Here is a 55,761-nt window from a genome sequence, read left to right as displayed (position 1 = left end):
GTTGGACAGGCCGACCACGGCAATGATGGGCTTGCCATGCTGGCGCGCTGTGGTCGAAGAAGGCGATGCGGAAGATGCGGGTGCAGCTGACGACATGGGGGCTCCTGTCCGGCTGATGGAAATGAGGCTAATGCTATCAATGATTGGGTCGGACGGAATTGGTTCTATCCTTCACGTCAGCGCACTTTACCCGAGGATGAAAGTTGCCGCAGCGCCAGTGTGTGCGACATGTGGGCAAACTTGATCCAGGTTGATTCATACGGCCTGGAAGCCGCCAGAGTTGGTCAGCCCTGGGGCGGCAGAAGCGCCCGGGATCTGCACGGAAGAACTGGCTACGCGCATGAGAGGAACTGTGCGCGCATGAAAAAAGGCAGCCGAAGCTGCCTTTCATCTACTGCTGTACTGCTGTGCTGCCGTGCCGGAGCGCTCTTCGCCGGGAAGAACGCTACCAGCGATCAGCGCTTCTGACGCAACTTCTGGATCGCGGCCAGCTGTGCCACTGCGGCGGCCAGTTCGGCCTGGGCTGCGGCGTGGTCGATCTTGGAGTCACGGTTCACCAGCGCTTCCTCGGCCAGACGCTTGGCTTCGGCGGCCTTGGCTTCGTCCAGGTCGGCACCACGGATGGCGGTGTCGGCCAGCACGGTCACGGCGTCGGGCTGCACTTCCAGGAGGCCACCTGCCACGAACACGAATTCCTCGTGTGCCTGGCCCGAGACCTTGATACGGACAGCACCTGGCTTGATGCGCGTGATCAGCGGGGTGTGACGGGGATAGATACCCAGTTCACCCGCTTCGCCCGGCAACGCGACGAATTCTGCCTCGCCGGAAAAGATTTCCTCTTCCGCCGAGACCACGTCCACGTGAATAGTATGTGCCATGTCGTTTCCTAGTCGATTGACCGCTCCTGCGAACAGGAGCGGCGCCAATGAATCAATGATTACTTACCTGCCATGGCTGCATCCGGTACTGCACCGGAGCCCCACGGCGTGGTCAGTCTTAGTTGATCTTCTTGGCCTTTTCGATTGCTTCGTCGATGGTACCGACCATGTAGAACGCTTGTTCCGGCAGGTGGTCCAGTTCGCCGCTGGCGATCATCTTGAAGCCCTTGATCGTGTCCTTCAGCGAAACGTACTTGCCCGGGGAACCGGTGAACACTTCGGCGACGTGGAAGGGCTGCGACAGGAAACGTTGCATCTTGCGAGCACGTGCGACGATCAGCTTGTCTTCCGGTGCCAGTTCGTCCATGCCCAGAATCGCGATGATGTCACGCAGTTCCTTGTAGCGCTGCAGGGTACCCTGGACGGCGCGCGCGGTCTCGTAGTGCTCCTGGCCGACCACTTGCGGGTCCAGCTGGCGCGAGGTCGAGTCCAGCGGGTCGACGGCGGGGTAGATACCCAGCGAGGCGATGTCACGCGACAGAACGACGGTCGAGTCCAAGTGGGCGAAGGTGGTTGCCGGCGACGGGTCGGTCAAGTCATCCGCAGGGACGTACACGGCCTGGATCGAGGTGATCGAGCCAGTCTTGGTCGAGGTGATACGCTCTTGCAGGCGGCCCATTTCTTCGGCCAGCGTCGGCTGGTAGCCCACGGCGGACGGCATACGGCCCAGCAGCGCGGACACTTCGGTACCGGCCAGGGTGTAACGGTAGATGTTGTCGACGAAGAACAGCACGTCCTTGCCTTCATCACGGAAACCTTCCGCGATGGTCAGGCCGGTCAGCGCCACGCGCAGACGGTTGCCCGGCGGTTCGTTCATCTGGCCGTAGACCATGGCGACCTTGGAGTTGGTCGGGTTTTCCAGGTCCACCACCTTGGCTTCTGCCATTTCGTGGTAGAAGTCGTTACCTTCACGGGTACGCTCACCAACACCGGCGAACACGGACAGACCGCTGTGCGCCTTGGCGATGTTGTTGATCAGTTCCATCATGTTCACGGTCTTGCCCACACCGGCGCCACCGAACAGACCGACCTTACCACCCTTGGCGAACGGGCAGACCAGGTCAATGACCTTGATGCCGGTTTCCAGCAGCTCTTGCGAGGGCGACAGTTCGTCGTACGCAGGGGCCTTGCGGTGGATCGAAGCGGTTTGCTCGTGCGAGACCGGACCGCATTCGTCGATCGGGTTGCCCAGCACGTCCATGATGCGACCCAGGGTCGCGGTACCGACGGGCACCGTGATCGGCTTGCCGGTGTTCGAGATGGTCAGGCCGCGGCGCAGACCGTCCGACGAACCGAGCGCAATGGTACGAACCACGCCGTCGCCCAGCTGCTGCTGGACTTCCAGGGTCAGATCCGAACCTTCCAATTTCAAGGCATCGTAAACCTTGGGCATCGCATCGCGCGGAAACTCCACGTCCACCACAGCGCCGATACACTGAACGATTTTGCCATCAGCCATTTTCGTTCCTTCAATAGATAAAATTTAAATTCTGTTTCGCTACGCTACGCCAGCTGATCAGCCGACCGCAGCCGCACCGGCGACGATTTCCGACAGCTCTTTGGTAATGGCGGCCTGGCGAGTCTTGTTGTAGACCAACTTCAACTCACCGATCACGCTACCTGCGTTGTCGCTGGCGGCCTTCATCGCGACCATGCGCGCCGATTGCTCGGAGGCCATGTTCTCGGCGACGGCTTGATAGATCAGCGCTTCGACGTAACGCACCAGCAGTTCGTCCACCACGGATTGCACGTCGGGCTCATAGATGTAGTCCCAGGAGTGCGCACCCTCGTCAGCCTTGAGCTTGTCGCTGGTCAGCGGCAGCAGCTGCTGCAGGGTGGCTTCCTGCTTCATCGTATTGATGAACTTGGTGTACACCAGGTACACCGCGTCCAGCTTGCCTTCCTGGTAAGCGTCGAGCAGCACCTTGACGGGGCCGATCAGCTTTTCCAGGTGCGGCGTATCACCCAGTTGCGTCGCGTTGGCGGCCACACGGGCGCCGATGCGATTCAGAAAACCCAAACCCTTGTTGCCAATGGCGACGGTTTCGATGGCCTTGCCCTGGCCTTCCAGTTCACGGAACTTGTTGGTCAACAGACGCAGCGAGTTGGTGTTCATGCCGCCGCACAGACCCTTGTCGGTCGTGACGACGATGAAACCAACGCGCTTGGCCGTGTCTTGCTGGACCATGAACGGGTGCACGTACTCCGGATTGGCCTGCGACAGGTTGGCCGCAATGTTGCGGATCTTGTCGCTGTACGGGCGGGCTGCGTGCATCCGGTCCTGCGCCTTGCGCATTTTGGATGCCGCGACCATTTCCATCGCCTTGGTGATCTTCTTCGTATTTTCTACGCTCTTGATCTTGCCACGTATCTCTTTACCTGTAGCCATGAGTAAGACTCCTTATAGCTTCAGTAAGAATTAGTACGCGCCGGATTTCTTGAAGTCAGCGATGGCGGCTGCCAGGGCTGCCTCAGCATCCTTATCCAGTTGCTTGGTGTCTTCGATCTTCTTCAGCAGCTCAGCGTGGCTGGTCTTCATGAAGTTGTGCAGAGCCGACTCGAAGGCCAGGATCTTCTTCACTTCGACGTCGTCCATGTAGCCCTTGTTGACGGCGAACAGGGTGACGGCCATGATCGAGATCGATTGCGGGGTGTACTGAGCCTGCTTCAGCAGTTCGGTCACGCGCGCACCGCGGTCCAGCTGCTTGCGGGTGGCTTCGTCCAGGTCGGAAGCGAACTGCGCGAAGGCAGCCAGTTCACGGTACTGTGCCAGGTCGGTACGGATACCGCCGGACAGGCCCTTGATGACCTTGGTCTGGGCAGCGCCACCGACGCGCGACACCGAGATACCGGCGTTGATCGCAGGACGGATACCGGCGTTGAACAGCGAGGTTTCCAGGAAGATCTGGCCGTCGGTGATCGAGATCACGTTGGTCGGAACGAAGGCGGAAACGTCACCAGCCTGGGTTTCGATGATCGGCAGTGCGGTCAGGGAACCGGTCTGGCCCTTGACTTCGCCGTTGGTGAACTTCTCGACGTAGTCGGCGTTCACGCGGGCAGCACGTTCCAGCAGGCGGCTGTGCAGGTAGAACACGTCGCCAGGATAGGCTTCACGGCCCGGCGGACGGCGCAGCAGCAGCGAGACCTGACGGTAAGCCACGGCTTGCTTGGACAGATCGTCATACACGATCAGGGCATCTTGACCGCGGTCGCGGAAGTATTCGCCCATGGCGCAACCCGAGTAGGCCGACACGTATTGCATCGCTGCCGATTCGGAGGCGGTCGCGGCCACGACGATGGTGTATTCCATCGCGCCGTGGGCTTCCAGTGCGCGCACCACGTTCTTGACCGACGAAGCCTTCTGGCCGATCGCAACGTAGATGCAGGTCATGTTCTGACCCTTTTGATTGATGATGGCGTCGATGGCGACAGCGGTCTTGCCGGTCTGGCGGTCACCGATGATCAGCTCACGCTGGCCACGGCCGACGGGCACCATGGAGTCGATCGACTTCAGGCCGGTCTGCATCGGCTGCGACACGGACTGACGCGCGATCACGCCCGGGGCGATCTTTTCGATCGGGGCGGTCAGCTTGGCGTTGATCGGACCCTTGCCGTCGATCGGCTGGCCCAGTGCGTTGACGACACGACCCTTCAGTTCAGGACCGATCGGCACTTCCAGGATGCGGCCGGTGCACTTGACCAGGTCGCCTTCGGAGATGTGTTCGTATTCGCCCAAGATAACGGCGCCCACCGAGTCACGCTCCAGGTTCAGCGCCAGGCCGAAGGTGTTGCCCGGGAATTCCAGCATCTCACCTTGCATCACGTCGGACAGACCATGGATACGGCAGATACCGTCGGACACGGAAATGACCGTGCCCTGATTGCGAATCTCAGCGGTATCGCCAAGGCCTTGGATCCGGCTCTTGATCAGCTCGCTGATTTCAGATGCGTTGAGTTGCATACTAACTCCTAAAAATTGTTCTTTCGCTTAGCCAGCCAGAGGCACTTACGCGGCCAGAGCAGCTTGCAGCTGCTGCAGCTTCGCGCGCACGGAGGTATCGAACACTTCGTCGCCGACCACGACGCGCACACCGCCAATGAGGCTGCTGTCGACCGTCACGGAGGGGTTCAGCTTGCGGCCGAACTTCTTCTCCAGTGCCGAGACCACATCCTTGACCTGGGCATCGCTGAGCTCGAAGGCGCTCACGATGTTGGCATCGGCCGAACCTTCCGCCGTGTTCTTGAGCACGTGGAACTGTTCGGCGATCTGCGGCAGCAGGACCAGGCGGCCGTTGTCAACCAGCGTCTTGACGAAATTGGTCGCCTCGACCGACAGCGGGGTCTTCAGGGCAGCGGCAAACACTTCTGCCAGCTTGTCATGCGATACGGAAGGGTTCTGCGCCAGGGCCTGCACCTCGGGATGCGCCGCCACCTGGGCCATCTCGTCGACGAGATCGGACCAGGCTGCCAGGCTGCCTGCCTTGGCCACACGGAACAAGGCTTCGGCGTAAGGACGAGCGATCGTTGCGAGTTCGGCCATATTACAGCTCTGTCTTCAGTTGATTCAGCAAGTCGGCGTGAGCAGCCGCATTCACTTCGCGCTTGAGGATCTGTTCCGCGCCCTTGACGGCGAGCGTTGCAACCTGGCCGCGCAGTTCTTCACGCGCCTGGTTCACTTGCTGTTGAGCGTCAGCCTTGGCGTTGGCGATGATGCGGGCAGCTTCTTCAGCGGCCGTCTTCTTGGCTTCTTCGATGATCAGCTGAGCGCGCTTTTCGGCTTCGCCGATGCGCTTCTGGCCTTCATCACGTGCCGATGCCAGTTCGCCCTGGATACGCTTTTCGGCGGCGGCCAGATCGGCCTTACCGCGGTCAGCGGCTGCCAGCCCGTCCGCAATCTTCTTGGCGCGTTCATCGAGCGCCTTAATCAACGGCGGCCACACGAATTTCATCGTGAAGCCGGCGAGGATGAAGAAGACCACGAACTGTGCAATCAATGTTGCATTTAAGTTCACGGTAATTTCCTTCTCAGAATAACGAGTGCCGGAACCAATCGTCCGGCAGATGAGAATCGGCTATGAAGCGCGAATTACTTGGCGATGAACGGATTTGCGAATGCGAACAGCATGGCGATACCAACGCCGATCAGGAAGGCCGCGTCGATCAGGCCAGCCAGCAGGAACATCTTGGTTTGCAGGGTGTTCATCAGTTCAGGCTGACGTGCGGATGCTTCGAGGTACTTACCGCCCATGATCGCGATACCGATACAAGCGCCGATAGCACCCAGGCCAATGATCAAACCGCAAGCCAGAGCAACGAAAGAGACATCAGTCATGACAATTCCTTAAGAAAAGTTAAATTAAATACAAAACCAAAAAACAAACTGAAAAACAGGTACTGCAAGCCTTGTGTTAGTGCGCTTCGTGCGCCTGGCCCAGGTAAACCAGTGTCAACATCATGAAGATGAATGCTTGGAGCAACACGATCAGGATGTGGAAAATTGCCCAGATAGAACCGGCGATCACATGGCCGATGAAGCCGAATGCGGTCGCGGTCGATCCCAGCAATGCGATCAGCAGGAACAACAGTTCGCCTGCATACATGTTGCCGAACAGTCGCATGCCCAGGGACACGGTCTTGGCGGCGAATTCGATGATGTTCAGCAGCAGGTTGAACGGAGCCAGCCAGATGCCGAAGGGTGCTGCAAACAGTTCATGCACGAAACCGCCCGCGCCCTTGATCTTGACGCTGTAGTACAGCATCAGGGCCAGCACGCCCAGGGCGATGCCCAGGGTGCCGTTGAGGTCGGCGGTGGGAACGATGCGGTGATGCATTTCACCCAGGCCGAACAGGCCCAGGATGCCGGAGGCCAGGTCCACCGGCAGGAAGTCCAGCGAGTTCATCAGGGCCACCCAGACGAACACGGTCAGGGCCACCGGGGCGATGAAGGTACGGTCACCGTGGACGATGGCCTTGGACTGGTCTTCGACCATTTCCACGACCATTTCGACGAAGGCCTGGAAGCGGCCCGGCACGCCCGAGGTCGCCTTGCGGGCGGCCAGGAACATGAAGAAGCAGGCGATCACGCCACAGAACACGGACCAGAAGATGGTATCCACGTTCAGGATGGAGAAATCGACGATCTTGGTCTGGTGATGCGTGGAGAGGTGTCCGAGGTGGTGGACAATATATTCAGAGGCTGTCGGCGCGTGCTCTGCGGCTTCTACGGTCATGGTCGGTGTCTAAACAGTAAAATGAAATAACTCTTAAGCACCACGATGAAGCTCAGCACAAATGCGAGCCAGTGAACACCGTGGTACAACCAAACGATCGCGCCCATGAGCGCAAAAGTCGTAGCAATCTTGATAAATTCCCCGAAGAAAAACGTCATCGGGTTGGTACCACCGGGTTTCTGCGCACTGACATGAAGTCGCAGTGCAAACAGGGCATTGGGAACGACACAGCAGACGCCTCCCAACAATGCGGACCAAAGCGCCGGAAGTCCGCCCAGCATCCCCGCCACCAGGGCAGCGATGACCGTGGTGAGGAGCTGCAAGAGAATGATGCGCAGCATATCTATCCAATATCGTGCATGCGCCGCACCCTTTACGAGCAGACGGCAGCTTAAAAGCCCGGCGATTATAAAGGTTCGTTTTCCGGTAAGTCAAACCTTTTGCAGCCAGATCAAGGGCTTATCTGGGGCACTTCGCGGCGAGTTGTGGCAAATAAGCAGCCACTTGGATTTTTTGCAGTGCAACACAAAAACGTCGTTGCACGTCTTTTGCACGCTGCCCGCTTTTTGCTCCCGAGGGATCTCCCCTTCTTGTCCCTTTGTTCAGATTTATGCATCTCGCAGTGAATTTGCGGAAATGCACGCCCAAAAGCCGGAAAATCGCGCCGGTTTTTGAAACAGCGCTCAATTTAATCAAAAACGCCCGGCGACGCCAGAGAAATATCCCGCAAATTCAATGATTTACGGAAATTCCCCTGGCGCTCGCAAACGTTTACGCAAGGCGCTGACATTTTGTCAGGAAATCGGCAGAGGTCGGACGACCGGGCTCGCTTTCAGGGTGGCATGTTGCAGCACAGCGTGGGTCCGCAAAAAAGTGAGCCCGCTCACCGGACCGGTGCAGTGGTCGGACCGTTGATGCCGTAAAAATACGGCATCAGATCAACCCCAGGTGCAAGCCCTTGAGCGTGGCCGCAGCCCGCGTGGAGCAGTGCAGTTTGCGGAAGATGCTCTCGACGTGGGTACGCACGGTCGAGGGACTGATCTGCAGCGCGCGGGCGGCCTCCTTGTTGCTTTCGCCCAGGCTGATGCGGCGCAGCACCTCGCACTCGCGCTCCGACAGCAGCCCCTTGCGGGAAGACTGCGGGGACGTATCCCCTGCAGCGGCGGCCAGGACCCAGCGCACGGCATCCGCGTCCATGCGGCCGCCCTGCACTTCCCCCTCCAGCATCTCGGCCACGGCAGCCGGTGCACGCGCGGACCGCCACGGACGCGGCGCGCACAGGGCGGCATGGGCCGCCGCGACCGCCAGCAAGCGGGCAGGCAGGCCCAGCGTGTCGCTGTCGAGCCCACGGAAGTAGCCGCTGCCGTCGAGTCGCTCATAGAGTTGCGAAGCCAGGCCGGTGTCCTCACGCACGGCCGGCACCAGCGCTCCGGCCCGCGAGGTCCAGTAAGGGGCCAGGCGGATGCGTTCCCAGTCAGCCTGGCTGGGACGGCCCGCGCGCTCCCAGATGGTATTGGGGACGGCGGCGCGGCCGATGCCGTGGACCAGGGCGGCCCGAACCAGCCTTTGCTGTTGCTCGGAAGGCAATCCAGCCAGCGCGGCGGCCTGCGCGGCCAATTCGCTGACCCGGCGCGAATAGCCGGTCAGCCAGGGCAGCTTCAGTTCGATGAGTTCGGCCACGATGCGCAGGGGTACCAGATGCACTGGCAAGTCCCCCGATGGATCGCGCGCGCTGTCATCGTGGTCCAGCGACGCCAGCCAGGACGGCGCATGCTCGGCCACGCGCTCCGCCAGGTCGGTGGGGTATTTGATGCCGCCGAAGCGGCGCACCACGCTCAGGGCAGCCTGCACCCCATGCGTGCGCGCATAGATCTCCAGGTCACCCGCCAGGCTCGTGTAGAGGACCGCAGTCGGCACGGCAGATCCGCGCAACTGCTGGGGCGCACCGCTGCCGTCATGATGCTCCCAGACATGGCGCAAGCCGGCCTCCACGCCCGCCGGCAAACCCAGCAGGCTGGCCACCTCCCCCGCCACTTCGCAATGGATGCGCGCCAGCGGCGCAATGGTGGTGAAGTTCAGCGGATGGTCGGCGGGCAAGCCATCGCGCAGCATGGCTTCGCGCCCGCCCACGTCATCCCCGAGCAGACCGGCAAAGCCGGCCGCATTGGCGGTGCAGCCGGACCAGCGCAGCCAGGAGACCAGCTGGGCCTGCTCCACCAGTTCGGGCGGGGCGCCCTCCAGTTGCGCCACCCGGGCGGCCAGCGCCGCTGTACGCCGCGACTGGTCGGGAGGCTGGCCCATGCTGAGATCACCGACCAGCGCCAGCACCTGCACGGCGGTGCCGGCGGCGATCATCGGCGGCGCGTCCACGATGGCGGGGGAAGGCGAAGAGGAAGGGGAAATCGGGTTGGCGTCGGGAAGCATCCCGACACTGTAGCGGCAAGCGCGAGACTCCTGCAATCAACTCTTCGGTTAATGGGCAGGCCGGCGGTGAGCGGCCACAATCGCAGCGCCTCATCGTCACGGCCGACCGGGGTCGGTCAATTGACCGATACCGGGGCCGCAAGGGCGTTCCTATACTGGCCTCACTGCAACACACCACCCCGACACACCTTCTTATTTGAACAGGAGAACACCATGAAAAGCGCTTCCACCCGCTTCAGCCTCAAGACCGGCCTCGGCATGCTGGCCATCGCCGCCGCCTTCACCGGCAGCAATGCCATGGCCGCCGACGCGACCGAAAAGCCCTCCGTCGTGATCGTCCACGGCGCCTTCGCCGATGGTTCGGACTGGGCCAAGGTCATCCCGCTGCTGCAGGCCAAGGGCATCAAGGTCACCGCCGTGCAGAACCCGCTGACCTCGCTGGCCGACGACGTCGCTGCCGCCAAGCGCGCCATCGACAACCAGCCCGGCAAGGTCGTGCTGGTGGGTCACTCCTGGGGCGGCACCGTGATCACCGAAGCCGGCAACCATGAGAAGGTCGCCAGCCTGGTCTACGTCGCCGCCTTCGCACCGGACGCCGGCCAGGCAACGGGCGACCTGGGCCGCGACCTGCCCGTGCCCCCGGGCATCGCCAAGCTGTCGGTGGACAAGGCCGGCTTCGCCAGCCTGCCGCCGGCCGCACTGGCTGCTGACTTCGCCCAGGACGTGCCGGCCAAGCAGGCTGCCGTGATGGCCGCCACCCAGGGCCCGATCGCCATGAAGGCCTTCGGCGACAAGGTCGAGACCGCAGCCTGGAAGACCCGTCCGAGCTGGTACATCGTCAGCACCCAGGACCGCATGATCCAGCCCGCGCTGGAACGCAGCTTCGCCAAGCAGATCAACGCCAAGACCACCGAGCTGGCCGCCAGCCACGTGCCGCAGCAATCGCGTCCGGCCGACGTCGCCAAGGTGATCCTGGAAGCCGTCGCCGCCACCAAGTAAGCCTGCCTGCTTGCTCCCCGCCCCTGGCGGCAAGGGCCGTCGCCCGCTTCGTGCGGGCGACGGCCTTTTCGCTGGCGAACGCGCCCTGCCGCAAACGGGGCAAATGAAGAAAAATCCCGGCTGTTTCATGCTTGCACCTCGCCCTTCGCATGTTCTAATCTCAGGTGCTCCGGATCCCGCGACCAGATCAAACAACAATGAGGGACCGCGCAGACTCTGACATAATCGTCACGTTGCCAACTTAACAAGCGAAGCTCACATGAATATTCTTGTCACCGGCGGTGCCGGCTATATTGGTTCCCATACTTGCGTGGAACTGCTCAAGGCCGGCCATGAAGTCATCGTCTTCGACAATTTCTGCAACAGCAGCCCGGAGTCGGTTGCGCGGGTCCAGAAGATTGCCGGGCGTCCGCTCTCGCTGGTCAAGGGTGACATCCGCAACCGCGAGCAGCTGGAAAGCGTGCTGCGCGAATTCAAGTGCGAGGCCGTCATCCACTTTGCCGGCCTCAAGGCAGTGGGCGAGTCGGTGGAACAGCCGCTGATGTACTACGACAACAATGTGGTCGGCACGGTGCGCCTGCTGGAGGCGATGGAGGCCACGGGCGTGAAGACCATCGTTTTTTCGTCCTCGGCCACGGTGTATGGCGATCCGCAATACCTGCCGCTGACCGAATCCCATCCGCTGTCGGCCAGCAATCCGTATGGCCGCAGCAAGATCGTCATCGAGGACATGCTGCGCGACTACCACCGCGCCCATCCCGACTGGAAGATCGCCCTGCTGCGCTACTTCAACCCGGTGGGCGCGCACGAGAGCGGCCTGATCGGCGAAGACCCGGGCGGCATCCCCAACAACCTGATGCCCTATGTGGCGCAGGTGGCCGTGGGCCGGCGCGAGAAACTGAGCATCTGGGGAGGTGATTATCCGACCCCGGACGGCACCGGCGTGCGCGATTTCATCCACGTGGTCGACCTGGCCACCGGCCACCTGGCGGCCTTGCAGGCGCTGACCGAACCGCAATGCTTCGCGGTCAATCTCGGCACCGGCAATGGCTACAGCGTGCTGGACGTAGTGAAGGCCTATGAAAAAGCCTGCGGCAAACCCATCCCCTACACCATCGCTGCACGCCGTCCGGGTGACATCGCTTCCTGCTATGCCGATCCGGCCGAAGCACGCCGCAAGCTGGGCTGGGAAGCCAAGCTGGGGCTTGATGCCATGTGTGCCGATTCGTGGCGCTGGCAGCAGGGCAATCCCAATGGGTTCAAGTCGTGACCTGAACGAGGCTCTTTCATGATCTTTGTCACCGGCGGTGCCGGCTTCATCGGCAGCAACTTCATACTCGACTGGCTGGGCGACCCCAACGCCGAGCCGGTGCTCAACATCGACAAGCTGACCTATGCAGGCAATCCCTACAACCTGAGTTCAGTGGCCGACGATCCGCGCTATGCCTTCGTGCAGTCCGACATCTGCGACGAGCCGGGGATGAGCGCGCTGCTGTCCCGCTACCGTCCACGTGCCATCCTGCACTTCGCAGCGGAAAGCCACGTGGACCGCTCGATCCACAGTCCCGACGAATTCATCCGTACCAACGTCAACGGCACGTTCAACCTGCTCAACAAATCGCTACGTTATTGGCAGGCACTGCCGCAGCAGGAACAGGCCGACTTCCGCTTCCTGCATGTCTCGACCGACGAAGTCTATGGCAGCCTGGAACCCGCGGATCCGCCGTTCTCCGAAACCACGCCCTATGCACCCAACAGTCCGTACTCGGCCTCCAAGGCAGCCTCCGATCATCTGGTGCGGGCCTACCACCATACCTACGGCCTGCCCACCCTGACGACCAACTGTTCCAACAACTACGGTCCGTACCATTTTCCGGAGAAGCTCATCCCGCTGGTGATCTCCAATGCCTTGTCCGGCAAGCCGCTACCCATCTATGGCGACGGCCAGCAGATCCGCGACTGGCTCTACGTCAGCGACCATTGCGCGGCCATCCGCACGGTGCTGGCACGCGGCCAGGCCGGGCAAACCTACAACATCGGCGGATGGAATGAACAGGCCAACCTGCACGTGGTACATACCCTGTGCGATACGCTCGATGAGCTGCAACCGCGCGCGCAGGGCAGCTATCGCGACCTGATCACTTTCGTGAAGGATCGCCCCGGGCACGACCGGCGCTACGCTATCGATGCGCGCAAACTCGAACGCGAGCTCGGCTGGAAGCCCGCCGAGACCTTCCAGAGCGGCATCCGCAAAACTGTAAAGTGGTATCTGGCCAACGGCGACTGGGTCGCACAGGTCCGTTCCGGCGCCTATCTCAACTGGCTGCAGCAACAATATGGTGAACATCGACCGGGAGCACTGTTATGACAGAGGCGACGCCCGCTCAAGCGCGCAAGGGGATCATCCTGGCCGGCGGTTCCGGCACACGGCTATATCCCGCTACCACGGTGGTATCCAAGCAGCTCCTGCCGGTCTACGACAAGCCGATGGTGTATTACCCGCTGTCGAGCCTGATGCTGGCGGGCATCCGCGATATCCTGCTGATCTCCACTCCGCAGGACACGCCGCGCTTTGCAGAATTGCTGGGCGACGGCCATCAATGGGGGCTCAATATCGGCTACGCCGTACAACCCTCGCCGGATGGCCTGGCGCAAGCCTTCCTGATCGGGCGCGAGTTCATCGGCAACGCGCCCTCGGCATTGATCCTGGGCGACAACATCTTCTACGGGCGCGACCTCGAAGCGCCCATGCGCGCGGCCAATGCGCGCGTCGTTGGCGCCACCATTTTCGCCTATCACGTGCAAGACCCCGAGCGCTATGGCGTGGTCGAGTTCGACCACCAGCGCCGCGTGATCGGCATTGAAGAGAAACCGCTCAAACCTGCCTCCAATTACGCCGTGACCGGTCTGTACTTCTACGACAACCAGGTCATCGACATCGCCGCCGGGATCAAGCCTTCGGCACGGGGGGAACTGGAGATCACCGATGTCAACCGCGCCTACCTGGAGCGTGGCCAGCTGCAGGTGGAACTGATGGGGCGCGGCATCGCATGGCTGGACACGGGAACGCACGAGTCCCTGCTCGATGCCGGGCAGTTCATCGCCACCATCGAAAAACGGCAAGGACTCAAGATCGCCTGCCCGGAAGAAATCGCCTATCGGCGCGGCTATATCGACGCGGCCCAGCTGGAGCGCCTGGCCGCCCCGCTGAAGAAAAATGCCTATGGACAATATCTGTTGCAGTTGCTCACTGACCTGCGCTACTGAACTGGATGACGTCATGAACAGCCCGGCCTATTGCCTCCCGACTCATGCAGATTGAACACACTCCCCTGCCCGGCGTATTGGTGATCACGCCCCGCGTATTCGGCGACAGCCGCGGTTTTTTCTACGAAAGTTTCAACCAGCGCGCTTTCCAGGAGCACATTGGCATCGCCGCGCAATTCGTTCAGGACAATCATTCACGCTCCGCGCGCGGCGTACTGCGTGGCCTGCACTACCAGATCCGGCAACCGCAAGGCAAGCTGGTCCGGGTGGTGCGCGGCGCGGTGTTGGATGTGGTTCTCGACATCCGGCGCGGATCACCGACCTTCGGTCAGTGGTTCAGCTCCTTGCTCACTGAGGAAAACAAAGTGCAGCTATGGATCCCGCCCGGGTTCGCGCACGGGTTCTCGGTGCTGGAGGATGACACTGAATTCCTCTACAAAACCACCGATTACTGGGCACCGGAGCATGAGCGCTGCATCCTCTGGAATGACCCTGCGCTGGCCATCAACTGGCAACTGCAAGGCGCCCCCATCCTCTCGGACAAAGACCAGCGCGGCACACCTTTCGCTTCTGCCGAGGTCTTCGAGCAGCATGATCTCCCCTCCCTGAAAGCAGACCCATGAAACCCATGCGTATCCTGCTCACCGGCGCCAGCGGCCAGGTCGGGGGCGAATTCCTGCGGCGGCTGCGTGCCATGCCGGCCGGGCTGGATGTCATTGCCCCGGCGCGCGGGCAACTCGACATCGCCCATCCCGATGCCTTGCGCTCGGCGGTGCGCGATGCGAAACCCGACCTGATCATTCATCCGGCCGCCTACACCGCCGTGGTCAAGGCCGAGTCCGAACCCGACCTGGCACGCCGCATCAACGCCGACGCACCGGCGGTGCTGGCGGAGGAGGCGGCACGACTGGGCGCCGCGCTGATCCATTTCTCCACCGATTACGTGTTCGATGGCCAGCACCCGGGGGCCTACACGGAAGACATGGCCACCCATCCGCTGAACGTGTACGGGGCGACCAAGCGCGAGGGCGAACTGGCCATCGCCGCCAGTGGCGCAGCCCACTGGATTTTGCGCACCAGCTGGGTCTACAACGTGGCGGGCAACAATTTCATGAAGACGGCCATCCGCCTGGCCCAGCAAAAGGAAAGCTATACCATCGTCGGCGACCAGTTCGGCGCGCCGACCTGGGCCTCCACCATTGCCGCGGTCTGCTGCCGCATGCTAGCCGGCCCCGACGGCGGACGCGAGAAGGTGGCCGCCACCAGCGGGACCTATCACCTCACCGCACGCGGCGCCACGTCCTGGCACGGCTATGCCACGCTGATCGCACGCGAACTGGCTGCACGCGGCGTGCCGCTGAAACTCAAGGGGCTGGATCAGATCACGCCGGTACCCACTTCTTCCTACCCGACGCCACCCGAACGTCCGCTCAATTCGCGGCTGGACTGCAGCAAGCTGGAGCAGCGTTTCGGCATCACCTTGCCCGATTGGGACGAAGATGCCCTGGCCTGCCTGGACCAGATCATCCGCCACTACCAGCTGGACCAGGGCCGCCTGCTTCCCGACTGAAGACGCCGGGTGCTGCCCATGCTCTTCAGTGACTGGGTACGTACTTGGTCTGGTCGCCGCGCGTGATCAGGTTGAGCTGCCCGAAGAAGCGCATGTAGCCCGGATCGCCGTAACGCGCACGCATCTCTCGCAAGAGCAGGTAGCTGCCCAGGCGCTCGGCGCAGAATGCCCAGGCACGGGACTGATAGCCCTCCCGGCGCGTATCGTAGCGCTGCACGCAATACCAGGTCACGGCCTCGATCTGCTCCACCGTGCGCAGCCAGAAGTCAGCCGGGAAGACGCCCATCTCGATGCCGCCCATGAAGAAGGTCTTCTCGTTGAAGAAGAGCTCGGCTTCGCTGCGCCCGAACACACCCAGCTCGGTGGCGGCTGCCGCAAAACGCAGCAGGTCTTCGGCATGATGCGAGACCGCGTAGTGGGAGAGATAACCCGCGCTCTGGCCAGCGACGTTGAAGCCGCAGGTCTTGCCGACCAGGAAGGGCTGGTCGCCGGGTTCCATCATCTGCTCCAGCGTCTGGTGGGCAAATTCCTTGTCCGAGACCACATCCATCATCCAGTTGTCTTCCGCCGGGACGCCGCTGATGCGCTCGCGCGAAATGAACTTGCGGTACAGGCAGACGCCCACGCGTTTGACGTTGGGATAGTCTCGCAGGATCAGCTTGCGCAGGGCAAAGTTGCCCAGCATGCCGGCCACGATCGGGTGATACGGCACCCACTGCGGGGCCAGGTCACGCAGATTGAGTGCGCCCTCGTGCTGCGCCTGGCCGAGGTAGATCGGCAGTACGTAGTCGGGGAACTTCACCGGCAGCGGCACGTGCGTCATGCAGCCGAACACCAGTTCTCCGCGCGCCGCCTCCGCCGCTGCGCCAACGGATGGCGCCAGCGTCAATGCGCCCAGGGAGAGCGGCGCTGCTGCGCCTGCCGCAGGCAGCGGCGACGCTACACGCAACTGCTCGCTGCGCTGGCTGAAACGTTGCAGGTCAGCGGGGTCACCACTGGCGGCGTAGGCGCTGCGCAAGCCTGCCAGTGCCTCCAGATCGGATGTGGCGACCGGCTTGGCAGCCGGCATCTGGGACAGCGGACAATGCCAGACCCGCAGTTGCTGGTCCAGTCCCAGCACCAGCGAGCCCAGGCTGGCTGCCAGCAGGGACTTGGCGGTTTCACCGGAAGACGCCCGGCGTTGCAAGGCCGCATGCAATTCTCCCGGCTCCTGCTCGGCCACCTGGTAAAGGCGCTCGACCAGGTCAAACCAGGTTTGCCAGAAAGCCAGTTTGGCCGCGATGAAGCCGTGCGGCACGTTGCTCTGCCAGGGCGGCAAGAAATGCGCGGGATCCAGCCCCAGTCCCAGTGTTTGCAAGAAGGTGCGGGAAGTGGCCGCAAAACCGGTAAGTATCTGCTCGCCCTGCATCAGCAGGTTGACCTGGCCGCACGCCGCCAGCGGCTGCGGCAGGAAAGTCCAGGCATCGGCTTGCGGTTGGCTCTCGATGAGGCGGCGCAAACGCCCCGCGTCCAGGCCGGTCTGCTGGAGGAAAGCCGGAGTGACGAAGGCATAGCAGGCCTGGCTGTCGATAGTCTGTTCACGGAAGAAGCGGCGCATGGCCTGTACTTCGCTCCAGGCATCCGGGGCGCTGCTGACCATTTGCAGGAAACCGGGGGCCGCCGAAGCCTGGGACGGTGCGAACTGCAACAGATGGATATTCATGCCGGCACCCTCACCATACCTGCAACTGCGGCACTGCGATGGCAAAGCGGCCACCCCATGTGCGGACCTGGGCCAGTTGCTGCGCCACTTCATCCTTGATGTTCCAGGGCAGGATCAGCACCACGTCCGGCTTTTCATCGAGCAGGCGCTGCGGCGAGACGATGGGAATGTGGCTGCCGGGCATGTACTTGTCCTGCTTGGAGGGCGCCGCATCGGCAACCATGGGCAGCAGGTCGGGGTGCACCCCCGAATAGTTGAGCAGCGTGTTGCCCTTGGCGGCCGCGCCATAGGCCAGCACCTTCTTGCCGGCGCGCTTTTGTTCCAGCAGGAAGGACAGCAACTGCAGCTTGATCTCTTCGGCGCGCGCCTGGAAACCGGCATAGCCCTCGATGCGCTCCAGCCCGGCCTCGCGTTCGCGCGCCACCATGCCTGCTACGGCCGGCGCAGTCGCGATGGCGGCGTCGGCATGGCAGGCGTAGATGCGCAAGCTGCCGCCGTGGGTCGGCAATTGTTCCACGTCATACACGCGCAGGCCTTGGGACTGCATCACGCGCTGCACGGCGACCAGCGACAGATAGGAAAAGTGCTCGTGATAGATGGTGTCGAACTGCGATTGCGCGATCAGGTTGAGCAGGTGCGGGAACTCCACCGTGACCGTGCCTTGCGGCGCCAGCAAAGCACGCATGCCGCCGACGAAATCATTGATGTCGGGGACGTGGGCCAGCACATTGTTGGCCGCAATCAGGTCGGCCGCACCGTGGCTGGCACGCAGCCGCTGGCCGAGGGCCACGCCGAAGAATTCCTCGACGATGGAAATGCCCTTGGCACGCGCCGCATCGGCGGTGCTGGTGGTGGGTTCCACGCCCAGGCAAGGGATACCCTTCTGCTGCACGTATTGCAGCAGGTAGCCGTCATTGGCGGCCAGTTCTACCACCAGCGACTGTGCGCCCAGTTTCAGGAGCGCCGCGATCATGTCCACATACTGCGCCGCGTGCTGCAACCAGGTGCTGGAGGTGGAAGAGAAGTAGGCATAGTCGGTGGCAAAGAGCTGGTCGTAGTGCGTGTAATCCTCGGTCTGCACCAGCCAGCACTGGCTGCACACCATCACCTTGAGCGGATAGGTGGTTTCAGGACGGCGCAGGTCCTCGCTCCTGAGATAGGCGTTGGAAGGCGGCGAGAACCCCAGGTCAATGAAGGGTTCGTGCAGTTCGGTCTGGCAGTGGCGGCATTTCATAGCGGTAATCCATCGAAATCGGGAGCCAGCAAGGGATGCTGGAGGTCGCGCGGGGACAGGTTCTGCGGCGGCAGCGGCCAGGCGATGGCCGCGCGCGGATCATCATGGCGCACGCCGCCTTCGGCCTGCGGCACATAGGGGGCGGTATGCAAGTACAAGAGCGAGGCGCCCGCTTCCAGCACCTGGAAGCCGTGGGCGCAGCCTTCCGGCACCAGCAGTGCGCGATCATCGCCGGCGGCCAGTTCGACACCGCGCCATTGCAGGAAGGTCGGGGAACCCGCGCGCAAGTCCAGCACCACGTCGAAGACGCGGCCGGCCAGGCAGCGGATCAGTTTTTTCTCGGCATGCGGCGCATGCTGGAAATGCATGCCACGCACGCTGCCCGGCTCGGCCGTCAGGGAATTGTTGATCTGCACGATGCGGCTGCCCTGCAGGACCGGCGCCAGTTCCTCTTCACAGAACCAGCGCGCGAAACTGCCTCGTGCATCCCCGCGCCGCAAGCTCGATACCAGCACCGCCCCGTCGATGCCGGTGGGCGTGATCTGCAGGTTCATGGGCAGGCCCCGTCGCCGGGGCACTGGCTCAGTTCCAGGTCTTCCATCGTGCCTGATCCTGGTCCCACATCTGGTTGAGCTGGATCTTGTCGCGCAGGGTGTCCATGCATTTCCAGAATCCGTGATGCGGCCAGTTCAAGAGGCGGCCATCGCCTGCGATCTGCTCCAGCGGTGCACGTTCGAAGATGGTGCCATCGCCGTCCTTGAGGTAATCGAACACCCCCTGGCGGCAGACCATGAACCCGCCATTGATCCAGCCCAGGTCACCGGGCGGCTTCTCGCGGAAATCGCGGATGAAACCGGCCTCATCGGTCTGCACCATGCCAAAGCGCGCCTCGGGCTGCACCGTCGTCATGGTCACCAGGGCCTGCGGATTGGCCTGGTGATGGGCAACCAGGGCGCTCACGTCGACATCGGAGACGCCGTCGCCATAGGTGAGCATGAAGTCGCCCTCCTTCAGGTAGTCCCGTGCTGCCAGCAAGCGGCCGCCGGTCTGGGTGGACAGGCCGGTTTCCACCAGCGTCACCTTCCACGGCTCGGACTTGTTGCGGTGGACTTCCACGCGGTTGTCGGCCAGGTCGATGGTGACGTCGCCCTGGTGCAGGAAATAGTTGGCGAAGAATTCCTTGATGAGGTAGCCCTTGTAACCCAGCAGGATCACGAATTCATTGAAGCCGTGCTGCGAATAACCCTTCATGATGTGCCAGAGGATGGGCTTGCCACCGATCTCCACCATGGGCTTCGGACGCACATCGGTTTCTTCCCCAAGCCGCGTACCCAGACCGCCGGCAAGAATGACGACTTTCAATTTCTACCCCCAGACGAAAGATGACTTGGGGCCGGGGCGATGTTACTCCCAGAGCAACAGTTTCCCCAAAGGCCCACCAAAGCGGCTTATGTTACCGGCTTTGGACAGGCAAACAACCGTGGGTCTGGCTGGTTTATGGGTGCCAATTTGGCTTTTTGCCGCACGACTGCCGCGCTTCCATTCGAGGATTTGTCGGTCTCTTTGCCGCCAATTCAGGCCATTCCCGCCGAAACTGCGCTGCTATACTGAATTGGACTTGGTATGCATCGCGTGCCTTGCCACGCCTCCAGCAGGATGATGCAGTGCCGTCACCGGCGCCGATCCCAGACCAAGAGAAACAATCACCGAGTAGCGTATGAGACCAGATTTGTTCGCCCGGCTTCACTCCCCGTACTACATCTTCGCGCCGGCCCGTGCCGCCAATTCGGAAGAAGCCCTGGTCCTGCATCAGCTTTGCCATGCACTGAACCTGTGGGGCGAGGAAGCCTACGTTACCGAAGAAGGCAGCGCCATGCAGCGCACCCCGCGCCTGACCCAGGAACTGATCAATACCCACCTGGCGGCCGGGCGCAATCCTATCGTCATCTATCCCGGCAACGTGGAAGGCAATCCGCTATCGGCCCTGAACGTGGTGCGCTATCAGCTCAGCCACGGACAAGCGGCCCGCAGCGGCGAATTCGCCGTAGCCTGGCGCCGTGGAGTAGCAGAGGCTGCAGTCCCATTGCTGGAGCTGCCATTAAGCAATGACGCCACGCAGACCGAACGGAGCGAGCTGGTAGCTCGCCAACTGGACGAGTTCATTGCCAGCAGCCAGCAACGTTTCAATTCGCCTCACAGCGTCCAAGGCTTGTCGACCGCACCGACCAAACGCAAGAAGCGGCTGGTCGTCTTTTCGGTTGAATCGACCTGGAGCCCCTGCCCGCAAATTCGCCTGATCCGGCCGTTCGCCCATCTCAAGAATGAATGGGAGCTGGTCTGGGGCATACAGAATGGCCAGCTGCAAAGCGATTACCTGGCCGATGCCGACCTGATCCTGCTGCATCGCTACACTCCTGGACTGATGTCTCTGGATGTGCTGCGAACCGTCTTCGGTTCGCCTATCCCGGTCATCTATGAGTCCGACGACCTGCTCAACGACATTCCTGCCGATCACCCGGAAGCCCAGCAAGGTGCCGCCTGGAAGACCGGAATCGAATACGCGGTCAAGTATGCGCGGGCGGTCGTGGTCTCCACCGAGTTCCTTGCGGCAAAATATCGTGATCTCAATCCTGCGGTCCACGTTCTGCCCAACTACATCGACTTCGACCTTTTCTATCGCCCTGTGCCCCAGCGCCAGCCTGCAGACGGACGCATCAACATTGGCCTGCTCGGCTCGTCGATACAGCCCTCCAACTTCGCCTTGGTCGATGCGGCCCTGCGCGCGCTGGTAGAACGCTACGGCGATCGGCTGCATTTCGACTTCGTCGGCTGGGAATGTCCGCAAGGCTGGGCCGGACATCCATTGGCAACCTTCCATACCTTCGTCCACCAGTATGTCGACTATGCTGCCCGACTGCGTGAGTGGAACTGGGACATCGCCCTGATTCCACTGGCCAGCGACGAATACAACGAATGCAAGAGCTATATCAAATGGCTGGACTATTCGGCCGCGGGCATTGCTTCGGTGTTCAGCGACGTCTCAGTCTACAACCAGGTCGTCACCCACGATGTCACGGGCCTCTTGATACCGCACTCCAGCGATGCCTGGCTGCGAGCCATCGTGCAGTTGATCGAGTCGCCCGAGAAACGCCATGCCCTCGCCACGGCTGGCCAACAGGCGGTACGCGAGGGATTCGATCTGGCCTCCAAGGCGCAACATTATGATGCCGTCTACAGCAGCTGCCTGAACATATCTTCAAGAGGCCAAGCATGAACTCGCGCGATCCGACTCGGCTCAGCCAGCTCAGAGCGGAGCCTGTGGCAGACCAGAACATCTACGTCACGCGGCCGCATCTACCCCCTTTGGAAGAGTTGCTTCCCTATCTGCAGAGCATCTGGGAACGGCGCATCCTCACCAACGCGGGGCCCTTCCACCAGGAGCTGGAGCAACGGCTGTGCGAGTATCTGGGCGTGGAGCACATCTCGCTGTTCAACAATGGCACCATTGCGCTGATCACCGCCCTGCAGGCACTGCATATCGAGGGCGAAGTCATCACCACGCCGTACTCCTTCGTGGCAACCTCCAATGCGCTGCTCTGGAACGGCATGACGCCGGTCTTCGCCGACATCGATCCGGTCACCATGAATATCGATCCAGCCGCTATTGAAGCAGCCATCACCGAACGTACCAGCGCCATCATGCCTGTACATTGCTATGGCAACGTGTGCGACGTCGACGCCATCGAAGCGATCGCGCAAAAACACAAGCTCAAGGTGATCTACGACGCCGCCCATGCCTTTGGCGTTCGTGATGAGCGTGGCAGCATCCTCAATTATGGCGACGTGTCGGTCTTGAGCTTTCACGCGACCAAGGTCTTCAATACCTTCGAGGGCGGGGCAATTGTCAGCCATACCCCTGAAATGAAGCTGCTCATCGACAACCTCAAGAACTTCGGCTTCCTCAGTGAAACCAGCGTGGTCGAGGCCGGCATCAACGGCAAGATGAGCGAGATCAATGCCGCAATAGGCCTGTTGCAGCTCAAACACCTGGCACCGGCACTGGAAGAGCGCCGCGCAGTAGCCCGCTACTACAATGAGCGGCTTCCGCAAATTGGCGGTATCAGCGTCACGGCAGGCAATCTCTCGCCGGCGGCCAATCATTCCTATTATCCGATCCTGGTCGAGGATGATTTCAAGCTGTCCCGAGATGCGCTCTACGAACACCTGAAGACCTGCAAGATATTCAGTCGACGATACTTCTATCCGCTCATCTCGGATCTGAAGAAATTCGTCGACATCCCCAGCAGCACGCCCGAGAACCTGCCACAGGCGCACGAGATCGCGCGCAAGGTGCTGTGCCTGCCGATCTACCCCGGGCTGGGGGAGCAAGGTGCGCAGCGGGTCGTCGAAGCCATCGCATCAGCATCATCGACATAAAGAGACGCTAACGCAAGACGAGACCGACATGAAAAAAATAGGCGTACCCGGCATCACTGCCCTGCTGCCCAGGATGGACAGCGAGATATTTGATCCTGACGTGTTTTCCCAAAGCGGCCTGTTCGTCATCCGCAAGGCCATTCCGGCGCCCGAGCTGGCCCGTTGGCGTGAGGAGTGGGATGCGTTCTACGCGGCGCACCTGGCCGGTGGCGAGAACGTGAGCCGTTTCAATCCGGTCTCCATCGACCTCGCTGTTCCACCGGTCTTGCAGGCCGTGCACCAGTCGACAGCGCTGCTAGATATCGTGGAACAGGTCTTCGGCCCCGACCTGGCACTGTACAACCAGCGCTTCGTCATCAAGGACAAATATCGGCTGGGGGACATCTTTGTCCACAGCGATTTCCCCTATCACTACGGTTGGCCAAACAAGGCTTCGACCTTCCTGGCATTGGGCCCGGTGAACCGTGACAATGGCGGCATGTTTTTCTATCCGGGTACGCAGCAGTTCGGCTATCTGGCTGACACTGGAGAACTGGACCCGTCAGTACTGCCCGCGGGATGGCCGGTGATCTCTCCCAGCCTAGAGGCAGGCGACGTGGTGCTGATGCATTCGGCGACATGGCACGGCTCCTACCCCTTCTCACACGGGCCGGACCGGATCCTCGCCGACATCATTTACCAGCCCGCCGACGATCCCAGTAGCGTGGCGCTGCTGCGCGGCCAATGGCAGACTGAACTGCGCATCGACCAGGACATGAAAAACCGGCTCTACAAACGCTCGCGCGTAACGCGACTGGTCGAACTGCAAAAGAAACTGGACGCGGCCGAGGCAGCACTGGCCGCCACCCGCGTTTGAACCCATCCCGGACAGTAACCGCGCCGTCAGTCGACAGCGCCTTTTGAAACACACCTGAAGGAATCATGGCCACCGTATCCCAATTCGATAATGACACGATGCCGATGGCGCGCGAGCACATCAACCAGTTCATCATCAAGACCGCCCAGCGCCTGTCGCACATGGAGGGCGGCCGGCTGCTGGAGATAGGTCCGCAGGAGCGTTCGCTGGTCCGCCAGTCGTTCACCAACTTCAAGATCGAGACGTTCGACATCGTCGATACCTACGGGCCCGACCATGTCGGCGACATCACACGCCAGAATGTCAGCATCGCCGATTCCACTTATGACGTTGTGGCCTGCCTGGATGTGCTGGAGCATACGCTGGAACCCTTTGCCGCCATGCGCGAACTACGCCGCATTCTCAAGCCGGGCGGTTACGTGCTGCTGTCGGCGCCGCTGAACTGGCGCATCCATGGCCCGATTCCGGATTGCTGGCGCTTCACGGAACACGGCTTCAAGGTCCTGCTGCGCGACTTCGACAATGTGGAGATCGACAGCCTGGAAACACCAGGGCGAGATCTGTTCCCCATCCATTACAATGCGCTGGGCCAATGCAACAAGACCAAGAAGACCAGTGACGGCGAACTCACCTTCCGCTTCATCACCTGAGACGCCCGTGCCTCGCGCAGAACCGGTGCCTCAGTCCACCGTACCGATCTGCACGGCCGGGTTGCCGAATACCTTGGTGCGCGTCTTCACACGCTTGAGGATGACACTGCCAGCGCCGGCATAGGACCAATCCTCCACCCGTGCCTTGGGCAGTACGGTCACACTGGCACCGAGGAATACGCCTTCCCCGAGCGTGGCATGTCCATTGATCTGGCACCCGCCTGAGATCTGGCTGTAGTCGCCGATACGAATATCATGCGCGCCGGAACTGAGGGTGCCAAACATGACATGGCGTCCCAGTTCGATGTCGCAGGACAGTTGCGTGAGCGGACAGATGATGGCGCCGGTGCCGATACGCACCGCGTGCCCGATCAAGGCCGTCGGATGAATCAGCGAGGTGAATTGCGCACCGCGCGCTTCCAGCATGGTCGTGTAGTGTCGCTTGCCCTGCGGATCACCTACTGCGCACAGGAAAACGTCATCGGCCTGCGGCCGGTAATCCTCGGGTGCGGCGAGAATGGGCGTACCGTAGTCGAATCCGTCGAGGATGGCGCTGCGACTGTCGAGGAAACCCTTGATGCGCCAGGGCATTCCGGCCTGAATCGCCTGGCGCGCCCAGACATGGACTTCACGACCGAAATTGCCGGCATTGATGATGATGAGATTGGACACTGCCATGGACTGGCCTCAGCCTGTGATGTTGACGGTGCGGCCACCATCGACCACCAGTTGCTGCCCGGTGACCCAGCGCGCCTCGTCGGAGAGCAGAAAGTTGACTGCTGCCGCTATGTCGGCCTGCTCGCCCACTCCCAAGGGATAGTCGCGCTGCATGCGCTCCAGCACGTCAGCATCTTCAAACATGTGCTCGGTCATGGCGGTACGTACCGCTCCGGGCAATACCGCGTTGACCCGCACGGCTGGTGCCAGCTCGACTGCCAGCGCGCGCATGTAGCCATCCAGCGCACTTTTGCTGGCGCAGTAGATGCCAAAGCCCTTGGCGCCGAACTGGCTGGCCGTGCTGGAGACAAAGACCACGCCATTCAAGGCTTTCTCGTTGATCTTCTTGCGTACCAGCAGACGCGTGATCTCGACGGCAGAGAGAAAATTGACATTCATCGTCCGCTCGATCGCGCCGCGATCCAGCAGGCGCAACGGCCCCACCTGCAAGACCCCGGCGCAGTGAACGAACCGCGCGACCTGCAGCCCCTGTGCAGCCAGCAGCTGCACAAGACTCCGTTCGATGCCGGCAAGGTCTGCCAGGTCATGGGGCCAAAGGTGATGGCGTTCGGGATGCTGACACCGGACGCGCGTTTCTTCCAGACGCGCGACATCGCGCCCATGCAGCAGCAGCGGTCCGTGCTGCGAGAGTCGCAGGGCAGTTTCTCTGCCGATACCGGAGGAGGCGCCGGTGACAAGCGTACAAAGTTCTGGAGTCATGTTGATTCTTGCCTGATCAGGAAGCGGTGTAGCCACCATCGCACACCAGTGTGCTGCCAGTGATCCACCGGCTGGCGTCGGCCAGCAAGAAGGCGACGCTGTTGGCTACATCGTCAGGATCGCCCAGCCCGAGGGGATGCGCACGCTCAATCTGTTCGCGTTGCACAGCATCCCAGGACGCGGCCACCTTCTCATACATCTGCGTCTTCACGAAGCCGGGGGCAACGCAATTGATGCGAATGCCGCGAGGGGCATATTCCAGCGCCGCCGAGCGTGCCAGCCCCATGAGTGCGGCCTTCGACATCGAGTAGGCCGTTCCTCCCACCGAACCGACCAGGGCCATGACCGAGGCGATCAATACCACCGATCCCCCGGACTCCTCGCAGACCTTGCGGTTCTGGAAGCCGCGTACCAGCGCCAGCGCCGCTTCGGTATTGATGGCCAGTACGTCTCGGTAATGCCTGGGAGCCAGCAGCCGGGTCGGCGCCACCGAAGAAATCCCTGCAGCGTGAACCACGCCGGCCAGGCGGCCGCCCTCCTCCGCACAAGCAATCATGGCAGCCGGAATCTCTTCCAGCTCACGCAGATCCATCATGCGCGAGGCATGTCCGGTACCCGGAAGTTGTCCCAACAATGCGGCCAGGCCGGCTTCGTCTCGATCGACCGCCAATACGTGTGCCCCCATAGAGGCAACACGCTGGCAAGTGGCGCGCCCGATACCGGCCGCAGCACCGGTCACCAGAATGCGGCGGCCGGCAAGATCAAATGGCTGGGACATCCTTACTTGGTCTTCCTGCGCTGGACTTCCGCGAATAAGTCTCCGGCCGTGGCAAAGGCAGCGATGTCCTTGGCGGTCATGTTCACGCCGTAATCAGCATCCAGCGATGCGATAAAGGAGATCACGGTCAACGAATCCCAGTTCTCGTATTCGTCCAGGGGCTGGTCCGGATTGATGGCGTCTACTTCGAGCAGATCTGCCAGGTTGTCGTAAAACTTGTCCATGGTCTGACTTTCTTTATGAGGTTATCCAGTGCTCTGGAGGTCTTGTCTCTTGCTGTTTCGGTCCTTCGGCATCCAAGCCGACGGCGAGGTAGCGGCGGTCAAATCTCGATCATGTCGCAGAAGCCAAGCTCGCCTAGTTCCATGAGCATCGAGCCCCAGGTCAGTCCGACCCCGAAGCCCGCCAGGCAAACCTGGAAGCGCTGCGCCAGAAGAGGGCCCCGCAGGTTTTCGACTATGGCCATGGGAATGGTGACACCACTGCTGTTGCCATATTTTTCCACGACGTTCATCGGCATTTTCGCGTGCGGGATGCCAATCTTGTCAGCCAGTTTCTGCAACATGAAGCGATTGGGTTGGTGAAACAGGAACCAGTCCACCGCATCGATATCCATACCGCCCTGTTCAAGCAAACCTTCGACCATGGGTGGTATTTCCACCTGGACGAAATTGAACACCGCCGATCCGTCCATGCGCAGGTGATCCTGGGCGCGCAGGTTGTTGTCGCCCACGTCTTCCAGCAGCGCCGTCTGTTCCGAATGCGGCAGGCGCATCCCGCCAGCAGGAATCATGAGGGCTTCGCGGCGCATTCCATCCATTTTGATATTGGCATGGATGACACCGGCCTCCGGGTCGCGCTCGACCACGGTAATGGCGGCCGCGTCGCCGATGAGCGGATAGCTGTTGCGGTCCTTGGGCGAGGTCTTGCGGCTGATGACATCGGCATTGATCAGTACCACCTTGCCGATGGCCGGCTGCTCCAGCAGGAGGAAGGCTTGCATCAGGCCGACGATGAATCCGGCACAGCCCTGGTTGATATCCATGCAGAACAGATCCTGCTTGAGCTCAAGCCGCCCCTGGATCACGTTGCTGGTCGGTGGCATCGGATAGTCAGGAGTCTGTGTGACCAGGATCAGCGCATCGATCTCCTCGCGGGCCAGCTTGCCGCTCTCAAAGAGGTGCTGCAGGCCGGCCACGGCAAGGTCCGAAACGCACACTCCCTCCTCCACCAGGCGGTGCCGGTCATAGCCCATGACCTCCATGAGCTTGCGTGAGCGTGCCTCGGGGAAGTTGAACAACTTCATGTCTTCGACAAACGACTGTTCATGCCGCGGCACCACCGACAGCAGGCCGGTGATGCGCTTGCCCTGGAAACGCAGCTTCATTCTGTTGCCCCGTATTTCCCGAGCAGCGCCGTGATGGCGGCAATGCTCTTGAAGTTGTCCGGCACGATGTCCAGCCCATCGATGGAAATGCCGTAAGCCTGGTCCAGGCTGGAGACCAGCGTGACCATATCGAAAGAATCCAGCAGGCCATCCTCGAGGAAGTCGCTCGATTGTGTGAAGTCGGACTCGGGACGGATGCTCTGCAGGATGTCGGTCAGCTTGCTCATGGTAAAAGTTCGAAAAAGGATTCAGGCGTGACGGCCGGCTGACAGCGCCAAACGGTCGATCTTGCCATTGGGATTACGGGGCATCTGGCCGACCCGCTCGGTCACGGTGGGCAACATGTACTTGGGCAGATGCTGGCCGAGCTGACGGCGCAGGTCGGCAGCGGCGATATCCTCCTCGGATTCAAAATACAGCACGATATCCTTGCTGGATGCGTCGTAAACCACACAGGCATGGCGCACGCCGCGAACCTGCAGGGCGGCGTGTTCGATTTCACCCAGTTCGATGCGATAACCCTGATGCTTGATCTGGTAATCCTTACGGCCGACGAACATGATCTCGCCACGTTCATTGCGATACACCAGATCGCCGGTACGGTAGACCAGCTCCGGGTATTGTGAATGCAAGGGATTCTGCACGAAAGCCTGGGCAGTGCGCTCGGGGCTGTTCCAGTAGCCCAGCGCCAATGAGGAGCCGCGGATGCACAGCTCGCCATGCTCGTTGACGCGGGCCGGGCGGTTGTCCTCATGAATGATCAGCACGTCGGTATTGCGGCAGGGGAAGCCGATAGGCAGCTTTTCGTCATCGGCCATCTCGCGGTCCACGATGAAATAGGTACAGTCCACCGTGATCTCGATCGGCCCGTAGAGGTTGACGAACAGCGCTTGCGGCAACTGGCGACGCCAGTAATTGAGCGGCTTGGTGGGGAACACTTCGCCCGCAAAGAGTACCTTGCGCAAGGCCGGCTGAGGAATCTTCTCCAGCAGGCCCTGGTTGGCGATGTTGACCATGATGGTGGGCACCCAGAAGATGAAACTGACGGCCTCCTGTACCAGGTATTCCAGCAGTTTGGCCGGAAAGGCCGCGTACTGCTCGGGCAGGATTACCAGGGTCGCGCCCTTGGCCAGGCTCAACCACAATTCCAGGGTATAGATATCGAAATAGAAGGGCGAGAGGCTGCCGATGGTTTCCTCGCCTCCCAGGCCGAGACGTTCGAACGCCCAGTCCATGAAATCGATCGTGGACTTGTGATGCAGTGCCACTCCTTTGGGCATTCCGGTCGAGCCGGAAGTATGGATGATACACAGGGGGTCGGTATCGATGAGCTGCGCACGGCGGGCAGCAAGGCTGGCCTCGTCCCATTGCGGCATCGTACCATCGACCTCTTCCACCAGCAGGAGACGCTCAGCAGGCACGCCAGCCTCGTACAGGGCCGGCGCCAGGTTCGCGCTGGTAATGACCAGTTCGGCCTGGAGGTTGTTGAGAATAGCCTTGAGGCGCTCCGGCGGCGACTTGATATCGAGATTGGCGTAGCAGTTCGCGCTGTAGAGGATGCCGAGGTTGGCCATCACGGTGTAAGCACACTTGGGCAGGAACACGGCGATGGGACGGTTCATCGCCTCACTGCGCACGAGGATGGCCGCGGCGATATTCTTGGCACGCAGGGCCAGTTCGGCAAAGGTATGGCGCGACTGGCCATCGACCAGCGCGGTCTTGTCGGGAGACGAGACCAGTGCGCCGGTCTCGAAATATTCAAGCACATTGCTTTGCATGTTCTGTTCGACTTTCAGGCTTGCGAAACGCTAGGGCAGGACATGTCCAGGCTGGGCGGCTGTCCCGAAGCTGGGCGTAGCACGCGGGACCTTGCTGCATGTTGTCATCTTAGCGCATCCACTCCGCTCGTAGACAGCGTCCAAAGCCCGGAGCATCCATCCAAAAGCCCGCGTTTTCCCCGTAGCTCACGGTAGAATGCCTCTCCATCCACTCCCCTCGTCCTACGCGATCATGTTCTTCATTGGTTCCGGCGCGCTTCTCTACCAGGCAGTTGACTTTGCCCTGCGACAGGGCCACGCAGTCGATGGTGCCTGCTGCCCGCCCCAAGATGGCAGCGGCAAGCGCTTGGAAAGGCGAGGGGTCTCGGTGTCCTGGAGCGAAAATCCGAGCGTGTCGTTGCCACCGCTGCTGGCGGGAATCACTGATGGCGTGGTCTTCTCCATCAACAACGCCCATCTGCTCTCGGATGCGCTGCTGCGCTCGGGACCGCGCTTCTTCAACATCCACAACGGACTGGTGCAGCGCTACCGTGGCCTGGCAGAGGTCTGCATCGTGGCGGCACTGTGCCGGGGCGAAACCCGCTACGGTGCCACATTGCACGAGCTGCTACCTCAGCAGAAAGTCGACGCGGGCCCGGTGCTTGCCCAGTTGGATGCGCCCATCGGCCCCGAGGATGGCTTTGCCGAAGTATTGCGACAATCACTGGTTACCTGCCAGCGGCTATTCGAACTGCAACTCGCAGAGATTCTGGCGGGACGGGCCGAGGCACATCCGGTCCCGCTGGAAGGCCAGGCGCTGAACTATCGCAACTTGCCCGCCGTTCTGCAGGCCTGCGAGGATCCAGCCCGGCTTGCCCGTGCTGTGCGGCTTGGGCCCTACGCCGGCTTTTTCCCGCGCCTGCATGAGGCACTGTCCGCGGCCTGCTGAGCTACGGACAGTCCAGGTTCAGGTCAATTCAGGAAACCAAGTCGCGACCAGGCATTCTCGATCACTTCCCACGCCTTGCGGGCACCGTCATGGCATTGGTCGGCATACACCACCTGCGCCTGCTCGCCATGGATACGGAAGTAGCTCAGGGGTTCGACGATGTAGACGGCATCACCACGTACCAGCAGGTTCAACCACACCGCGATGTCGAACATGCCCACCACCGGCCACTTGTCCACCGAGCCAAAGTCCGGCTTGACGTCGATGAGCTCCGACTTGCGGAACAGTGCCGTGGTCGGCTCACCGATGAAGTTGATCTTGCTGCGTACCAGCGCCTGACCCAGTTGCAGGCCATTGATGAGCGTGTCGTGACTGAACGGCGAACGGGTTGCCGGGATGTCGTCCAGGTGGTTGCCCTGGGCGTCGATGCGCTGGCGCTTGGAGGTAGCCAGCACGAGGTCAGGATTGTCCACGAAGCAATCGAGCAGGCGGCGTACGCAATCCGGTGCCAACAGGTCGTCATCGTTGAGGAACTTGATGAACTCGCCCTGTGCTTCGTTGAAGCAGAGAATGTGGTTGTTGCGACCAGGAATTTCCCCACGGTCGGTATTGCGGACGTAGCGGATACGAGAGTCGGTTTCCTGATATTTGCGCACGATATCGAGGATACGATCTTCGCTGGAGTCATCGCAGATGATGATCTCCAGATTGCGGTAGGTCTGATTCAACGCGCTCTCGAGAGACTGTGCGAAGTAACGCGGGTTGTAGGCCGGAATGACCACGCTCACCAGTGGCTGCGCTTCACGGGCGATCTGGCGTTGCGGCTTCTCGAATTCGAGAATGAGCGTCGAGGAATCGCGATACTCCCGGTTGCACAACATGGGATCGGAGCTCTCGCCGATCTTGAAACGGCCCTTCAGGTTCAAGCCCACCAGCTTGCCTACGCGGGTCAGTTCCTCCTCGTCATAGACCCACTGATGCCCCCACCAGCGCATGGCGATATTCATGCGTTCGCAACGGTTCTCGGTCCAGGCCATGCCATAGTTGGCCCAGTCCGGATGTACATAATTGTCGTTGTAGTGGTTGACCGTATCGGCCAAATCCGGCGTGGCCATGCGCACGATACCGCCTGGTGCCAGCACACGACGGCATTCCATGAGCAGGCGCAGGCCCTGGGCCTGGGTCACGTGCTCGATGAAATGTTCGCTGAAGATGCCCTTGACGGTACGGTCTGCCCACGGCAAGGGCTGAGTCAAGTCCAGATTGACGTCAGCGCCGGAGGTGCCCATGTCAATATTGACGAAACCGGGGAAATTCATGGTGCCGCAGCCCAGATGGAGATATAGCAACTGGTTCTCGGCGGCTGCAGGCGCAGCCGTGCCAGCCCCTTGGACCTTGAGCGTCAGTGAGGGCTTAGCGGGCGCTGGTGTCGGCGCGGCAGCAGGCACGGCTGCGGTCAGCGCCGCTGGCGCCTGGTGCAGGCTCAATTTGGACGGCGGCACCGCGGCCGGCACACCGCCAATGGACAGGCCGAAATCGGTATAGGCAGCGCGTGGCGTCAGGGTCACACTTTCGAAGACCAGTACGTCACCGATCAGCTTGTCGTCGTAATACTCTCCCTCGAACAGGCCGGGGAAACGAATCAGCGAAGTGACCAGCTTTTCCAGAGGTCCCGGTCCCAGATAGAGGGCGCCGCTTCCGGCCCAGGTACTCACCACGGGGCGCCCGTAGATACGGCGGTTGAGCTCCTGGCTTTGGCACAGGCCCCAGTGGAAGCAACGATCATGTTCAAGACCACCGGAGGGCACACCGGCATAAGCGTCGGCATGATGCAGCTCGCTCAAGCTGTGCTTGAGGGTGGCGCCATCGACGAGGCCCATCTCGTCGCTGACCTTGAGCACCCCGACGTTGCTGCCGATGTTCTCATATACCCAGGTCAAGGCCGCGATGACTATTTGCGGAGTGGACTCTGCATTGTCCGGCACATCTACCTGAAGCGCACGCGCATGGGCGATGGCAGGCGTGCCCGAACCGCTGACGATCATGTACTGCACCCCTGCAGCATCGAATTGCGCCGCCAGCGCCAAAGCCTTGGCTTCATTGATCTTGCTGGAGATCACCAGCACCAGATCGTGCAGATCCGAAGTCTTGCCAACGAGTTGCTTGTAATCCTGCAGAATGTCGGCATTGTAGGGCGAGGTAGCGATCGCCTCCTTCAGGTACCGGAGGGCATGGCCGGCATTGCCGCGGGCCTGTTCGACCTGGAAGCGCTTGTAATCCAGCGCCCATTTGACGCCGGAAGGAATATAGGAAAATTCGCGTTCCAGGCGTTGGCATTCCTTGATGATTCCGTCCCAGGTAAGGGGAGAGACCGGCATGTCCAGCAAGTTCGTCGCGCGTTCGTTGAAGTTCATGTACAAGTCCGCTGATGTCTGTGATTGATGTGGCGGTATTCACCCTGCAAGCAACCGGGTTCCGGGCCACTTCGGGCCACGCTGCCATGGGCCCGGCGCCGCAGAGGCGCAGTAGGCCCGCCGGCGTGTCATTGCCGGCAGACCAGGGGAATCTTCCTGCCGCGGACGCCCTCCTCCGGCCTCGAAAGACCGTAAAAAAGCCTTCCGGCACGGTGCTATCATAATTGCCGCACATCCATGCAAAGGGACGAGAACACCTGAAAATGCCCTTCAGCTTTGCATTTGCACAAGGCCTGCGGCCAATGCCTGTGCAAGATGCCGCCCCAGCAAAGTCACTGGTCCGACCCGAAGCGCTTGCCGGTCCAGTTGCGACAAAAGCTTGCGCGATCCCAAACTTACTTGGACCTGATGTAAACCGGTATGTACATCGTCCCCGGGTTGCAACTCTTGTCAGTCGGCAGCAATTGTGGCTCCTGATATTCCACCTTTCCTTTCAGCTGGGGGTAGTTCGCATCGATATAACTGGCCGCTTCGGCCAGGTCGTTACGGTAGCGCACCCGCAATTTGTCGCTTTGGAAAGCGTAATTGACTGAACCGATATAGAACCCATTTCATCAATAGGCGTGAGTGCGAGCGAGTCCCGTTTGGGATGAAGTGCAAGGCGCGAATTTGGGTCAAGACTGGGCGTCTTGACCCAAATTCGTAACGCAGCAATTCGCCCAAACGGGCCGCTCCCTCCGGGTTCTGTCCAGAAAGGGCGCTGGCCGCGTTGCGCTCCTTGCGTGTGGCACCGCCACACGACGCGTCGCGCGCCTTGCCAGCGCCCTTTCTGGACAGAACGCATCTCACGCCTATTGATGAAATGGGTTCTAGATGACCTTGCCCTTGGGGACGGTGAAGACAAACGTCTGCGCCGACTGGCAGGGCGCAAAGTTGCGTCCACGCAGCACCGCGTTTTCGTCCTCCACGAGCCTGACATTGGTGATGGCCAGCACCCGACCGGCGGGCGACTTCCCGACGACAAAGCCGTCCTTGGCACCTCCGTAGAGCGCTGCCGAATAAAGCCGGCTCTGATGGAATACACCGTTCTCGATCTCGCCCGGGAACACCGAGATGCGATGATTGGTGGGGGGCACGCCGATGACGAAATAGGATTCATCGTCGGCGGGTGGCGCTACGGTGGTGTCGAGCAAGCCGCGTGAGGCGCACCCGCCCAGGACAGCGAGTGACAACAAAGATGCAAGAAGTGACTTCATGGCGATTTTGGAGTTATGAGATGAAGGAACGGCGCGTGGCAGCGCCGGCGACCGGGATGCGATACCCCCTCCGGCCGGAGCGTATTGTACTGGTCACCCGTCATTCGAGGATGGCCTGGGTCTCCCGACATGCTGGAAGCCGTGCCGTGAAAGCTCCGTCACGTCACAGCGAGGCAACGATGAAGATGGGACTGATAAAAAACCGGTCCTTGGCCCCCGGATTGATATCGCGCAAAGTATCTGTCACGCAACGCCGGCATACTGTTTCCCGGCAGAATACGTTGCTGTTTTAATAATTTTGTATATTGCGTGGTACCGGGTTGGTAGAGAAGGGGCGCACGGCGGCTGCCGTTGGCCTTCTGCCTTGAGTGTGGAAACTTGCTTTGGCTGCAGGAAATTGAATGCATCCTGCTGCCCGACGGGAAACCGATGTTGCGGTTTTGGGCAGCAAAACGAGGAAGAAGGGAAAGTGGCGCGGCTGGCGGGGATCGAACCCACGACCCTTGGCTTCGGAGGCCAATACTCTATCCACTGAGCTACAGCCGCGCTGAATCGGGGCGAACCCCGGAAAGGCCTGAAGGATACCGTCTTTCCGGCAGGACGTCCATGGCGCTGGCGGTTTTTCCGTGTCAAACGGAAAGCATTGTGACTATAATCAAGAGTTCGGCGAGAGAGCGCAATGAAAGCCCTGCCTGATCCCAGTTCCACGCAATGCCAGGCGATAAGGCAATACAAAGGGAACCGACGTTTTCCGCCCCAATTTCGAGGAAACATTACGGAGGGACGCCAATGAGCTCAGCTCAGCATGAACACGAGTCGGCAATCAAGACTCCCAAGCAATTGATCGCAGCCGTCGTCGCAGGTTTCATGGTGCCCATCGTGTGCATCGTGTTGCTGGTGCAGTATGTCACCAATGGCCAGAAAACCGGCGCCGGCTCGGACAGCCAGACGCCCGAAATGATCGCGGCACGCATCAAACCCGTCTCCGACGATGGCTTCACCTTCCGTGATGCCGCCGGTCCCAAGCAACTGCTCTCCGGTGAAGAAGTCTACAAGACCACCTGCGCCGCCTGCCACGGCGCCGGCGTAGCAGGTGCCCCCAAGGTCGGTGACGCCGCCTCCTGGCAGGCCCGCATCGCCGCCGGCTATGACACCCTGGTCTCGCACGCCATCAACGGCCTGCGCGCCATGCCCGCCAAGGGCGGCAACCCGGACCTGGATGATGTCGAAATCCAGCGCACCGTGGTCTACATGGCCAACCAGTCCGGCGCCAAGTTCAAGGAACCCGAAGTGAAGGCCCCGGCCGCCGCTGAAGGTGCCGCACCAGCGGCCGACGCCCCCGCCAAGTAATCCGCAACGACCAGCGATCCGCTCGCTGGCCACGCCCCAAAAAAAATCCCCGAACCGAAATTCGGGGATTTTTCATTTTCATTCACATGCCAAAGAGTCAACAGGTCGCGGTCATCGCCCCGGACCCTGCGGATGCGCCGCGACTGCCGGGCGCATCGCCGCATCCTTCATACCGCCTCAATAGCGCTGGGGAGGCGGCGGCGGCGGGTAGTAGCCCGGTGCATAGCCAGCCGGTGCGGGCTGCTGTGCCGGTGCCGCCGCCTGCTGTTCGGCCACGAAGATTTCAACGCGGCGGTTCTTGGCGCGGTTGGCGTCGCTGGTGTTGGGCACCAGCGGCTCATGCGAACCACGGCCCGAGATGTTGAAGCGGTTGGCGGCCACGCCGCGCGTGGTCAGGTAATCGCGGGTACGCGCGGCGCGCTGCTGCGACAGCGGGTCGTTGATGGCATCGCTGCCGGTGTTGTCGGTGTGGCCGACGATGGTCACGGTGGTGGCCGGGTTCTCCACCAGGGTGGCGGCGAAGCGATCCAGCACCGGGCGCATCTCCGGCTTGATGTCGGCACGGCCGGTATCGAAGGAGATGTCGCTGGGGATTTCCAGCTTCAGGCGATTGTCGGCAGTCTGCGTGACCTGCACGCCCGTGCCTTGGGTGGCTTGCTCCATGGCGCGCTTCTGGTTTTCCATGCGGTTGGACCAGATGTTGCCGGCGACCGCACCAATGGCGCCGCCAATGGCCGCACCACCCAGCGCACGTCCGCCGCCACCACCGCCGGTGGCCGCGCCGATGATGCCGCCCAGGCCGGCACCGATACCGGCGCCAGTGGCCGTGCCGCGCTGGGTCGGGCTCATGTCGGCACAGCCGGAAAGCGCCAGCACGCCGGCGATCGCTGCAATCGAAATTTTCTTCATGTCATGTCCTTTCTTGCCTTGTCAGTCTTGTTGTCCAGGCCATGGGCCGGTGTCCTTCAGAGCGTATCAGGGCCGATATGTTCCTGCCGCGCTTGCCAAAACGCTGCCCATGAATGACAAAGGCATCCGGAAAACCGGATGCCTTTGCCGTTGCATCAAGGACCAGCCCGAAGCCCTCAATCGGGTTCCGGCGGTCCTTGCAGCGCTGCCGCGTCAACCGTGTCCGGCTGATCCCGGCTGCCGCCGCGCTGGCTGAAGTAATAGGCCAGCCCGCCGACGGCTGCGATCACGCCGCCCATCATCAGCGGCTTGCGCAGCCAGCGCCGTGAGAGCAGCGAAGCGCCCGTCATCAGCAGCGGCGTCACCGTCTGCAGATTCAGGTTGCCCAGCCCGCCTGCGCTGAGCGACTTGATCGACTGCACGGCCCTGCCGCCACCAAAAAGCGAAGCGGCAAAGTGGCCAACCCGGCTCATGGCGCCTTTGGCCAGCGACTCGGCGCTGAGATTCTCGCGCACCACTTCACGCGCTTCCATCACGCCCAGCCGGTACAGCGCGCCTTGCGCCAGAATCTTGCGCTTGCGTTCCTCATGGGTCATGCCTTGGTCCTGATCGCTCATGCAGTCCTCACTGAACTAGGAAAAATGACACAGCCGCTGCGTAACAAAACTTCATCACAACAGCGCATCGCGGTCCTTGCGCAGCTCCGACATGGTCTGCGGCAGCGACAGCTTGCCCTGCATCAGCACCGACCTGGCATACAACACCAGGCCCACGGTGGCCGCGCTGAAGATGAAGCCCAGCAGGGCCAGGATCTTCCAGCCCCAGGTATCCCAGGCCAGCATGACCACCAGCACCGACCAGAAGGCGATGGCAAACCACAGCGCCACCGCTGCCAGCACGAAGATGACGGCGAAACGGACCAGGTTGGCGCCGATCTCCGACATCTCCAGCGAGGCCAGCTCGATGCGGCTGATGATGAGGCCCAGCAGGTTCTTGGCCAGGCCCAAGAGGCCCGCCGTCAAGCCGGGGTTGGCGGCATGGGCGGCGGGTGCGGACGGGCCGTCCTTGTGGGAAGTCGCCATTGGCGCGGCGCTTACTTGCTGCGGCCGATGACCAGGCCGACCAGCAGGCCCAGGCCTGCGGAGATGGCCACGGCACGCCACGGATTTTCGTGGACATAGTCGTCGGTCTTGGCAGCGACTTCCTTGCCCTTCTCGATGGCAGCCGCCTGGGCGGTCTGGGCAGCTTCGGCAGCGGCTTCCAGCAGGGTCAGGCCGCGCGCGCGCAGCTCGTCAGCCTTTTCGCCGGTGGCGGCAGCGGCTTCGGCGAACAATGCCTGGGCGTCCTTGACCAGAGTCTTCATATCGTTGCGAACGGTCTTCAGTGCGGGGGATTGGGGCATGTAAATTCTCCTTTTTTGCCGGTGATGGAAAAAACTAGCAAGTCGCCGCTCCCTGAACACAGCACCCGGGCGGTGCTGCACTGCGACGACCTTTTGATTCTACAGAGTCCGCGCTGAGGCGGATAGCGCATCGCGCCCTTGCTGCAGGGGCGATGCAATCAGCTTGCGCCAGCGCAAAGAGGGTTCGATGACGCTGGCAGTCTTAGGTTCCGGCCAATCACGCGGGATCAGAAACGCGTCTCGCGCGCTGCCCGCAGGAAACTGTCCAGGATAGGCGTGCAATCCAGCAGCTCCGGGCCGCCTGCGCGGTGGAATTCCGGATGCCACTGCAAGCCCATCACGAAGGGAGCCTTGCGGTAGCGGATGGCTTCCACGATCTGGTCCGGGCCCGAGACGGCCTCCACCGACAGGTCGCGCCCGAGGTTGTGGACGGCCTGGTGGTGGATGGAGTTGACGATCGCGTTCTCGGTCTTGACCATGCCGGCCAGCGACGAGCCCTGCGGGAAATGCAGCGCGTGATAATTGCTGTCGTACTGATCGTTGACGTGCGGGATGGCGGTCGGTACGTCGGTGGCGATGTCCTGGTAAAGCGTGCCGCCAAAAGCCACGTTGATCAGCTGGCAGCCACGGCAGATGCCCAGCACGGGCTTGCCGGCCTCGATGAATTCGTGCAGCAGTTCCAGCTCATACATGTCGCGCACGCGGTCGCCGCTCCATTCGGGGCGTGTGGCCGCTTGCGCATAGCTCTGCGGCGAGACATCCGCCCCGCCCTGCAGCACCAGGCCATCCAGGTGCTTGGCATAGTCGCGCAGGCGAATATTGCTGGGGTGGACCAGGCCATTGGTATTGACGGTGGGGATCATGAAGACCAGCACGTCACGCGACATCACCCATTGCGCGATCGACTCTTCCAGATATTGCAGGGTCTTGCTGCGCAAGCCCTTGGCGCCGCTTTCGGGATGGAAGATGCGGGCCGATACGCCGATCTTGAGCGTGCGCTGCATGACGCGGCGCCCGGCCTTGTCCGACAGCTGGCGCAGGCGCGCCGTCAGGAAACGCCAGGTCTGCGCCCAGGGTGCGTCGCCCGCGTGATGGGGAGGCGGCGGCAGCGAGGTGTAGATGCGCTGCTGCGCCTGGTCCGCAGACTGGCCATGGACGGCCTCGGTAGCAGGCTGCGCGCCCGGCTGGGCCGGTGGCGTCACCGGTTCAGCAGCCGGCACCGCCGGGGCGGCCGAAGGGGCTGCAACCACGGCGGTAGCAGGTGCGACGGCGGGCTGCGCGGGATTCTGGGATGCGGCCGGCGTACCGGACGCGTCGGCAGACACGGGCTTGGCCGGGACCGCACCCGGGGAGCGGTCTGGCGGCAGGTTGGCTTCGGAATCTTGGATGTCGGACATGGCTGCAATAAGTAATCAGATGAAATGAACTGCGGCGAGTACCAGCGGCGGCATGCAAGCCGTCAATGGCGCGACGGGCCCGGGGAGTGGCTGAGTATATTCGCATTGCCCGGCTTTGGACACCTGCGGGCAGGGCCGCCTGCAAGCAGTTTCGTACAAGCCGGCAAGCGCGCTTTCGTGGCACACTCCTCTCCCTTGCAAGGGCAGACAGCGCCAAGGCCATGCATGTTCCGGCCATTTGTACCGGAGGCCATGGTCCCCTCTGCCCACCACCCACATTGCCCGCGCCGACACATGTCCAAGGTCCTGATCCTGTACGCCCATCCCGCTGCCGAGCTCTCCCGCACCAATCGCCTGATGCTGGAGGCCGCCGCCCGCCTGCCCGAGGTGACCGTGCATGACCTCTACGAGCACTACCCCGACTTCCACATCGACGTCGAACACGAACAGCAACTGCTGAGCCAGGCCGAGCTGGTCGTGATGCAGCATCCCATCCACTGGTACAGCATGCCGGCCCTGCAGAAGGAATGGCTGGACCGCGTGCTGGCGCGCGGCTGGGCCTTCGGCCACGATGGCCATGCGCTGGAGGGCAAGCGCTTCTGGCTGGTGGCCTCGACCGGCGGGGAGACGGCGTCCTACCAAGCCACCGGCCGCCATGGCCATCCCTTTGCGGATTTCCTGCCGCCCTACCAGCAGACCGCGCGCCTGTGCGGCATGCAGTGGGTGGAACCCTTGATCCTGCATGGCGCCCATCACGTGCCGCCGCTCGAGTTCCAGCGCCATGTGGAACGCTACCTCGAAGGCCTGCAGCCATGAGCCAGACTTCCAATTCCTCACCAATCCTCGCGTCTCACTGCGCCCTCCCCTTTCAACTGACCAACTGACCGGACCCAGCCATGGATGAACAACTGCTCATCGCCCTCGTCTACCTGCTGGCGGCCGTGGCCGCCGTGCCCATTGCCAAGCGGCTGGGGCTGGGTGCGGTGCTGGGCTACCTGTTGGCAGGCATCGTGATCGGCCCGTGGGGACTGGGCCTCATTACCGAGGTCAAGCACATCCTCGAATTCTCCGAATTCGGCGTGGTGCTGCTGCTGTTCCTGATCGGTCTGGAACTCGATCCCAAACGCCTGTGGGCGCTGCGCCGCTCCATCTTCGGCTGGGGCAGCGTGCAGGTGGCGGCGGTGTCACTGGCGCTCTTCGCTGCCGCGCTGGCAGCGGGCGTGCCGTGGCGCATCGGGCTCATCGGTGCGCTGGGCATGTCGCTTTCCTCCACCGCCATTGCCCTGGCCACGCTGGGCGAGCGCAAGCTCACCGCCACACCGGCGGGTGCAGCGGGCTTTTCCATCCTGCTGTTCCAGGACATCGCCGCCATTCCCATGATGGCCGCCGTACCCCTGCTGGGTGTGGCGGCCAGCCAGGGCAGCGGACAGGGATGGCTGCATGCCGGCCAGGTGGCGCTGGTGATCGCCCTGCTGATCTTCGGCGGACGGGTGCTGATCCGGCCCATCCTGCGCATCATCGCCAAGACCGACATGCGCGAGATCTTCACCGCCTTCGCCCTGCTGCTGGTCATCTCGACCTGCCTGCTGATGCAATCGGTGGGCATGTCGATGGCGCTGGGCACCTTCCTGGCCGGCGTGCTGCTGGCCGATTCCGAATACCGCCATGCGCTGGAAAGCGACCTGGAACCCTTCAAGGGCTTGCTGCTGGGCCTGTTCTTCATTGCCGTGGGCATGTCGGTGGACTTCGGTGTCTTCCTCGCGCAACCGTGGCGCATCCTCGGCATGGTGGCGGGTTTCCTGGCCATCAAGACCGGCGTGATGTGGTTCCTCGGCCGCTGCTTCGGCATTCCGCGCGGGCAGCAATTGTTTTTCGCCTTCCTGCTTTCGCAGGGCGGGGAATTCGCCTTCATCGTCTTCGGTGCCGCCGTCACCGCCAAGGTACTCACGCCCGAGATCTCGTCCATGCTGGTGGTGGTAGTGGCGTTGTCGATGCTGATCACGCCGCTGCTGTTGCTGGTGCATGACCGCCTGCTGGTGCGCTGGCTGGAAAGCGGCAAGCGCCGCCCGGAAGACAAGATCGGGCCGCAGGACAATGAAGTCATCATCGCCGGCTTCGGTCGCTTCGGCCAGATCGTGGGTCGTCTGCTGGCGGCCAATGACATCGGCGCCACGGTGCTTGATCACGATCCGGACCAGATCGATTTCCTGCGCAAGTTCGGCTTCAAGGTGTTCTACGGCGACGCTACCCGCATCGACCTGCTGCGTACCGCCGGTGCCGACAAGGCCAAGGTCCTGGTGATCGCCATCGACGATGCGCAAGCCGCCCTGGACATGGTGGAAAAGGTACGCGAGGAATTCCCCCACCTGCAGATCGCTGCCCGTGCGCGCAACGTCACGCACTACTACGACCTGATGGATCGCGGCGTGACGGTACTGGAACGCGAGACCTTCGAAAGCGCCCTGCACATGGGCCGGCAAGTCTTGCAGCAACTGGACTTCGGCGCCTATCGTGCGCGTGAAGCGGCGATGAAATTCCGCTCTCACAATCTCAAAACCCTGGCAGCGCTCTACCCGCACTACAAGGACCAGGCGCAGATGGTCTCCATGGCCGTGCAGGCGCGGGAGGAATTGCAGGCCATGTTCGCCGGCGACCGCGAAGCCATGCAGCGCGATCACTCGCACGACCAGTGGCGCGAAAAACCGGCGCCCGCCAAACCTGCGGCAGAAGAATAAAAAAAGGCCGGACACGCTTGCGCACATCCGGCCAAATCCCTCACTGCTTACTGCTTACCACTTACTGCTCACTGCTTGCTACTTACTGCTCACCGGTACTACTCACTGCAAAACCTCAAGACTTGAAGACATCAACAACGAAAAAAATTTAAAACATCTAAAACATCTAAAACATTTAAAGCATTCAAACCTTTAAAGCATTCAGCTCAATTCAGCGCCAACGGCACGAAGATCTTCTCGTCGCCCCGTTCCACCAGCAGCGCCACGTTCTTGCCTGCCTCGCTGGCCAGCTTGCGCAGCTGCGCCACACTGGAGACCGGCGTGCCGTTGAGCGCCAGGATCACGTCGCCACTCTGGATGCCGGCCACTGCGGCCGGACCGCTGGCGTCTTCCACCAGCAAGCCCTTCTGGCCACCGAGCTGGGCCTGTTCATCCTTGTCCAGCGGGCGCACCGCCAGTCCCAGTCGGCCCTGGTCATCTGACTTGCCGGGCTTGGCCTCATTCTTGGCCTGCTTCATCTCGCCCACCGTCACGTTCATGGTCAGCACCTTGCCGCCGCGCATGACCTGGATGGGCTTGCTGGCCCCCGGCGCGGTATCGGCCACCAGCGTAGGCAAGTCGACCGAATGATCGATGGCGTGGCCATCGAAGCTCAGGATCACGTCACCCGCCTGCAGGCCGGCCTTGTCGGCCGGGCTGCCCTTTTCCACCGAACTGACCAGCGCGCCCTCGGCCTTCTTCAAGCCAAAGGATTCGGACAAGGCCTGGTTCAGGTCCTGCACCGAGACACCCAGGCGACCCCGCGTCACCTTGCCGTGCGTGACCAGTTGCTGCTCGACCTTCATCGCCACATCGATGGGGATGGAGAAGGACAGCCCCTGGAAGCCGCCGGTCTGGCTGTAGATCTGCGAGTTGATGCCGATCACCTGGCCGTTCAGGTCGAACAGCGGGCCACCGGAGTTGCCCGGATTGACGGCCACGTCGGTCTGGATGAAGGGCACGTAGTTGTCATCGGGCAGGCTGCGCGACTTGGCGCTGATGATGCCGGCAGTGGCCGTGTTGTCGAAGCCGTAGGGCGAGCCGATGGCCAGCACCGGCTGACCGACCTTCACGCGGGAAGGATCACCGATCTGCACCGTGGGCAGGTTCTTGGCATCGATGCGGATGACGGCGATGTCACTCTGCTTGTCGATGCCCAGCACCTTGGCCTTGAACTCGCGGCGGTCGGTCAGCTTGACCACCACTTCCTGGGCGCCGTCGACCACGTGGGCATTGGTCAGGATCAGGCCATCGGGCGAGATGATGAAACCGGAACCGAGGCCGTGCATGATGCGCGGCTGCTGCGGCATCTGCAGTTGCGGGCCGAAGCGCTTGAAGAATTCGGAGAAGGGATCGTTGGGATCGAGGCCGTTGTCATCGTCATCGGCGACCTTGCGGGCCTTGCCGGTGACGCTGATGTTGACCACGGCCGGGCCATAGCGCTGGACGATGCCCGAGAAATCGGTCGCCGCCGCGACCACCGGTCCGGCCGGGGCAGCGGGCGCGGCGTTGGCGGCCACCAGCGGGGCGTTGAGCGCGGCCGCGTGCGCCGACGGCAGGTCGGCACCGCGAAAATAGACGTAGCTGCCGCCGACCACCGCGGCAATCATGACAGCCAACGTGTTACGAACAAAAACGATGCGACGGCTCATCTTCTTCTCCTTGATCGAACGGGATATCGAGGGTCGGGGCTGTTTGGCCTCAACCGTTGGAGTGAAGATTAAGCAGTGAAAATTAAGACAAACTTAAGGCTGGAAAATTGAGCATTAACCCGCGCTTAATGCTCCGAAAGCGCCGTCCGGCGGCCGTTTCAGGCCGGCAACAGGGTGAAGACCACGCGCGCCTGCAAGCCGCGCCCGGTATTGCGCAACTCCACCGGCACCCGGTGCAGGTCGGCGATCTGGCGCACGATGGCCAGCCCCAGGCCGCTGCCGAAGGCACCGCGCGAACTGCCCTGTTCCTGCGGCCGCTGGGCCCGGTAGAAGCGATCAAAGACGCGCGGCAACTCGCTCTCGGCGATGCCGGGGCCACTGTCCTGGATCACCACCGCGCACCTGCCCGCAGCGGGGAATTCGAAACCGACATCGACCACGCCGCCCGCCGGGGTATAGCGCAGGGCGTTATCCACCAGGTTGTTGAAGAGGATGCGCAAGGCGTCGGCATTACCCTGCACGCGCAGGGGCCGGCCGTCATCGCCCTGGTCCGCCAACCCGAGATCGATGCCGCCATGCTCCGCCACCGAGGACAGGTCACCCACGACACTGCCCAGCAGCGCACGCAAGTCGACCTCCGCGAAGCCCATGGCATCGGGCTCCTGGCGCGCCAGCGTGAGCAGCTGGTGCACCAGATGGGTAGCACGCTCCAGCCCGCTCTTGAGATCGGCGAAGGCGGCGCGCCGCTCCTGCTCATCGGTAGCGCGCTCGGCCAGCTGTGCCTGCAGCCGCAAGGCCGTCAGCGGCGTACGCAATTCATGCGCTGCATCGGCGACGAAGGCGCGCTGCGTTTCCGTGGCCTGTTTGAGCCGTGCCAGCAGGTCGTTCAGGGCATGCGTGAGCGGCTGGATTTCCTGCGGCATGCCCACATCGGCCAGGGGCTGCAGCGAATTCATGTCACGCGCGGCCACTTCGGCGGCGGCCTTGCGCACCGGTGCCAGCCCACGGCTGACCGCCACCCACGACAGCACACCGATCAGCGGGAAGAGCAGCAGCAAGGGCACCACCGTCTTGACCGCCATCTGCGCCGCGATCTCGTCGCGCGCGCTCTGCGGCTGCGCCACCTGCACCACGGTACTGCCGATCTGGGCGCTGTAGACGCGCCACATGCCATTGGGCCCGCGCACGTTGGCAAAGCCCAGTTCGGCCTGGCGCGGCATGGCCCCGCGGGCATGGGAGTGATAGATGACCGACCCACGGCTGTCCCAGATCTGCATCATGATCTCGTCCTCCAGCTCAGGGAACTGCTGCCCCGGCGAGATGGGCGAGAAGGCCTGGCGCGGCAGCGAGGCCGCGATCTGGCGCATCTGGTAATCGAAGATCTGGTTGGCCTCGCCGCGCGCCTGGAAATACAGCGCCACGCCGGCCAGCAGGATGATGGAGAACAGCCCCAGTCCCAGCCACAGCAGCAGCTTGTTGCGGATCGATTTCATGCCGGCACCAGGTAGCCCACGCCGCGCACGTTCTTGATGAAGTCGCTGCCGACCTTCTTGCGCAGCGCGTGGATGTGGACTTCGACGGCGTTGCTCTCGATGCTGTCATCCCAGCCATAGAGTTTTTCTTCCAGCTGGGCGCGCGAGAGCACCACGCCCGGGCGATCCATGAAGGCGTGCAGCAGCGCGAATTCGCGCGCCGACAGGTTGACCGGTTTGCCGCCCACGGTCACTTCATGCGTGGCCGGATTCAAGACCACTTCGCGCACCTGCACCAGGCTCTCGGCGCGTCCGGCCTGGCGGCGCGAGAGTGCGCGCATGCGGGCCGACAGCTCCTCCAGATCGAAGGGCTTGATGAGGTAATCGTCGGCGCCGGCGTCCAGCCCGGCCACGCGGTCGGCCACCGCATCGCGTGCAGTGGTGATGAGAACGGGAATGGCGCTGCCGCGTTCACGCAGCGTGCGCAGCACGGCCAGGCCATCCTTCTGCGGCAGACCCAGGTCCAGCAGCAGCATGGCGTAGTCCTCGGTGCGCAGGGCCACGTCGGCCGACTTGCCGTCCTGCACCCAGTCGATGGCGAAGCCGTCCTGGCGCAAACCCTTGCGCACGGCTTCTCCCACCATGGGATCGTCTTCCACCAGCAATACGCGCATGTTGACTACTCCTGATCGGACTCAGAGGATCTTCGCCAGCAGGAACACCACCACTGAAATCAGGATGGTGGAGGCGAAGGGCAGCGAAAAGATGCGGCCGAACAAGCGGAAGCGCAAGTCTCCCGGCAAGCGGCCGATGCCCAGCTTTTCCAGCCAGGGCAGCAAGGTCGAGAACACGATGACCGAGAGGAAGATGACGACGATCCAGCGAATCATGCGGGGCTCCTCACAGGCGATGGGTACGGTCGTGGCGCAGCATGCGGGCTGGCCATTCGACATTCTTGCCAATGGCCAGCACCTTGAAGAGCTCGCCCATCTCGGCCGGGGAAATCAGTTTCTGCATGCCGTTGGCCAGCGGCAGGTAGCGCAGGCTGTCCTCGGGGGAGGTACGCAGCAGCAGCTCGCCGATACCGGCATTGAGCAGGAAGGCGCCCTGGCTGGTATAGGCCAGCACCTCCGCGCCCTCTTCCACCGCCGCCACCGCCATCGCCGTGAAATCCACGTGCGCGGTGATGTCCTGCAAACCCGGCCAGTAGAAGGGGTCGGTGTGGGCGTGATGGCGGTAATGGCACATCAGCGTGCCCTGGTCGCGGTCGGGCAGGTAGTATTCCGCGGCGGGGAATCCGTAATCCGGAAGGATCGCCAGCGCCCCCGGGCCGCTGGCCAGCATGCGGCCGAGCGTGTGCATGAAGCCGATGGCCACCGGCGACAATTCGGTCAGGTAGCCGGTGGGCAAGTCATCGGCCTCGGGAATCTGCGCCAAAGGCAGGTCATTCACGGTACGGTCCGCAAACTGCAGGCGGCCGGTGGCATCGACCGTGACGCCACGTTCCTGCCAGCCCTCTTCGGCCTTGATCGCCAGGCGCACCGGCATGGCATCGAGCACTTCGTTGCCGACCACCACGCCCGAAAATGTTTGCGGCAGGGCATCGAGCCACTCCACCCGGGGCGCGAAAGCGGCCAGGGTTTCCTGCTGGCGGGCGCGCAACTGGGCCGAAATTTCCACGATGAAATATTTCTCGGGCAGTGCCCCGCGCGACTGCAATTCGGTGAGGATGTCGCACGCCAGCTTGCCGGTGCCGGCACCGAACTCCAGCAGCACATTGGCCACCTGCGGGCTGGCCGCGATCACTTCGGCGGCCAGGTGGGCCAGGGTCGCGCCGTACAGCGGCGAGATTTCCGGGGCGGTTGTAAAATCGCCCTCCTTGCCCAGTTTGGCAGAACCCCCGCTGTAATAGCCGACCTGCGGCGCATACAGGGCCAGTTCCATGTAACGTTCGAAGGAGATCCAGCCGCCGGATGCGGCGATCTCGCCGGCGATCAGGTGCTGGAGGGAATGCGAGGCGGACTGTGCGTCAGCGCCGGGTTCGGGTAGTTGCAGTTGCATGGGCCGTATTGTATCGACGAATGGAAACCGGGAACATGACATCACCCTCTTCTGCAGGTATTGCGCTGGTCACCGGCGCCGCACGCCGCATCGGCCGTCACATCGCGCTGGCCCTGGCCCGCGCCGGCTGGGACGTGGCCGTCCACTACAACCGTTCGCGCGAAGAAGCTGACACACTGGTGCGCGAAATTGAAGCCCTGGGCCGCCGCGCCCTGGCGGTGCAGGGCGAACTGGGCGACGAAGCCCAGGTACGTTCACTGCTGCCCCAGGCCGCGCCGCTGGGCCGCGTCACCTGCGTGGTCAACAACGCCTCGCTGTTCGATTACGATGACGCTGCCAGCTTCGGCAACGACCGCCTGCTGCGCCACATGAGCGCCAACGTCGGCGCTCCCGTGCTGCTGGCACAGGCCTTGTTCGAGGCTACGCCGGAGGGGCAGCAGGCCGTGGTGATCAACCTGCTGGACCAGAAACTGTACAATCCCAATCCTGACTTCCTGTCCTACACCCTTTCCAAGGCCGCCCTGCACAGCGCAACCACGCTGCTGGCACAGGCACTGGCGCCCAAGGTGCGGGTGGTCGGCGTGGCCCCCGGACTGACCATGGTCTCGGGCGACCAGACCGAGGCGCAGTTCGACAAGGCGCACACGGTCACTCCCCTGGGCCGTGGCAGCACGCCCGAGGACATTGCCGCTGCGGTCTGCTACGTCGCTTCGGCGCGGGCCGTGACGGGCACCACCCTGCTGGTCGATGGCGGCCAGCATTTGCTTCCCCTTTCGCGCGACGTCATGTTCGTGGCGAAATAACCTTAATTTTTTCTGATCATGCTCTTTCTCTCCCATCCTTCCCTGCAAGATTGCCGCCGCCTGTTCCTGCGCAACTACGAGGTGTTCATCAACATCGGCGTGCACGAGTTCGAAAAGAAGGGTGAGCAGCGCATCCTGATCAATGTCGACCTCTACGTCCCGCTGGCCGAGACCACCCCGACCGCCGACCACCTGGACGAAGTGGTGGACTACGATTTCATCCGCTCCACCATCGCCGAGCGCATGGCGCGCGGCCACATCCACCTGCAGGAAACCCTGTGCGACGACGTCATGACCGCCATGCTGGCCCACCCCAAGGTGCGCGCGGTGCGGGTGTCGACCGAGAAGCCGGATGTGTATCCGGATTGTGATTCGGTGGGGGTGGAGACTTTCCGGATCAAGGCTTGATCCACATCGGCCAGATTGCTTTGTCCTGCTGACCCCGCTTGATGCGGGGTTTTGTCTTTTCGACCTTCATTTGTTCCCAAAGCGACGATTGCCAGCTCGGGTGCTTGCGCGTAAAACGCAACGCAAGATCAATGTGGAAGAACTTGGAAGGAGCACGGCATGCAACTCAAACTGATACGCACCCGCAAGGATTACCGCGCCGCGCTGGCTGAAGCGGAACGCCTCTGGGACGCGCCCGCCGGGTCGGAGCAAGCCGACCAGCTCGATGTGCTCACCCTGCTGATCGCCGATTACGAACGTGCGCACTTTGCCATCGATGATCCCGATCCAATCGACTTCCTGCTGCACGTGATGGAAGCACGCGGTCTCTCGAGTAATGATCTGGAGCCTGATCCGGGATTGTTGCAAGTGTGAACTAAGCCAGAACTAAAAAAAAATGCCGCCCAGTCTGCACTGAACGGCATTCATTCCGGCAAGGCGATCCCGCCTTCCCTCCTTACATTCCCATATACCTGCCCGCCCGGTGATTCAAGGCGATCACCAGATTGGCCGTCACCGCCCCGAGGATGGACGCCAGCAGCACGCGCGGCGTCACCACGAACAGCGAACACAGCACGATCACCACATCCACGCCCATCTGCAGCTTGCCGGCGCGCAGGCCGTAGCGGTCCTGCAGGAACAGCGTCACCACGTTGATGCCACCCAGGCTGGCCCCATGGCGGAACAGCATCACGAAACCCACGCCCATCAGCAGTCCACCCAGCACCGCGCTGTAGAACAGGTCCAGCTTGGCATAACCGATGAAATGCGGATGCATCAGCGAGAAGCCCGACACCAGCGCCACCGCACAGAAGGTCTTGCCGGTGAAGCGCAAGCCCATGCGGCGAAACGCGAAATAGTAGAACGGGATGTTGATGGTGAAGAACACCACGCCAAAGGGCAGCCCCGTCAGGTAATGCGTCAGGAAGGCCAGGCCGGCAGTGCTGCCGGTCAACAGGCCTACCTGGCTGTACATGTTCACCGCCAGCGAGACGAAGAGCGTACCGGCCACCAGGGCCAGCACGTCTTCATAGCTCTTGTGGCGCAGGTCGGCCGCAGAAACGGCGGCCTTGCTTGCCACTTCAGCCACGCAGCACCTCGGCCATGGTCTCGGCCACGCGTGCAACGTTGCTGTCGTTCAAGCCCGCCACGCAGATGCGGCCGGTGCCCACGGCATAGACGCCGAACTCGTCACGCAGGCGATCGACCTGGGCCGAGGTCAGGCCGGTGTAGCCGAACATGCCGTTCTGGCGCAGCAGGAAGGAGAAGTCCTGGTCCGGCACCGCGCTCTTCAATTGCGAGGCCAGCTTGACGCGCATGTCACGCACGCGCACCCGCATCTCTTCGACTTCGGCACGCCATTGCGTGGCCAGCTTGTCGTCGTTCAGCACATGCGCCACCAGCAGCGCGCCATTGCGTGCGGGGCTGGAGTAGTTGCGGCGCACGGTCAGCTTCAGCTGGCCCAGCACGCTGGCGGCCTGGCCTGCCTGCGGGCAGAACACTGACAGGGCACCGATGCGCTCGCTGTAGAGCGAGAAGATCTTGGAGAAGGAGTTCGACAGGAAGAAGGGAATCTGGCGACGCACCGCTTCGCGCACCGGCCAGATGTCGTCGTCCAGGCTCTCGGCAAAGCCCTGGTAGGCCAGGTCGAAGAAGGGCAGCAGGCCGCGCTGCTCGACCACGGCGATGATCTGCTCCCACTGCGCGCGGGTCGGATCGACGCCGGTCGGGTTGTGGCAGCACGGGTGCAGCAGCACCACGGCGCCCTTGGGCAGGCTTTGCAGCTTGTCCAGCATGCCCTCGAAGTTGAGGCCCTTGGTCTGGGCATCGTAGTAGGGATAACGCTCGGTCTTGAAGCCGGCGCCTTCGAAGATGCCGACGTGGTTGTCCCAGGTCGGGTCCGGCAGCCAGATGGTGGGCTGCGGGAAGAAGCGCGCGATCAGGTCGGCACCGACCTTCAATGCGCCCGAGCCGCCCAGGGTCTGGACGATGGCCAGGTGCTCGGGGGATGGCAGGTCGGCACCGAAGAGCAGCTTGGCCACGGCCTGGCGATAAGCGGCATGGCCTTCCATGGGCAGGTAGACGTAGGGCGCGCCGGTCTCGGCCACCGCAGCCGAAGCGGTTCGCACGGAGGGCAGGACCGGCACCACGCCACGGCCATCGGTGTAGATGCCGATGCTCAGGTTGACCTTGTTGCTGCGCTCATCGCGCTGGAATTGTTCCATCAGGCTCAGGATGGGATCGCCGGCATACGGCGGGAGATGCGAAAACATGAGGACCTCGTCAATGTGGGAAAACGCCGATGCCGGCACAGTCCAGCTTGTCCGGCAAGACCGCCATGGTAGCGCGGCGAGCGGAAAAATTCCCGTTCCGCATCTGCACATGCCGTTTTTTTGCAGTTCAGGAGGCGAAATCGCCCGGGCAAGGTCCGGGACAGGAGATGCAAAACGGATTGTTGCGCCTGCCTGTCACATCGGCTGCGACCGGGGATCAGGCACAAAAATCCAGTGCCGGAGGCGGTAATGAGGCATCCATGCGACGCTTGCCCCGCAGCAAGCCACGCAGAAATGGCAGGATCCGGCGCTGCATGAGAAAATGCCGGTCCTCCGCCCGCACGCAGCCTTCCGCCCCTATCCCTTCCGGACATGGATGAGCGGCAACATTGCTCGTCCGGCAGCAACAGCCTACCGATTGAAGGAATATCCCATGAACGACATTGCCGCTGCAGTGCAACTGTCCGACCTTGCCGACCTCGATGCTTCCTCCGCCCAGGAGCAGGAAGAACGTGGCCAGCCCGAAGTGACCGCGCGCGGTTCGCGCCGCTTCGAGCTGCTGGAAAAGAACATCCGCCGCCTGACCGGCCGCGCCATCGCCGACTTCGACATGATCCGCGACGGCGACGTCATCATGGCATGCATGTCGGGCGGTGCCGACAGCTACACCATGCTGGACACGCTGCGCTACCTGCAGACGGTGGCACCGGTGAAGTTCGAGATCATTGCCGTGAACCTGGACCAGAAGCAGCCGGGCTTCCCCGAACACATCCTGCCGCAATACTTCGAGCGCATCGGCGTGCCTTATCGCATCGTCGAGGAAGACACCTACAGCATCGTCAAGGAAAAGATCGCCCCGGGCAAAACCACCTGCTCGCTGTGCTCGCGCCTGCGCCGCGGCATCCTGTATCGCGTGGCCAAGGAGCTGGGTGCGACCAAGATCGCGCTGGGCCACCACCGCGATGACATCCTGCACACCTTCATGCTCAACATGTTCTACGGCGGCAAGATCAAGACCATGCCGCCCAAGCTGATCGCCGACGATGGCGAGAACGTGGTAATCCGTCCGCTGGCCTACGTGCGCGAGCCGGACATCAAGAAATATGCGGCGGCCATGGAATTCCCCATCATCCCCTGCAACCTGTGCGGCTCGCAGCCCAACCTGCAGCGCCAGGCCATGCGCGAGATGCTCAACCAGTGGGAGAAGACCAATCCCCTGTGGATCAAGAGCATGTTCACCGCCATGGCCAACATCACGCCCTCGCACATGCTGGACCGCAGCCTGTTCGATTTCACCCGTTTCACCGCCGGGGCGGGCAAGGAGGCCCAGGGCGATACCCTCTTCGACCGCGACGACAAACTGGACCAGGGCCAGTCGGTGATCAACCTCGTCTGACAACACACGATACGGGACGGCTCATGCCGTTTCGCAAAAACTTAGTCCAACGAGACACTGCGTTCCACCTCATCAGCAGGAAACGCCCCTGTGGCGCGGCTTTCCCGCCCATGCCCGGTTCCTGCTAGATGATGCAAAAGTAAATTTTTGTTGTCATCCGGCTATAGTCGGGGAATGAGCATCAAAAACCCTCCTCTTCCACGCTTGAAGCAGAAAACACGCATGTTCTAATCTGTCCCATCGCAATGTATTGCCGCAAGGCTGCATTGCCAGGGAAGAAAAAACACAACCATGCAGTCGTGGTTTCGCAGGGAAACGTGGTCCTGGCCAGCACGATGGCCGGGCTGCGTGGTTTCGCCATCCGCGTGACTGATTGGCTTGCCGCCATCACGCCTCTGCACCCGAACGACTCTCTGCCATACGTGTATGAGGCTGCCTGATGGCTAACTTTTGGCGCGACAAGCGCGTTTTCATCACCGGTCATACCGGCTTCAAGGGGAGCTGGCTGACGCTCTGGCTGCACCTGATGGGGGCGCGCGTGAGCGGCTATGCCCTGCCGGCGCCGACCAATCCCAGCCTGTTCCACCTGGCGCGCCTGCACAACTGCGTGCAGACCACCACCGGCGATGTGCGCGATCCGCGCCACCTGGCCGAGACGCTGGCGGCCGTCCAGCCCGACGTGGTGTTTCACCTGGCGGCCCAGCCGCTGGTGCGCGACTCCTACGCCACCCCTGTCGATACCTATGCCACCAACGTGATGGGCACCGTGCACCTGCTCGAAGCCGTGCGCCATACGCCCAGCGTGCGTTCGGTGGTGGTGGTGACCAGCGACAAGTGCTACGAGAACCGCGAATGGCTGTGGGGCTACCGCGAGGATGACCCCATGGGCGGCCACGATCCCTACAGCAGCAGCAAGGGGGCCGCCGAACTGGTGACCTCGGCGTACCGCCGCTCCTTCTTTGCCAGCAAACCCGACAACACCGTGGGCATTGCCAGCGTGCGCGCCGGCAACGTCATCGGCGGCGGCGACTTCGCGCCCGATCGCCTGATCCCCGATTTCATCCGCGCCCTGGAAAAGGATGAGCCCGTCTTCATCCGCAATCCGCATGCGGTGCGCCCGTGGCAGTTCGTGCTGGAGCCGCTGTCGGGCTATATGGAAATCGCGCGCCTGCTCTATGAACAGGGCGGTGCCTATGCGGAAGGATGGAATTTCGGTCCGGCCGATACCGACCTGCAGACCGTGAGCCAGCTGTGCGCCACCTTCAATCATTCCCTGCAGAAGAATGACGCCGGGCAGGTCGAAGTGCGGCTGGAAACCCCGCCTGACGCCCCGCATGAAGCGGCCCTGCTGCGCCTGGATATTTCCAAGGTGCGCCAGCGCCTGGACTGGATCCCGAAGATGGAGCTCTACACTGCGCTGGAGCTGACCGCGCAGTGGTACGCCGGCTACCTCAACAACGAAGATCTGCGCACCTTGTGCGAGAACCAGATCGCCTTCTACCAAAACCTGAACTAAGTCCGTCCCGGGCTGTACGGCGCCGGATCAACTCCGGCGCCGACTTTGTTCAATATCCCATCTTTTTGATCTCGGCCATGGTCTGCGTGCGCAGGATCAGGCGTTCGAATTCTTCCGACCATTCGCGGGTGAGATTTTTCAGCAGCAGGCTCTTGCCGGAACGCGTGACGCGGCGGCGCACATCCGGGTTGTGCAGCGCCATCTGCAGGTTCGAGGCCAGCAGGTCGATATTGCCGACCGGATGCATGAGTGCATGGACGCCATGCTTGAAACCGATGTGGCGATAGGTGTCCAGGTCCGACAGGCAGACCGGCACATCCAGTTCGAAGGCTTCCCAGATGGTCAGCGGCTGGGATTCGCTGGAACTGGCCAGCACGTAGGCATCGGCCGACGCCAGGTAGCGCAGCGTCTCTTCATTGGGCTGCTCGCCCAGGAAGCGGTAGCGCTCGGGCAGCGCCTCGGAGAGCTTGCGGGCGCCTTCGCCCAGTTGCAGGTACTTGCCGATGAAGATGACCTCGGTATTGGCGCGCTCCTCGCCGCTCATGGCGTTGACGGCCATGATGGTGTCTTCCATGCGCTTGCGTGGCTCGATGGTGCCGATGCAGACGATGCGCTTCTTTTCCTTGGGCTTGGGCTGCAGGTCTTGCTGGCGATAGATGGCATCGTTCCAGAACGGCAGCACATGCACCATGGCCGGACTGTCGAACAGGAAGCTGCCGTAGACCAGGCGCTGGAATTCGGTCTGGAAGACGATGTGCGAGGCGCTCTTGAAACCCTGTGCCATGTTGGGATAGCGCAGCAGGAGGTCGCGCCCGATCTCGGCCTCGTGGATCCACCAGATCACCGGACAGCGCGGTGCCAGCTCACCCACCAGCTGGCCCGAGAGGATGCAGTTGGAGACGATCACGTCCGGATTGGCCGCCAGGTCCTTGACGATGGGCACGCCCAGGGCTTCGAACTGCTTGCGTACTTCACCCTGGCCGTCGATACGCGGCAGGACCGACACCTCGTGGTTCTGCACCAGGCGCTCGGCCAGGCGCAGCATCGCGGTGCTGGCGCCGGTGGTGTAGAACTCATCGTTCAACAGAAGAATCTTCATGCACTTTCCAGGAAGGGTCGGCGTGGGCCGGACCGGTTGTCATTGATCGTTCATTGCGGCCGTATGCAGGCGGTGCAGGCAGCGGCCCCGAACGCAGGCGAGACTGCGCAGGCTGACATGGTAAGCGGCGACCGGGCGCATAAAAACCGGAGTACAACGCCAAACGCCCCTCAGCTTGCTCTTTTGCTGCGCCGGGCTTGCTGGCGCGCAGAGGCTGCGTGCTAGACTTTCGGCTTTTCTTCGCTCCCTTCCTGTCGCCACTCATGAACATCGTCATCCTCGCCGCCGGCATGGGCAAACGCATGCAATCCTCGCTGCCCAAGGTCCTGCACCCGCTCGCCGGCAAGCCGCTGCTGGGCCATGTCATCGATACCGCGCGCCAGCTGGCGCCCACGCAACTGTGCGTGATCTACGGCCATGGCGGCGATGCCGTGCCCAAGGCCTTCGCCAACCAGGAGCTCTCCTTTGCCCTGCAGGAACCGCAACTGGGCACCGGCCACGCCGTCATGCAGGCCGTGCCGCATCTCGATGATGGCGCGCCCACGCTGGTGCTGTATGGCGATGTGCCGCTGACCACCGCCGCCTCGCTGCAACGCCTGCTGGACGCGGCTGGCCAGGACAAGCTCGGTGTGCTGACCGTGACGCTCGAAGACCCCACCGGTTACGGCCGCATCGTGCGCGAGGACGGCAAGATCAAGCGCATCGTCGAGCAGAAGGATGCCAGCGAGGCCGAGCGCGCCATCCACGAAGTCAACACCGGCATCATCGTCGCGCCCACGGCGCGGCTGCGCCAGTGGCTCTCGCAGCTCTCCAACAACAATGCCCAGGGCGAGTACTACCTCACCGACGTGATCGCGGCCGCCGTGGCCGATGGCGTGGACGTGGTCTCGGCCCAGCCCGATGACGTGGCCGAAACCCTGGGCGT

The 55,761-nt window shown here is 62.3% G+C and carries 57 protein-coding genes and 1 tRNA gene (2 of these 58 running past the window's edge); 20 read left to right on the top strand and 38 right to left on the bottom strand.

The features are described from left to right. From FYB76_RS17905 to FYB76_RS17855, 11 genes are all read right to left on the bottom strand, one after another. Window positions 1–96 carry the beginning of a CoA-binding protein gene (locus FYB76_RS17905; protein WP_154134498.1) on the bottom strand. The gene continues 372 nt to the left of window position 1, outside the view, so only the first 96 of its 468 coding nucleotides appear in the window; it begins with the start codon at window positions 94–96; the stop codon falls past the left edge of the window. Between the two features lie 359 nt (window positions 97–455). Continuing rightward, on the bottom strand, window positions 456–878 hold the full coding sequence (locus FYB76_RS17900) for a F0F1 ATP synthase subunit epsilon (protein ID WP_006461340.1): 423 nt from the start codon (window positions 876–878) through the stop codon (window positions 456–458). A 118-nt stretch (window positions 879–996) separates the two neighbouring features. Beyond that, the gene (gene atpD / locus FYB76_RS17895) at window positions 997–2,397 is read right to left on the bottom strand and encodes a F0F1 ATP synthase subunit beta (protein ID WP_008332979.1); all 1,401 of its coding nucleotides are present in this window, start codon (window positions 2,395–2,397) and stop codon (window positions 997–999) included. 57 nt (window positions 2,398–2,454) lie between these two features. Further along, on the bottom strand, window positions 2,455–3,327 hold the full coding sequence (atpG, locus tag FYB76_RS17890; protein WP_088755144.1) for a F0F1 ATP synthase subunit gamma: 873 nt from the start codon (window positions 3,325–3,327) through the stop codon (window positions 2,455–2,457). 30 nt (window positions 3,328–3,357) lie between these two features. Then, window positions 3,358–4,899 (bottom strand): F0F1 ATP synthase subunit alpha, encoded by a 1,542-nt coding sequence (gene atpA, locus FYB76_RS17885; RefSeq protein ID WP_008332982.1) that lies wholly within the window; start codon window positions 4,897–4,899, stop codon window positions 3,358–3,360. A 45-nt stretch (window positions 4,900–4,944) separates the two neighbouring features. Beyond that, window positions 4,945–5,478 (bottom strand): F0F1 ATP synthase subunit delta, encoded by a 534-nt coding sequence (locus tag FYB76_RS17880; RefSeq protein ID WP_088755145.1) that lies wholly within the window; start codon window positions 5,476–5,478, stop codon window positions 4,945–4,947. Between the two features lies 1 nt (window position 5,479). Further along, the gene (locus FYB76_RS17875; RefSeq protein WP_075255747.1) at window positions 5,480–5,950 is read right to left on the bottom strand and encodes a F0F1 ATP synthase subunit B; all 471 of its coding nucleotides are present in this window, start codon (window positions 5,948–5,950) and stop codon (window positions 5,480–5,482) included. A 74-nt stretch (window positions 5,951–6,024) separates the two neighbouring features. After that, complete coding sequence (gene atpE / locus FYB76_RS17870) at window positions 6,025–6,270, bottom strand: F0F1 ATP synthase subunit C (protein WP_006461334.1); 246 nt, start codon at window positions 6,268–6,270, stop codon at window positions 6,025–6,027. A gap of 76 nt (window positions 6,271–6,346) precedes the next feature. Further along, on the bottom strand, window positions 6,347–7,168 hold the full coding sequence (gene atpB, locus FYB76_RS17865) for a F0F1 ATP synthase subunit A (RefSeq protein ID WP_088755146.1): 822 nt from the start codon (window positions 7,166–7,168) through the stop codon (window positions 6,347–6,349). Then, a complete protein-coding gene (locus tag FYB76_RS17860) occupies window positions 7,165–7,509 on the bottom strand; it encodes an ATP synthase subunit I (RefSeq protein WP_088755147.1) in 345 nt (114 codons plus the stop codon). The genes atpB and FYB76_RS17860 overlap by 4 nt, the downstream gene beginning before the upstream one ends. Window positions 7,510–8,101: 592 nt before the next feature. Further along, on the bottom strand, window positions 8,102–9,592 hold the full coding sequence (locus FYB76_RS17855; protein WP_154134497.1) for an HD domain-containing phosphohydrolase: 1,491 nt from the start codon (window positions 9,590–9,592) through the stop codon (window positions 8,102–8,104). A gap of 213 nt (window positions 9,593–9,805) precedes the next feature. On the opposite strand from FYB76_RS17855, the gene FYB76_RS17850 reads away from it, so the two are divergent. The 6 genes from FYB76_RS17850 to rfbD all read left to right on the top strand — a co-directional run bounded on the left by FYB76_RS17850 (window position 9,806) and on the right by rfbD (window position 15,428). After that, window positions 9,806–10,591, top strand: a complete 786-nt coding sequence (locus tag FYB76_RS17850) for an alpha/beta fold hydrolase (RefSeq protein ID WP_154134496.1) — start codon at window positions 9,806–9,808, stop codon at window positions 10,589–10,591. 259 nt (window positions 10,592–10,850) lie between these two features. After that, window positions 10,851–11,861, top strand: coding sequence for a UDP-glucose 4-epimerase GalE (gene galE / locus FYB76_RS17845; RefSeq protein ID WP_088755150.1), 1,011 nt, complete (start codon window positions 10,851–10,853; stop codon window positions 11,859–11,861). A gap of 18 nt (window positions 11,862–11,879) precedes the next feature. After that, a complete protein-coding gene (rfbB, locus tag FYB76_RS17840) occupies window positions 11,880–12,959 on the top strand; it encodes a dTDP-glucose 4,6-dehydratase (protein WP_154134495.1) in 1,080 nt (359 codons plus the stop codon). Beyond that, window positions 12,956–13,858: a glucose-1-phosphate thymidylyltransferase RfbA gene (gene rfbA, locus FYB76_RS17835; RefSeq protein ID WP_154134494.1), complete on the top strand. Its 903-nt coding sequence runs from the start codon at window positions 12,956–12,958 to the stop codon at window positions 13,856–13,858. The genes rfbB and rfbA overlap by 4 nt, the downstream gene beginning before the upstream one ends. 44 nt (window positions 13,859–13,902) lie before the next feature. Then, complete coding sequence (rfbC, locus tag FYB76_RS17830; protein ID WP_154134493.1) at window positions 13,903–14,481, top strand: dTDP-4-dehydrorhamnose 3,5-epimerase; 579 nt, start codon at window positions 13,903–13,905, stop codon at window positions 14,479–14,481. Beyond that, on the top strand, window positions 14,478–15,428 hold the full coding sequence (gene rfbD, locus FYB76_RS17825; RefSeq protein WP_154134492.1) for a dTDP-4-dehydrorhamnose reductase: 951 nt from the start codon (window positions 14,478–14,480) through the stop codon (window positions 15,426–15,428). The genes rfbC and rfbD overlap by 4 nt, the downstream gene beginning before the upstream one ends. Before the next feature lie 25 nt (window positions 15,429–15,453). On the opposite strand, the gene FYB76_RS17820 is transcribed toward rfbD, so the two are convergent. From FYB76_RS17820 to rfbF, 4 genes are read right to left on the bottom strand one after another with little or no spacing between them, the layout of a single operon-like run. After that, a complete protein-coding gene (locus FYB76_RS17820; protein WP_154134491.1) occupies window positions 15,454–17,130 on the bottom strand; it encodes a hypothetical protein in 1,677 nt (558 codons plus the stop codon). A gap of 10 nt (window positions 17,131–17,140) precedes the next feature. Then, window positions 17,141–18,364 carry a class I SAM-dependent methyltransferase gene (locus FYB76_RS17815; RefSeq protein ID WP_154134490.1) on the bottom strand — a complete coding sequence of 408 codons (1,224 nt, stop codon included), beginning with the start codon at window positions 18,362–18,364 and terminating at the stop codon, window positions 17,141–17,143. Continuing rightward, window positions 18,361–18,918, bottom strand: coding sequence for a dTDP-4-dehydrorhamnose 3,5-epimerase family protein (locus tag FYB76_RS17810; protein WP_154134489.1), 558 nt, complete (start codon window positions 18,916–18,918; stop codon window positions 18,361–18,363). Before FYB76_RS17810 ends, FYB76_RS17815 begins: the two co-directional genes overlap by 4 nt. Before the next feature lie 28 nt (window positions 18,919–18,946). Further along, window positions 18,947–19,726 carry a glucose-1-phosphate cytidylyltransferase gene (gene rfbF / locus FYB76_RS17805; RefSeq protein WP_154134488.1) on the bottom strand — a complete coding sequence of 260 codons (780 nt, stop codon included), beginning with the start codon at window positions 19,724–19,726 and terminating at the stop codon, window positions 18,947–18,949. A 355-nt stretch (window positions 19,727–20,081) separates the two neighbouring features. Between rfbF and FYB76_RS17800 the strand changes: the two genes are divergently transcribed. The 4 genes from FYB76_RS17800 to FYB76_RS17785 all read left to right on the top strand — a co-directional run bounded on the left by FYB76_RS17800 (window position 20,082) and on the right by FYB76_RS17785 (window position 24,307). Further along, window positions 20,082–21,638, top strand: coding sequence for a glycosyltransferase family 4 protein (locus tag FYB76_RS17800; RefSeq protein WP_229297013.1), 1,557 nt, complete (start codon window positions 20,082–20,084; stop codon window positions 21,636–21,638). Further along, on the top strand, window positions 21,635–22,801 hold the full coding sequence (locus tag FYB76_RS17795; RefSeq protein WP_154134487.1) for a DegT/DnrJ/EryC1/StrS aminotransferase family protein: 1,167 nt from the start codon (window positions 21,635–21,637) through the stop codon (window positions 22,799–22,801). Before FYB76_RS17800 ends, FYB76_RS17795 begins: the two co-directional genes overlap by 4 nt. Window positions 22,802–22,829: 28 nt before the next feature. After that, window positions 22,830–23,657, top strand: coding sequence for a phytanoyl-CoA dioxygenase family protein (locus FYB76_RS17790; protein WP_154134486.1), 828 nt, complete (start codon window positions 22,830–22,832; stop codon window positions 23,655–23,657). 65 nt (window positions 23,658–23,722) lie between these two features. Next, window positions 23,723–24,307, top strand: a complete 585-nt coding sequence (locus FYB76_RS17785; protein ID WP_154134485.1) for a class I SAM-dependent methyltransferase — start codon at window positions 23,723–23,725, stop codon at window positions 24,305–24,307. Between the two features lie 30 nt (window positions 24,308–24,337). Here the strand turns inward: FYB76_RS17785 and FYB76_RS17780 are convergent, their stop codons facing one another. From FYB76_RS17780 to FYB76_RS17750, 7 genes are all read right to left on the bottom strand, one after another. Beyond that, the gene (locus tag FYB76_RS17780) at window positions 24,338–24,985 is read right to left on the bottom strand and encodes a transferase (protein ID WP_154134484.1); all 648 of its coding nucleotides are present in this window, start codon (window positions 24,983–24,985) and stop codon (window positions 24,338–24,340) included. Window positions 24,986–24,994: 9 nt separating this feature from the next. After that, complete coding sequence (locus tag FYB76_RS17775) at window positions 24,995–25,744, bottom strand: SDR family NAD(P)-dependent oxidoreductase (protein ID WP_195724665.1); 750 nt, start codon at window positions 25,742–25,744, stop codon at window positions 24,995–24,997. Window positions 25,745–25,760: 16 nt separating this feature from the next. Beyond that, complete coding sequence (locus FYB76_RS17770) at window positions 25,761–26,522, bottom strand: SDR family NAD(P)-dependent oxidoreductase (RefSeq protein ID WP_154134482.1); 762 nt, start codon at window positions 26,520–26,522, stop codon at window positions 25,761–25,763. Between the two features lie 2 nt (window positions 26,523–26,524). Further along, window positions 26,525–26,746 (bottom strand): acyl carrier protein, encoded by a 222-nt coding sequence (locus FYB76_RS17765; protein WP_154134481.1) that lies wholly within the window; start codon window positions 26,744–26,746, stop codon window positions 26,525–26,527. Between the two features lie 98 nt (window positions 26,747–26,844). Further along, a complete protein-coding gene (locus FYB76_RS17760; protein ID WP_154134480.1) occupies window positions 26,845–27,909 on the bottom strand; it encodes a 3-oxoacyl-ACP synthase III family protein in 1,065 nt (354 codons plus the stop codon). After that, complete coding sequence (locus FYB76_RS17755; protein WP_154134479.1) at window positions 27,906–28,136, bottom strand: acyl carrier protein; 231 nt, start codon at window positions 28,134–28,136, stop codon at window positions 27,906–27,908. The genes FYB76_RS17760 and FYB76_RS17755 overlap by 4 nt, the downstream gene beginning before the upstream one ends. A gap of 21 nt (window positions 28,137–28,157) precedes the next feature. Beyond that, window positions 28,158–29,687: an amino acid adenylation domain-containing protein gene (locus FYB76_RS17750; protein WP_154134478.1), complete on the bottom strand. Its 1,530-nt coding sequence runs from the start codon at window positions 29,685–29,687 to the stop codon at window positions 28,158–28,160. A gap of 232 nt (window positions 29,688–29,919) precedes the next feature. Here FYB76_RS17750 and FYB76_RS17745 point away from each other — a divergent pair, with 232 nt between their 5' ends. Beyond that, entirely contained in the window at window positions 29,920–30,615 is a 696-nt protein-coding gene (locus tag FYB76_RS17745) for a formyltransferase family protein (RefSeq protein WP_195724664.1), read from the top strand. A 23-nt stretch (window positions 30,616–30,638) separates the two neighbouring features. On the opposite strand, the gene FYB76_RS26845 is transcribed toward FYB76_RS17745, so the two are convergent. The 3 genes from FYB76_RS26845 to FYB76_RS17725 all read right to left on the bottom strand — a co-directional run bounded on the left by FYB76_RS26845 (window position 30,639) and on the right by FYB76_RS17725 (window position 34,831). Beyond that, window positions 30,639–33,029, bottom strand: coding sequence for a glycosyltransferase (locus FYB76_RS26845; protein WP_229297012.1), 2,391 nt, complete (start codon window positions 33,027–33,029; stop codon window positions 30,639–30,641). A gap of 869 nt (window positions 33,030–33,898) precedes the next feature. Continuing rightward, window positions 33,899–34,261, bottom strand: a complete 363-nt coding sequence (locus tag FYB76_RS17730; RefSeq protein ID WP_154134476.1) for a hypothetical protein — start codon at window positions 34,259–34,261, stop codon at window positions 33,899–33,901. A gap of 494 nt (window positions 34,262–34,755) precedes the next feature. Next, window positions 34,756–34,831, bottom strand: a tRNA-Arg gene (locus tag FYB76_RS17725). 243 nt (window positions 34,832–35,074) lie between these two features. On the opposite strand from FYB76_RS17725, the gene FYB76_RS17720 reads away from it, so the two are divergent. Beyond that, window positions 35,075–35,635, top strand: coding sequence for a cytochrome c5 family protein (locus FYB76_RS17720; RefSeq protein WP_154134475.1), 561 nt, complete (start codon window positions 35,075–35,077; stop codon window positions 35,633–35,635). Window positions 35,636–35,812: 177 nt separating this feature from the next. Here the strand turns inward: FYB76_RS17720 and FYB76_RS17715 are convergent, their stop codons facing one another. The 5 genes from FYB76_RS17715 to FYB76_RS17695 all read right to left on the bottom strand — a co-directional run bounded on the left by FYB76_RS17715 (window position 35,813) and on the right by FYB76_RS17695 (window position 39,343). Next, entirely contained in the window at window positions 35,813–36,544 is a 732-nt protein-coding gene (locus FYB76_RS17715) for an OmpA family protein (protein ID WP_088755155.1), read from the bottom strand. A gap of 176 nt (window positions 36,545–36,720) precedes the next feature. Next, window positions 36,721–37,161: a hypothetical protein gene (locus tag FYB76_RS17710; protein WP_088755156.1), complete on the bottom strand. Its 441-nt coding sequence runs from the start codon at window positions 37,159–37,161 to the stop codon at window positions 36,721–36,723. Between the two features lie 54 nt (window positions 37,162–37,215). Then, window positions 37,216–37,626 carry a phage holin family protein gene (locus FYB76_RS17705; RefSeq protein ID WP_154134474.1) on the bottom strand — a complete coding sequence of 137 codons (411 nt, stop codon included), beginning with the start codon at window positions 37,624–37,626 and terminating at the stop codon, window positions 37,216–37,218. Window positions 37,627–37,637: 11 nt separating this feature from the next. Continuing rightward, window positions 37,638–37,946: a YqjD family protein gene (locus tag FYB76_RS17700; protein ID WP_039783473.1), complete on the bottom strand. Its 309-nt coding sequence runs from the start codon at window positions 37,944–37,946 to the stop codon at window positions 37,638–37,640. Between the two features lie 227 nt (window positions 37,947–38,173). Next, window positions 38,174–39,343 (bottom strand): gamma-glutamyl-gamma-aminobutyrate hydrolase family protein, encoded by a 1,170-nt coding sequence (locus FYB76_RS17695; RefSeq protein WP_154134473.1) that lies wholly within the window; start codon window positions 39,341–39,343, stop codon window positions 38,174–38,176. 294 nt (window positions 39,344–39,637) lie between these two features. Here FYB76_RS17695 and FYB76_RS17690 point away from each other — a divergent pair, with 294 nt between their 5' ends. Beyond that, the gene (locus FYB76_RS17690) at window positions 39,638–40,159 is read left to right on the top strand and encodes an NAD(P)H-dependent oxidoreductase (RefSeq protein WP_154134472.1); all 522 of its coding nucleotides are present in this window, start codon (window positions 39,638–39,640) and stop codon (window positions 40,157–40,159) included. 80 nt (window positions 40,160–40,239) lie between these two features. Continuing rightward, window positions 40,240–42,078: a glutathione-regulated potassium-efflux system protein KefC gene (gene kefC / locus FYB76_RS17685; RefSeq protein ID WP_088755160.1), complete on the top strand. Its 1,839-nt coding sequence runs from the start codon at window positions 40,240–40,242 to the stop codon at window positions 42,076–42,078. A 206-nt stretch (window positions 42,079–42,284) separates the two neighbouring features. Here kefC and FYB76_RS17680 read toward each other — a convergent pair whose 3' ends face one another. The 5 genes from FYB76_RS17680 to FYB76_RS17660 form a co-directional block, all read right to left on the bottom strand. Continuing rightward, window positions 42,285–43,769 (bottom strand): DegQ family serine endoprotease, encoded by a 1,485-nt coding sequence (locus FYB76_RS17680; protein ID WP_088755161.1) that lies wholly within the window; start codon window positions 43,767–43,769, stop codon window positions 42,285–42,287. 158 nt (window positions 43,770–43,927) lie between these two features. Further along, window positions 43,928–45,262, bottom strand: coding sequence for an ATP-binding protein (locus tag FYB76_RS17675; RefSeq protein WP_154134471.1), 1,335 nt, complete (start codon window positions 45,260–45,262; stop codon window positions 43,928–43,930). Beyond that, complete coding sequence (locus tag FYB76_RS17670) at window positions 45,259–45,915, bottom strand: response regulator (protein WP_088755163.1); 657 nt, start codon at window positions 45,913–45,915, stop codon at window positions 45,259–45,261. The genes FYB76_RS17675 and FYB76_RS17670 overlap by 4 nt, the downstream gene beginning before the upstream one ends. 21 nt (window positions 45,916–45,936) lie before the next feature. Continuing rightward, window positions 45,937–46,131, bottom strand: a complete 195-nt coding sequence (locus tag FYB76_RS17665) for a DUF2905 domain-containing protein (RefSeq protein WP_034332265.1) — start codon at window positions 46,129–46,131, stop codon at window positions 45,937–45,939. Between the two features lie 10 nt (window positions 46,132–46,141). Beyond that, a complete protein-coding gene (locus tag FYB76_RS17660) occupies window positions 46,142–47,302 on the bottom strand; it encodes a class I SAM-dependent methyltransferase (protein WP_154134470.1) in 1,161 nt (386 codons plus the stop codon). A 35-nt stretch (window positions 47,303–47,337) separates the two neighbouring features. On the opposite strand from FYB76_RS17660, the gene FYB76_RS17655 reads away from it, so the two are divergent. From FYB76_RS17655 to FYB76_RS17645, 3 genes are all read left to right on the top strand, one after another. Continuing rightward, complete coding sequence (locus tag FYB76_RS17655) at window positions 47,338–48,105, top strand: SDR family oxidoreductase (RefSeq protein ID WP_088755165.1); 768 nt, start codon at window positions 47,338–47,340, stop codon at window positions 48,103–48,105. Window positions 48,106–48,123: 18 nt separating this feature from the next. Further along, entirely contained in the window at window positions 48,124–48,513 is a 390-nt protein-coding gene (locus FYB76_RS17650) for a dihydroneopterin aldolase (RefSeq protein WP_008333021.1), read from the top strand. 159 nt (window positions 48,514–48,672) lie between these two features. Then, window positions 48,673–48,927 carry a type II toxin-antitoxin system HigA family antitoxin gene (locus FYB76_RS17645; RefSeq protein WP_229297011.1) on the top strand — a complete coding sequence of 85 codons (255 nt, stop codon included), beginning with the start codon at window positions 48,673–48,675 and terminating at the stop codon, window positions 48,925–48,927. Window positions 48,928–49,009: 82 nt separating this feature from the next. Here the strand turns inward: FYB76_RS17645 and FYB76_RS17640 are convergent, their stop codons facing one another. Continuing rightward, window positions 49,010–49,642 carry a YitT family protein gene (locus FYB76_RS17640; protein WP_008333023.1) on the bottom strand — a complete coding sequence of 211 codons (633 nt, stop codon included), beginning with the start codon at window positions 49,640–49,642 and terminating at the stop codon, window positions 49,010–49,012. Then, window positions 49,635–50,825 (bottom strand): amino acid aminotransferase, encoded by a 1,191-nt coding sequence (locus FYB76_RS17635; protein WP_154134468.1) that lies wholly within the window; start codon window positions 50,823–50,825, stop codon window positions 49,635–49,637. Before FYB76_RS17635 ends, FYB76_RS17640 begins: the two co-directional genes overlap by 8 nt. Before the next feature lie 433 nt (window positions 50,826–51,258). On the opposite strand from FYB76_RS17635, the gene ttcA reads away from it, so the two are divergent. Together ttcA and rfbG are read left to right on the top strand one after the other, a co-directional pair. Beyond that, a complete protein-coding gene (ttcA, locus tag FYB76_RS17630) occupies window positions 51,259–52,221 on the top strand; it encodes a tRNA 2-thiocytidine(32) synthetase TtcA (protein ID WP_154134467.1) in 963 nt (320 codons plus the stop codon). 439 nt (window positions 52,222–52,660) lie between these two features. Further along, window positions 52,661–53,737: a CDP-glucose 4,6-dehydratase gene (rfbG, locus tag FYB76_RS17625; RefSeq protein WP_195724663.1), complete on the top strand. Its 1,077-nt coding sequence runs from the start codon at window positions 52,661–52,663 to the stop codon at window positions 53,735–53,737. A 49-nt stretch (window positions 53,738–53,786) separates the two neighbouring features. Here rfbG and FYB76_RS17620 read toward each other — a convergent pair whose 3' ends face one another. Continuing rightward, window positions 53,787–54,836: a glycosyltransferase family 4 protein gene (locus tag FYB76_RS17620; protein WP_154134465.1), complete on the bottom strand. Its 1,050-nt coding sequence runs from the start codon at window positions 54,834–54,836 to the stop codon at window positions 53,787–53,789. A 263-nt stretch (window positions 54,837–55,099) separates the two neighbouring features. On the opposite strand from FYB76_RS17620, the gene glmU reads away from it, so the two are divergent. Continuing rightward, window positions 55,100–55,761, top strand: partial view of a bifunctional UDP-N-acetylglucosamine diphosphorylase/glucosamine-1-phosphate N-acetyltransferase GlmU gene (glmU, locus tag FYB76_RS17615; RefSeq protein WP_154134464.1) — the 5' end (the start) only. It continues 697 nt past the right edge of the window; only the first 662 of its 1,359 coding nucleotides appear in the window; it begins with the start codon at window positions 55,100–55,102; its stop codon lies off the right edge, out of view.

The organism is Herbaspirillum sp. CAH-3 (assembly GCF_009668275.1).
Classification (GTDB): domain Bacteria; phylum Pseudomonadota; class Gammaproteobacteria; order Burkholderiales; family Burkholderiaceae_D; genus Herbaspirillum; species Herbaspirillum aquaticum.
Note: the sequence above shows the minus strand (reverse complement) of the source record. Positions and strands in the feature narration are given on the sequence as shown.

Coding starts and splice junctions, on each gene's coding strand:
- FYB76_RS17645 (WP_229297011.1), top strand. CDS start 48,673: ATGCAACTCAAACTGATACGCACCCGCAAGGATTACCGCGCCGCGCTG.
- FYB76_RS17820 (WP_154134491.1), bottom strand. CDS start 17,130: ATGAATATCCATCTGTTGCAGTTCGCACCGTCCCAGGCTTCGGCGGCC.
- FYB76_RS26845 (WP_229297012.1), bottom strand. CDS start 33,029: ATGAACTTCAACGAACGCGCGACGAACTTGCTGGACATGCCGGTCTCT.
- rfbB (WP_154134495.1), top strand. CDS start 11,880: ATGATCTTTGTCACCGGCGGTGCCGGCTTCATCGGCAGCAACTTCATA.
- FYB76_RS17780 (WP_154134484.1), bottom strand. CDS start 24,985: ATGGCAGTGTCCAATCTCATCATCATCAATGCCGGCAATTTCGGTCGT.
- FYB76_RS17700 (WP_039783473.1), bottom strand. CDS start 37,946: ATGCCCCAATCCCCCGCACTGAAGACCGTTCGCAACGATATGAAGACT.
- FYB76_RS17880 (WP_088755145.1), bottom strand. CDS start 5,478: ATGGCCGAACTCGCAACGATCGCTCGTCCTTACGCCGAAGCCTTGTTC.
- FYB76_RS17635 (WP_154134468.1), bottom strand. CDS start 50,825: ATGTTTTCGCATCTCCCGCCGTATGCCGGCGATCCCATCCTGAGCCTG.
- FYB76_RS17810 (WP_154134489.1), bottom strand. CDS start 18,918: ATGAACCTGCAGATCACGCCCACCGGCATCGACGGGGCGGTGCTGGTA.
- FYB76_RS17715 (WP_088755155.1), bottom strand. CDS start 36,544: ATGAAGAAAATTTCGATTGCAGCGATCGCCGGCGTGCTGGCGCTTTCC.
- FYB76_RS17710 (WP_088755156.1), bottom strand. CDS start 37,161: ATGAGCGATCAGGACCAAGGCATGACCCATGAGGAACGCAAGCGCAAG.
- FYB76_RS17680 (WP_088755161.1), bottom strand. CDS start 43,769: ATGAGCCGTCGCATCGTTTTTGTTCGTAACACGTTGGCTGTCATGATT.
- atpD (WP_008332979.1), bottom strand. CDS start 2,397: ATGGCTGATGGCAAAATCGTTCAGTGTATCGGCGCTGTGGTGGACGTG.
- FYB76_RS17760 (WP_154134480.1), bottom strand. CDS start 27,909: ATGAAGCTGCGTTTCCAGGGCAAGCGCATCACCGGCCTGCTGTCGGTG.
- ttcA (WP_154134467.1), top strand. CDS start 51,259: ATGAACGACATTGCCGCTGCAGTGCAACTGTCCGACCTTGCCGACCTC.
- rfbC (WP_154134493.1), top strand. CDS start 13,903: ATGCAGATTGAACACACTCCCCTGCCCGGCGTATTGGTGATCACGCCC.
- FYB76_RS17750 (WP_154134478.1), bottom strand. CDS start 29,687: ATGCAAAGCAATGTGCTTGAATATTTCGAGACCGGCGCACTGGTCTCG.
- FYB76_RS17670 (WP_088755163.1), bottom strand. CDS start 45,915: ATGCGCGTATTGCTGGTGGAAGACGATCCCATGGTGGGAGAAGCCGTG.
- FYB76_RS17855 (WP_154134497.1), bottom strand. CDS start 9,592: ATGCTTCCCGACGCCAACCCGATTTCCCCTTCCTCTTCGCCTTCCCCC.
- FYB76_RS17690 (WP_154134472.1), top strand. CDS start 39,638: ATGTCCAAGGTCCTGATCCTGTACGCCCATCCCGCTGCCGAGCTCTCC.
- FYB76_RS17650 (WP_008333021.1), top strand. CDS start 48,124: ATGCTCTTTCTCTCCCATCCTTCCCTGCAAGATTGCCGCCGCCTGTTC.
- rfbD (WP_154134492.1), top strand. CDS start 14,478: ATGAAACCCATGCGTATCCTGCTCACCGGCGCCAGCGGCCAGGTCGGG.
- FYB76_RS17660 (WP_154134470.1), bottom strand. CDS start 47,302: ATGCAACTGCAACTACCCGAACCCGGCGCTGACGCACAGTCCGCCTCG.
- FYB76_RS17850 (WP_154134496.1), top strand. CDS start 9,806: ATGAAAAGCGCTTCCACCCGCTTCAGCCTCAAGACCGGCCTCGGCATG.
- rfbG (WP_195724663.1), top strand. CDS start 52,661: ATGGCTAACTTTTGGCGCGACAAGCGCGTTTTCATCACCGGTCATACC.
- rfbA (WP_154134494.1), top strand. CDS start 12,956: ATGACAGAGGCGACGCCCGCTCAAGCGCGCAAGGGGATCATCCTGGCC.
- FYB76_RS17675 (WP_154134471.1), bottom strand. CDS start 45,262: ATGAAATCGATCCGCAACAAGCTGCTGCTGTGGCTGGGACTGGGGCTG.
- FYB76_RS17705 (WP_154134474.1), bottom strand. CDS start 37,626: ATGGCGACTTCCCACAAGGACGGCCCGTCCGCACCCGCCGCCCATGCC.
- kefC (WP_088755160.1), top strand. CDS start 40,240: ATGGATGAACAACTGCTCATCGCCCTCGTCTACCTGCTGGCGGCCGTG.
- FYB76_RS17790 (WP_154134486.1), top strand. CDS start 22,830: ATGAAAAAAATAGGCGTACCCGGCATCACTGCCCTGCTGCCCAGGATG.
- FYB76_RS17720 (WP_154134475.1), top strand. CDS start 35,075: ATGAGCTCAGCTCAGCATGAACACGAGTCGGCAATCAAGACTCCCAAG.
- FYB76_RS17800 (WP_229297013.1), top strand. CDS start 20,082: ATGAGACCAGATTTGTTCGCCCGGCTTCACTCCCCGTACTACATCTTC.
- FYB76_RS17795 (WP_154134487.1), top strand. CDS start 21,635: ATGAACTCGCGCGATCCGACTCGGCTCAGCCAGCTCAGAGCGGAGCCT.
- FYB76_RS17785 (WP_154134485.1), top strand. CDS start 23,723: ATGGCCACCGTATCCCAATTCGATAATGACACGATGCCGATGGCGCGC.
- FYB76_RS17775 (WP_195724665.1), bottom strand. CDS start 25,744: ATGACTCCAGAACTTTGTACGCTTGTCACCGGCGCCTCCTCCGGTATC.
- galE (WP_088755150.1), top strand. CDS start 10,851: ATGAATATTCTTGTCACCGGCGGTGCCGGCTATATTGGTTCCCATACT.
- FYB76_RS17770 (WP_154134482.1), bottom strand. CDS start 26,522: ATGTCCCAGCCATTTGATCTTGCCGGCCGCCGCATTCTGGTGACCGGT.
- FYB76_RS17755 (WP_154134479.1), bottom strand. CDS start 28,136: ATGAGCAAGCTGACCGACATCCTGCAGAGCATCCGTCCCGAGTCCGAC.
- FYB76_RS17655 (WP_088755165.1), top strand. CDS start 47,338: ATGACATCACCCTCTTCTGCAGGTATTGCGCTGGTCACCGGCGCCGCA.
- FYB76_RS17620 (WP_154134465.1), bottom strand. CDS start 54,836: ATGAAGATTCTTCTGTTGAACGATGAGTTCTACACCACCGGCGCCAGC.
- atpG (WP_088755144.1), bottom strand. CDS start 3,327: ATGGCTACAGGTAAAGAGATACGTGGCAAGATCAAGAGCGTAGAAAAT.
- FYB76_RS17860 (WP_088755147.1), bottom strand. CDS start 7,509: ATGCTGCGCATCATTCTCTTGCAGCTCCTCACCACGGTCATCGCTGCC.
- FYB76_RS17900 (WP_006461340.1), bottom strand. CDS start 878: ATGGCACATACTATTCACGTGGACGTGGTCTCGGCGGAAGAGGAAATC.
- atpE (WP_006461334.1), bottom strand. CDS start 6,270: ATGACTGATGTCTCTTTCGTTGCTCTGGCTTGCGGTTTGATCATTGGC.
- FYB76_RS17765 (WP_154134481.1), bottom strand. CDS start 26,746: ATGGACAAGTTTTACGACAACCTGGCAGATCTGCTCGAAGTAGACGCC.
- atpB (WP_088755146.1), bottom strand. CDS start 7,168: ATGACCGTAGAAGCCGCAGAGCACGCGCCGACAGCCTCTGAATATATT.
- FYB76_RS17815 (WP_154134490.1), bottom strand. CDS start 18,364: ATGAAATGCCGCCACTGCCAGACCGAACTGCACGAACCCTTCATTGAC.
- FYB76_RS17695 (WP_154134473.1), bottom strand. CDS start 39,343: ATGTCCGACATCCAAGATTCCGAAGCCAACCTGCCGCCAGACCGCTCC.
- atpA (WP_008332982.1), bottom strand. CDS start 4,899: ATGCAACTCAACGCATCTGAAATCAGCGAGCTGATCAAGAGCCGGATC.
- FYB76_RS17745 (WP_195724664.1), top strand. CDS start 29,920: ATGTTCTTCATTGGTTCCGGCGCGCTTCTCTACCAGGCAGTTGACTTT.
- FYB76_RS17665 (WP_034332265.1), bottom strand. CDS start 46,131: ATGATTCGCTGGATCGTCGTCATCTTCCTCTCGGTCATCGTGTTCTCG.